This window comes from Pedobacter sp. CAN_A7, assembly GCF_015752175.1.
Lineage (GTDB): Bacteria > Bacteroidota > Bacteroidia > Sphingobacteriales > Sphingobacteriaceae > Pedobacter.
The window spans coordinates 1326446-1384116 of the sequence record NZ_JADOUW010000001.1; the positions used below are offsets into that span (position 1 = coordinate 1326446).

53 protein-coding genes (2 of these 53 running past the window's edge) are annotated in these 57671 nt (G+C 41.9%); 31 read left to right on the top strand and 22 right to left on the bottom strand.

The window, feature by feature from the left end; all coding sequences use genetic code 11:
- Positions 1-1857: the 3' portion of a M13 family metallopeptidase gene (locus IWX76_RS05920; RefSeq protein ID WP_196858927.1), read on the top strand. 183 nt of this gene lie to the left of the window's left edge; the window shows 1857 of its 2040 coding nt (coding positions 184-2040); the start codon falls outside the window, past its left edge; the stop codon is at positions 1855-1857.
- Positions 1858-2035: 178 nt separating this feature from the next.
- On the opposite strand, the gene IWX76_RS05925 is transcribed toward IWX76_RS05920, so the two are convergent.
- Entirely contained in the window at positions 2036-2374 is a 339-nt protein-coding gene (locus tag IWX76_RS05925) for an MmcQ/YjbR family DNA-binding protein (protein ID WP_196858928.1), read from the bottom strand.
- Positions 2375-2426: 52 nt separating this feature from the next.
- Here IWX76_RS05925 and mnmD point away from each other — a divergent pair, with 52 nt between their 5' ends.
- The 3 genes from mnmD to mazG all read left to right on the top strand — a co-directional run bounded on the left by mnmD (position 2427) and on the right by mazG (position 4954).
- Positions 2427-3095, top strand: a complete 669-nt coding sequence (mnmD, locus tag IWX76_RS05930; RefSeq protein WP_196858929.1) for a tRNA (5-methylaminomethyl-2-thiouridine)(34)-methyltransferase MnmD — start codon at positions 2427-2429, stop codon at positions 3093-3095.
- Positions 3096-3167: 72 nt separating this feature from the next.
- On the top strand, positions 3168-4118 hold the full coding sequence (locus IWX76_RS05935; RefSeq protein ID WP_196858930.1) for an aldo/keto reductase: 951 nt from the start codon (positions 3168-3170) through the stop codon (positions 4116-4118).
- A 29-nt stretch (positions 4119-4147) separates the two neighbouring features.
- The gene (gene mazG, locus IWX76_RS05940; RefSeq protein WP_196858931.1) at positions 4148-4954 is read left to right on the top strand and encodes a nucleoside triphosphate pyrophosphohydrolase; all 807 of its coding nucleotides are present in this window, start codon (positions 4148-4150) and stop codon (positions 4952-4954) included.
- Here mazG and IWX76_RS05945 read toward each other — a convergent pair whose 3' ends face one another.
- A complete protein-coding gene (locus IWX76_RS05945) occupies positions 4955-6259 on the bottom strand; it encodes a DEAD/DEAH box helicase (RefSeq protein ID WP_196858932.1) in 1305 nt (434 codons plus the stop codon).
- 89 nt (positions 6260-6348) lie between these two features.
- On the opposite strand from IWX76_RS05945, the gene IWX76_RS05950 reads away from it, so the two are divergent.
- On the top strand, positions 6349-6546 hold the full coding sequence (locus IWX76_RS05950; RefSeq protein WP_196858933.1) for a hypothetical protein: 198 nt from the start codon (positions 6349-6351) through the stop codon (positions 6544-6546).
- 102 nt (positions 6547-6648) lie between these two features.
- Entirely contained in the window at positions 6649-7299 is a 651-nt protein-coding gene (locus tag IWX76_RS05955) for a response regulator (protein ID WP_196858934.1), read from the top strand.
- 15 nt (positions 7300-7314) lie between these two features.
- Here IWX76_RS05955 and IWX76_RS05960 read toward each other — a convergent pair whose 3' ends face one another.
- The 3 genes from IWX76_RS05960 to IWX76_RS05970 all read right to left on the bottom strand — a co-directional run bounded on the left by IWX76_RS05960 (position 7315) and on the right by IWX76_RS05970 (position 10897).
- Positions 7315-9123 carry a Mur ligase family protein gene (locus IWX76_RS05960; protein WP_196858935.1) on the bottom strand — a complete coding sequence of 603 codons (1809 nt, stop codon included), beginning with the start codon at positions 9121-9123 and terminating at the stop codon, positions 7315-7317.
- A 113-nt stretch (positions 9124-9236) separates the two neighbouring features.
- The gene (locus tag IWX76_RS05965; protein ID WP_196858936.1) at positions 9237-9731 is read right to left on the bottom strand and encodes a hypothetical protein; all 495 of its coding nucleotides are present in this window, start codon (positions 9729-9731) and stop codon (positions 9237-9239) included.
- Positions 9732-9742: 11 nt separating this feature from the next.
- Positions 9743-10897, bottom strand: coding sequence for a zinc-dependent alcohol dehydrogenase (locus IWX76_RS05970; RefSeq protein WP_196858937.1), 1155 nt, complete (start codon positions 10895-10897; stop codon positions 9743-9745).
- 178 nt (positions 10898-11075) lie between these two features.
- Between IWX76_RS05970 and IWX76_RS05975 the strand changes: the two genes are divergently transcribed.
- The gene (locus tag IWX76_RS05975; RefSeq protein ID WP_196858938.1) at positions 11076-13484 is read left to right on the top strand and encodes an alpha/beta hydrolase family protein; all 2409 of its coding nucleotides are present in this window, start codon (positions 11076-11078) and stop codon (positions 13482-13484) included.
- Between the two features lie 39 nt (positions 13485-13523).
- Positions 13524-15053: a glycosyltransferase family 39 protein gene (locus IWX76_RS05980; protein WP_196858939.1), complete on the top strand. Its 1530-nt coding sequence runs from the start codon at positions 13524-13526 to the stop codon at positions 15051-15053.
- 86 nt (positions 15054-15139) lie between these two features.
- Here IWX76_RS05980 and IWX76_RS05985 read toward each other — a convergent pair whose 3' ends face one another.
- Positions 15140-16417 carry an ABC transporter permease gene (locus tag IWX76_RS05985; protein ID WP_334641313.1) on the bottom strand — a complete coding sequence of 426 codons (1278 nt, stop codon included), beginning with the start codon at positions 16415-16417 and terminating at the stop codon, positions 15140-15142.
- Between the two features lie 21 nt (positions 16418-16438).
- Between IWX76_RS05985 and IWX76_RS05990 the strand changes: the two genes are divergently transcribed.
- The gene (locus IWX76_RS05990; RefSeq protein WP_196858940.1) at positions 16439-17713 is read left to right on the top strand and encodes an exo-beta-N-acetylmuramidase NamZ family protein; all 1275 of its coding nucleotides are present in this window, start codon (positions 16439-16441) and stop codon (positions 17711-17713) included.
- Positions 17714-17723: 10 nt separating this feature from the next.
- Positions 17724-17939, top strand: coding sequence for a hypothetical protein (locus IWX76_RS05995; protein WP_196858941.1), 216 nt, complete (start codon positions 17724-17726; stop codon positions 17937-17939).
- On the opposite strand, the gene IWX76_RS06000 is transcribed toward IWX76_RS05995, so the two are convergent.
- Positions 17936-18988, bottom strand: coding sequence for a DNA topoisomerase IB (locus tag IWX76_RS06000; RefSeq protein ID WP_196858942.1), 1053 nt, complete (start codon positions 18986-18988; stop codon positions 17936-17938). The two genes, IWX76_RS05995 and IWX76_RS06000, sit on opposite strands and share 4 nt — an antisense overlap.
- A 147-nt stretch (positions 18989-19135) precedes the next feature.
- On the opposite strand from IWX76_RS06000, the gene fmt reads away from it, so the two are divergent.
- Positions 19136-20044 carry a methionyl-tRNA formyltransferase gene (gene fmt, locus IWX76_RS06005; RefSeq protein WP_196858943.1) on the top strand — a complete coding sequence of 303 codons (909 nt, stop codon included), beginning with the start codon at positions 19136-19138 and terminating at the stop codon, positions 20042-20044.
- Here the strand turns inward: fmt and IWX76_RS06010 are convergent.
- Both IWX76_RS06010 and IWX76_RS06015 read right to left on the bottom strand, forming a co-directional pair.
- A complete protein-coding gene (locus IWX76_RS06010; protein ID WP_196858944.1) occupies positions 20039-20878 on the bottom strand; it encodes an aminotransferase class IV in 840 nt (279 codons plus the stop codon). The two genes, fmt and IWX76_RS06010, sit on opposite strands and share 6 nt — an antisense overlap.
- Positions 20879-20897: 19 nt before the next feature.
- A complete protein-coding gene (locus tag IWX76_RS06015) occupies positions 20898-21929 on the bottom strand; it encodes an RluA family pseudouridine synthase (protein ID WP_196858945.1) in 1032 nt (343 codons plus the stop codon).
- Between the two features lie 252 nt (positions 21930-22181).
- Here IWX76_RS06015 and IWX76_RS06020 point away from each other — a divergent pair, with 252 nt between their 5' ends.
- The 4 genes from IWX76_RS06020 to IWX76_RS06035 all read left to right on the top strand — a co-directional run bounded on the left by IWX76_RS06020 (position 22182) and on the right by IWX76_RS06035 (position 25747).
- Positions 22182-23063 carry a 1-aminocyclopropane-1-carboxylate deaminase/D-cysteine desulfhydrase gene (locus tag IWX76_RS06020; RefSeq protein ID WP_196858946.1) on the top strand — a complete coding sequence of 294 codons (882 nt, stop codon included), beginning with the start codon at positions 22182-22184 and terminating at the stop codon, positions 23061-23063.
- 253 nt (positions 23064-23316) lie between these two features.
- A complete protein-coding gene (locus IWX76_RS06025) occupies positions 23317-23820 on the top strand; it encodes a hypothetical protein (protein WP_196858947.1) in 504 nt (167 codons plus the stop codon).
- A gap of 178 nt (positions 23821-23998) precedes the next feature.
- Positions 23999-25330, top strand: a complete 1332-nt coding sequence (gene lat / locus IWX76_RS06030) for an L-lysine 6-transaminase (RefSeq protein ID WP_196858948.1) — start codon at positions 23999-24001, stop codon at positions 25328-25330.
- 21 nt (positions 25331-25351) lie between these two features.
- Positions 25352-25747, top strand: a complete 396-nt coding sequence (locus tag IWX76_RS06035; protein WP_196858949.1) for a hypothetical protein — start codon at positions 25352-25354, stop codon at positions 25745-25747.
- Between the two features lie 4 nt (positions 25748-25751).
- On the opposite strand, the gene IWX76_RS06040 is transcribed toward IWX76_RS06035, so the two are convergent.
- From IWX76_RS06040 to IWX76_RS06055, 4 genes are all read right to left on the bottom strand, one after another.
- Positions 25752-27113 carry an acyl-CoA dehydrogenase family protein gene (locus IWX76_RS06040; RefSeq protein WP_196858950.1) on the bottom strand — a complete coding sequence of 454 codons (1362 nt, stop codon included), beginning with the start codon at positions 27111-27113 and terminating at the stop codon, positions 25752-25754.
- Positions 27114-27179: 66 nt separating this feature from the next.
- The gene (gene bshB1, locus IWX76_RS06045; protein ID WP_196858951.1) at positions 27180-27896 is read right to left on the bottom strand and encodes a bacillithiol biosynthesis deacetylase BshB1; all 717 of its coding nucleotides are present in this window, start codon (positions 27894-27896) and stop codon (positions 27180-27182) included.
- Positions 27897-27908: 12 nt separating this feature from the next.
- Complete coding sequence (locus tag IWX76_RS06050; RefSeq protein WP_196858952.1) at positions 27909-28406, bottom strand: glutathione peroxidase; 498 nt, start codon at positions 28404-28406, stop codon at positions 27909-27911.
- Entirely contained in the window at positions 28406-29023 is a 618-nt protein-coding gene (locus IWX76_RS06055) for a DUF4294 domain-containing protein (RefSeq protein WP_196858953.1), read from the bottom strand. Before IWX76_RS06055 ends, IWX76_RS06050 begins: the two co-directional genes overlap by 1 nt.
- A gap of 152 nt (positions 29024-29175) precedes the next feature.
- On the opposite strand from IWX76_RS06055, the gene IWX76_RS06060 reads away from it, so the two are divergent.
- The 4 genes from IWX76_RS06060 to IWX76_RS06075 all read left to right on the top strand — a co-directional run bounded on the left by IWX76_RS06060 (position 29176) and on the right by IWX76_RS06075 (position 34579).
- Positions 29176-31386, top strand: a complete 2211-nt coding sequence (locus IWX76_RS06060) for a RelA/SpoT family protein (RefSeq protein WP_196858954.1) — start codon at positions 29176-29178, stop codon at positions 31384-31386.
- A gap of 61 nt (positions 31387-31447) precedes the next feature.
- Positions 31448-31936 carry a Fur family transcriptional regulator gene (locus IWX76_RS06065; RefSeq protein WP_196858955.1) on the top strand — a complete coding sequence of 163 codons (489 nt, stop codon included), beginning with the start codon at positions 31448-31450 and terminating at the stop codon, positions 31934-31936.
- Between the two features lie 34 nt (positions 31937-31970).
- Positions 31971-33248 (top strand): adenylosuccinate synthase, encoded by a 1278-nt coding sequence (locus IWX76_RS06070; protein ID WP_196858956.1) that lies wholly within the window; start codon positions 31971-31973, stop codon positions 33246-33248.
- Between the two features lie 59 nt (positions 33249-33307).
- Positions 33308-34579: an anthranilate synthase component I family protein gene (locus IWX76_RS06075; protein ID WP_196858957.1), complete on the top strand. Its 1272-nt coding sequence runs from the start codon at positions 33308-33310 to the stop codon at positions 34577-34579.
- Between the two features lie 25 nt (positions 34580-34604).
- On the opposite strand, the gene IWX76_RS06080 is transcribed toward IWX76_RS06075, so the two are convergent.
- From IWX76_RS06080 to IWX76_RS06095, 4 genes are read right to left on the bottom strand one after another with little or no spacing between them, the layout of a single operon-like run.
- Positions 34605-35432 (bottom strand): M48 family metallopeptidase, encoded by an 828-nt coding sequence (locus IWX76_RS06080; protein ID WP_196858958.1) that lies wholly within the window; start codon positions 35430-35432, stop codon positions 34605-34607.
- A 10-nt stretch (positions 35433-35442) separates the two neighbouring features.
- A complete protein-coding gene (plsY, locus tag IWX76_RS06085) occupies positions 35443-36090 on the bottom strand; it encodes a glycerol-3-phosphate 1-O-acyltransferase PlsY (RefSeq protein WP_196858959.1) in 648 nt (215 codons plus the stop codon).
- 1 nt (position 36091) lies between these two features.
- Positions 36092-36934 carry a carboxylating nicotinate-nucleotide diphosphorylase gene (gene nadC, locus IWX76_RS06090; protein WP_196858960.1) on the bottom strand — a complete coding sequence of 281 codons (843 nt, stop codon included), beginning with the start codon at positions 36932-36934 and terminating at the stop codon, positions 36092-36094.
- Positions 36935-36980: 46 nt separating this feature from the next.
- Positions 36981-37376 (bottom strand): DUF4783 domain-containing protein, encoded by a 396-nt coding sequence (locus IWX76_RS06095; RefSeq protein WP_196858961.1) that lies wholly within the window; start codon positions 37374-37376, stop codon positions 36981-36983.
- A 102-nt stretch (positions 37377-37478) separates the two neighbouring features.
- Between IWX76_RS06095 and gpmI the strand changes: the two genes are divergently transcribed.
- Positions 37479-39005 (top strand): 2,3-bisphosphoglycerate-independent phosphoglycerate mutase, encoded by a 1527-nt coding sequence (gene gpmI, locus IWX76_RS06100; RefSeq protein WP_196858962.1) that lies wholly within the window; start codon positions 37479-37481, stop codon positions 39003-39005.
- Positions 39005-39529, top strand: a complete 525-nt coding sequence (locus IWX76_RS06105; RefSeq protein ID WP_196858963.1) for a hypothetical protein — start codon at positions 39005-39007, stop codon at positions 39527-39529. Before gpmI ends, IWX76_RS06105 begins: the two co-directional genes overlap by 1 nt.
- A 180-nt stretch (positions 39530-39709) precedes the next feature.
- Here IWX76_RS06105 and IWX76_RS06110 read toward each other — a convergent pair whose 3' ends face one another.
- Positions 39710-40336 (bottom strand): tetratricopeptide repeat protein, encoded by a 627-nt coding sequence (locus IWX76_RS06110; protein WP_196858964.1) that lies wholly within the window; start codon positions 40334-40336, stop codon positions 39710-39712.
- A 258-nt stretch (positions 40337-40594) separates the two neighbouring features.
- Between IWX76_RS06110 and lon the strand changes: the two genes are divergently transcribed.
- Positions 40595-43066 (top strand): endopeptidase La, encoded by a 2472-nt coding sequence (lon, locus tag IWX76_RS06115; RefSeq protein WP_196858965.1) that lies wholly within the window; start codon positions 40595-40597, stop codon positions 43064-43066.
- A 71-nt stretch (positions 43067-43137) separates the two neighbouring features.
- Positions 43138-44091 (top strand): lipid A deacylase LpxR family protein, encoded by a 954-nt coding sequence (locus IWX76_RS06120; protein WP_196858966.1) that lies wholly within the window; start codon positions 43138-43140, stop codon positions 44089-44091.
- A gap of 13 nt (positions 44092-44104) precedes the next feature.
- Here the strand turns inward: IWX76_RS06120 and arfB are convergent, their stop codons facing one another.
- Positions 44105-44494: an alternative ribosome rescue aminoacyl-tRNA hydrolase ArfB gene (gene arfB / locus IWX76_RS06125; RefSeq protein ID WP_334641326.1), complete on the bottom strand. Its 390-nt coding sequence runs from the start codon at positions 44492-44494 to the stop codon at positions 44105-44107.
- A gap of 72 nt (positions 44495-44566) precedes the next feature.
- On the opposite strand from arfB, the gene cmk reads away from it, so the two are divergent.
- The 4 genes from cmk (at position 44567) to IWX76_RS06145 (ending at position 51135) form a co-directional block, all read left to right on the top strand.
- The gene (gene cmk, locus IWX76_RS06130) at positions 44567-45247 is read left to right on the top strand and encodes a (d)CMP kinase (protein WP_196858968.1); all 681 of its coding nucleotides are present in this window, start codon (positions 44567-44569) and stop codon (positions 45245-45247) included.
- 159 nt (positions 45248-45406) lie between these two features.
- The gene (locus tag IWX76_RS06135) at positions 45407-46573 is read left to right on the top strand and encodes an efflux RND transporter periplasmic adaptor subunit (RefSeq protein ID WP_196858969.1); all 1167 of its coding nucleotides are present in this window, start codon (positions 45407-45409) and stop codon (positions 46571-46573) included.
- A 5-nt stretch (positions 46574-46578) separates the two neighbouring features.
- The gene (locus tag IWX76_RS06140) at positions 46579-49707 is read left to right on the top strand and encodes an efflux RND transporter permease subunit (protein WP_196858970.1); all 3129 of its coding nucleotides are present in this window, start codon (positions 46579-46581) and stop codon (positions 49705-49707) included.
- Positions 49708-49728: 21 nt separating this feature from the next.
- Entirely contained in the window at positions 49729-51135 is a 1407-nt protein-coding gene (locus IWX76_RS06145; protein ID WP_196858971.1) for an efflux transporter outer membrane subunit, read from the top strand.
- Here IWX76_RS06145 and IWX76_RS06150 read toward each other — a convergent pair whose 3' ends face one another.
- Positions 51136-51501 carry a VOC family protein gene (locus tag IWX76_RS06150; RefSeq protein WP_196858972.1) on the bottom strand — a complete coding sequence of 122 codons (366 nt, stop codon included), beginning with the start codon at positions 51499-51501 and terminating at the stop codon, positions 51136-51138.
- A gap of 294 nt (positions 51502-51795) precedes the next feature.
- Positions 51796-52563, bottom strand: a complete 768-nt coding sequence (locus tag IWX76_RS06155; RefSeq protein WP_196858973.1) for a DNA-formamidopyrimidine glycosylase family protein — start codon at positions 52561-52563, stop codon at positions 51796-51798.
- 73 nt (positions 52564-52636) lie between these two features.
- On the opposite strand from IWX76_RS06155, the gene IWX76_RS06160 reads away from it, so the two are divergent.
- Positions 52637-52861: a DUF6965 family protein gene (locus IWX76_RS06160; RefSeq protein ID WP_196858974.1), complete on the top strand. Its 225-nt coding sequence runs from the start codon at positions 52637-52639 to the stop codon at positions 52859-52861.
- Here the strand turns inward: IWX76_RS06160 and IWX76_RS06165 are convergent.
- Positions 52858-53538, bottom strand: coding sequence for a substrate-binding periplasmic protein (locus IWX76_RS06165; protein ID WP_196858975.1), 681 nt, complete (start codon positions 53536-53538; stop codon positions 52858-52860). The genes IWX76_RS06160 and IWX76_RS06165 overlap by 4 nt on opposite strands.
- A gap of 252 nt (positions 53539-53790) precedes the next feature.
- On the opposite strand from IWX76_RS06165, the gene rpsA reads away from it, so the two are divergent.
- The 3 genes from rpsA to pyrR form a co-directional block, all read left to right on the top strand.
- Entirely contained in the window at positions 53791-55725 is a 1935-nt protein-coding gene (gene rpsA / locus IWX76_RS06170) for a 30S ribosomal protein S1 (RefSeq protein ID WP_196858976.1), read from the top strand.
- 84 nt (positions 55726-55809) lie between these two features.
- Positions 55810-57414 (top strand): beta-N-acetylhexosaminidase, encoded by a 1605-nt coding sequence (locus IWX76_RS06175; protein WP_196858977.1) that lies wholly within the window; start codon positions 55810-55812, stop codon positions 57412-57414.
- Between the two features lie 40 nt (positions 57415-57454).
- Positions 57455-57671, top strand: the 5' end (the start) of a protein-coding gene (pyrR, locus tag IWX76_RS06180; protein ID WP_196858978.1) for a bifunctional pyr operon transcriptional regulator/uracil phosphoribosyltransferase PyrR. The gene runs 332 nt beyond the window's last position; only the first 217 of its 549 coding nucleotides appear in the window; its start codon is at positions 57455-57457; its stop codon lies off the right edge, out of view.

Below are 57671 nucleotides of genomic sequence, written 5' to 3' on the forward strand. Positions count from 1 at the left end.
CCTGCAAAAGAAACCCGTTGGGGAAGCTTTAACGTATTGCGCGATTTTAACATCATTGCTGTTAAAGGCCTGGTTCATGATGCCGCTGCCGATAAAAATGCAACTGCTGGTACGCCAACCAGACGTGTAGGCGACTTCTACACTGCTGCCATGGATAGCCTGACCATCGAAAAATTAGGCTATACCCCTATTAAAGCAGATTTAGCTCGTGTTCAAAAAATCAAAGACCTTAGTGGTGTATTAACTGAAGTAAGCAGCATGCGTACTTCAGGTGTAGCCGGACCGATGTATGGTTTTTATGTTGCTCAAGATAGAAAGAATGTAAATAAATATCTGCCTTCGTTTAGTCAAGGCGGAACAACTCTACCAGACCGTGACTATTATTTAAAAGATGATAGCCGCTCCGTAAAAATCAGGGAAGCCTATACCACCTACATGACCACACTCTTCTCCTTAACGGGAAGTTCTGCAGCGGAAGCAACTAAAAAAGCTGCTACGGTAATGGCGATCGAAAAACAACTGGCTGCTGCACAGATGAGCAGACTGGAAATGCGCGACCCTTATAAAACTTACAATAAATTTACGGTTGCTGATTTCAGCAAAACAACACCACAGTTAAACTGGAAGAACATTTTAACGCAGTTAAAAGTTACCGGCCAGGATACTATTTTGGTATCTAGTCCGAAGTTTTTCAGCAGTCTTGATGGCATGTTGAAAAGTGTTCCGGTAGCTGACTGGAAAACTTACTTGGAGTGGAATGTATTAAAAAATAGTGCGGCTAACTTAAGCTCACCTTTTGTTAACGCTGCATTTGCCTTTAACCAGGTACAAACCGGCCAACGTGTGCAAACACCAAGGTGGCAGCGCATGGCTTCAGCTACAGATCAGAATGTAGGTGAGCTATTGGGGCAGTTATACGTAGCTAAGTACTTCAAACCAGAAGCTAAAGCACGTATGACAGAATTAATCAAAAACCTGCGTACAGCTTTCGAAACCAGAATCAAAGGTTTAGATTGGATGAGTGCAGCAACAAAGGAAAAAGCATTGGCTAAATTACATGCCTTTACGCCAAAAATAGGCTATCCTGATCAGTGGAAAACTTATGATGGTTTGGAAATCACGCCAACTACCTATTTCCAGAACTTACGTAATTCGGATGTGTGGAGATATAACGACATGGTAAGCCAGCTAGGTAAACCAGTTGACCGCACTCGTTTTGGCATGACGCCACCAACAGTAAACGCTTATTACAGTCCAACAATGAATGAAATTGTGTTCCCTGCCGGAATTCTACAATTCCCGTTCTTTGCACCTGAAGCTGATGATGCCATCAACTATGGTGGTATTGGCGCTGTTATTGGTCACGAAATGTCACATGGTTTTGATGATAGCGGAAGCCAGTATGATAAAGATGGTAACCTGCGCAACTGGTGGACAGCAGAAGACAAAGCCAAGTTTGAAGAAAAAACCAAAGCTTTGGGCGAACAGTTTGATGCCTATACAGTATTAGATACCGTTCATGTGAATGGAAAGTTGACCATGGGAGAAAACATTGGCGACTTAGGTGGGTTAAACGCCGCATATACAGCCTTTAAATTAACCAAACAAGGTCAGTCTAACGAGAAAATTGACGGATTTACACCAGATCAACGTTTCTTCCTATCCTGGGCTCAGGTGTGGCGAGGTAACATCCTGGATGAAAGTGCTGCACAGTTAATTAAAACTGACCCTCACTCTCCAGGTCCATACAGAACTATCGGTGCGCCGGTTAACATGGATGCCTGGTATGAAGCGTTTGATGTTAAACCTGGTGATAAATTATACAAAAAACCAGAAGACAGAATCAGAATGTGGTAATCACCACTACTATAAAAAATGGGTTGTATCGATAAGGTACAACCCATTTTTTGTAGCTGTATTTTTATTCCTCCCTTAGAACCCTGCTTTTTCTTCCGCAGCAATCCTGGTAACCGGCAATAATTCTCTTAAGCGTATGAAGCCTGTATTTTCTTAGACAACTTACTAATTCACCCCCTTATGCGTATAAAGCCTGTGTTTTCTTAGGCAACTTACTAATTACCAATGCCCTGGAGGCCGTAATATGTTCACGTAATTCCTGGTCAGAAAGCACATCCAATGATTCGAGGGTGACCCATTGTTTCTTTGCGAAGTGGGCAGCTTGGGCAATACCGTCACGGGCAGCAAGTTCTTCAAAATTTTCTGGGTCAATTTTAAAGGACAATAGCCCGTCGTCAAGCGAAGCAATGGCATATATTTTCTCTTCGATCATAAAACAGAGGTTCTCCCCCCATTTCATGCCTTCGGTGGTTCCCGGTAAGTTGAGGCAGTATTCCCGAAACTTTTCAATATCCATATACGACGTTTTATTTCTTAAAGTTAAGCCAGTTTCTGTTAAATTTGAAGAAATGAATAAAATTATCCAGACTGCCGACGGTTCCAACACTTTATTTAATGAAACCATTGGCGAAAACTACCATTCAAAACATGGTGCCCTGCAGGAAAGCCTCCATGTTTTTGTAACCGCAGGGTTAAAAAAAGCGATGGAGAACGCCGAAGGGCAGCCGCTATCTGTGTTGGAAGTAGGCTTTGGCACCGGACTTAATTATTTACTCAGCTTAACCCATGGCGTAGAAACGCAGCAGTCTATCAATTACACCGGTATAGAGGCTTTCCCGATAAGCTTGAGCGAGTTGAAAAGCACCGAGTACGGGCAATATGTCCCTGCTTCCATATGGGAAGCTTTGATTCAGCATTATGAACCAGCTATCGGACACCAGGTGACTTTATTTGAAAATCAGCAATTAAACATTGCACATACCACGTTAGCCGACTTTAACAGCAGTACAGCATTTGACCTGATTTATTACGACGCCTTTTCCGTGCAGCACCAACCAGAGATGTGGACAGATGAGGTGATTGCCCATACGTGTAGCTTTCTTAAATCCGGAGGCATTTTTGTCACCTATGCCATTACCGGTAATTTAAAACGAGCCTTGAAAAAAGCAGGATTGACCATAGAAAAACTTCCTGGGGCACCCGGAAAACGAGAAATGCTGCGCGCAACAAAGCTTTAATTGACCTGGAAACGACAGAATAAAAACCCTGCAGGCCTACATTTGTTATACCAACCTCTTAAAAGATTAAACATGGTAAAAAGAAAATTAGGAAATTCAGACTTATTCGTATCGCCAATCACCTTTGGAGGAAATGTTTTCGGATGGACCATAGATGAAGCCCAATCATTTGAAATATTGGATGGCTTTGTTGAAGCAGGGTTCAATTTTATTGATACCGCTGATGTTTATTCCAGATGGAAACCCGGAAATCAAGGTGGAGAATCAGAATCCATTATTGGCAACTGGATGGCATCGCGTAACAACCGCCAGCAGGTCATCATCGCTACTAAAGTAGGCTCCGACATGGGCGATGGCAAAAAAGGCCTATCAAAATCTTACATTACACAAGCCGTTGAGGATTCGTTAAAACGTCTGAAAACAGATTATATAGATTTATATTTTTCGCATTACGAAGACCCGGAAACACCAATACTGGAAACTTTAGAAGCATATGACAGCCTGATCCGTGCAGGTAAAGTGCGCTGGATTGGCGCTTCCAATTATTCTGCAGCAGCTTTATTAGCCGCATTGGAAACCAGCAAACAACATAGTTTGGCCAAATACCAGGTTTTCCAGCCAGAGTATAACCTGTATAACCGCGAACAGTATGAAACACAATACGAACAACTTTGTGTAGAACATCAACTGGGGGTAACTAATTATTACGCTTTAGCCAGTGGTTTCCTTACCGGAAAATACCGTTCAGATGCAGATTCAACAAAGAGTCAGCGTGGCGGAGGTATGAAAAATTACCTGAATGATCGAGGTTTCCGTATACTTCAGGCTTTAGACCAGGTAGCCGAGCAATACAACGCTACACCTGCCAGTATTGCGCTGGCCTGGTTAATTGCACGCCCTTCTGTAACAGCTCCTATTGCCAGTGTTACCAGTCTTGAACAATTAAAGGATTTCAATAAAGCAGCATCGATCAGCCTTCAAACCGAAGACATTGCCATGCTTGATGAAGCCAGTAACCTATAAAAATACACAACTTACAAAACCACCATATAATGCCCAATAACATTTCCCCAGCCACCGCACCTGATCCAGCCTCTGCTTTTTTAAGGTTGCTAACCGTTCTCGATACCTTACGTACACAATGCCCATGGGATAAAAAACAGACCATGGAAACCTTAAGGCACCTGACCATCGAGGAGACTTACGAACTATCGGACGCCATACTGGAAGGCGACCAGCAGGAAATTAAAAAGGAATTGGGCGATGTGATGATGCACCTGGTCTTCTATGCCCGCATTGCGGCTGAAAACAAGGAATTTGACATCGTAGATGTGTTAAATGGGGTATGCGACAAATTGATCCACCGCCATCCGCATATTTATGGCGATGTGGTGGCAGAAGATGAAGCCGAAGTAAAACGCAACTGGGAAAAGATAAAACTGAAAGAAGGAAATAAATCTGTGCTGGGCGGTGTTCCTGCAGGCCTTCCTTCTTTAGTAAAAGCAAGTCGCATACAGGAAAAAGCCCGTGGTGTTGGTTTCGACTGGGAAGATAAAACCCAGGTGTGGGAAAAAGTAGAAGAAGAATTACAGGAGTTTAAAAACGAATTTAATGTAGTGGATCATACCGCTATAGATCATGACAAGGCAGAAAGCGAATTTGGCGACCTGCTCTTCTCTTTAATCAACTACGCCCGTTTTATCAACATCAACCCTGAAAATGCACTGGAAAAAACGAATAAAAAGTTCATTAAACGCTTCCAATACCTGGAAGAAAAAGCAAAAGAAAACGGCAAGGCCCTACAGGATATGACACTTGCCGAAATGGATGTTTATTGGAATGAAGCTAAAACCAGGTAATTAACCGTGTTTTTTCTTCATCGTCATTTTTGCCTTCTGCCCTATCCCATAATTATAATCTTTGGTGTTGCCTTCCTTTTTATCATGGTAGGCACCACCACCTTTGGGTAGGTCAGTTGTTTCTTTAACAATTCTGCTTTTATCAATAGCGGGCTTTTTCTTTACCACCTTTTCTACAAGTACTTCTTCAGGCAAGTCCATCACCGGAATCTTGGCACCAATAGCCTGTTCGATTTTACGGATATCAACCAGTTCAGCATCGGTTGCAAAGGTTATTGCCACCACTTCTTCATTCGAAGTTTTAACAATCTTGCTTAAGAAAGTTTCTTTTTGCTCAGGCACTTCCATGTGGAAAATAAACGGAATACCAGAAAGATCCAGGTTAGCGGAACCTTCATTGGCTACAATAAGAACGCGTGCTTCTGGAATGGCCTTAAAATCATCAATGTGATCAAAACCATCCTCATCATCAAAGAACAGCGGATTTAAAACCGTCACATCACCTGCCCTGCGGGAGGTTAAGCTTTTCCCTAATTTTTGAGCTGTTAAACGAGTGTTAACAAACACAATGACCTTGTCAAACACTTCATCATCACGCAACAGGTGATTTAATAAATTGATCTTGGTTTTGAAATTCTGAACCTGGTACAACAACAATTCATGTGTGGCCGCTTTGGCATCGCCTAACTCTTCTACTTCCATCAGGGTTGGAAAATTCAGGAAACGATCAGTCATCACCTGCAATTTTTCATGGTACACGGTGGTAAATACTAAATGCTGGCATTTTCCGGCACTTCTTGCCAGCTCGTTAACAGGCAACTGCATACCCTGTTTAACAATTTCCTCTGCGTCGTCAACAATAAACATTTGTAGTTTACTCAGGTTTAAGCCAAGCTTTAAGTAAATGGCCCTTGCCCGTGTTGGCGTTGCCACCACAATGTCGACACCATCAAGCAGGTCGTTAATCACCTGATCTGTACCCCCGTTGCCGTAGAGGCCCATAATACGCAGGTTGCGATTTTTACTCAATAACATAAATTCAGCAATCACTGCTTCTACACGCTCCTGATCTGGAACAAGAATGAGGAATTTAGGTGCCTCATCCGAGCCATATTTTAAACGCATTAAAACCGCAAGCACGTAGTTTGTTGTTTTACCACTTCCCTCTGGCGCCACGGCAATGATATCTTGTCCCCCTAAAATACGGGACATGGTTTTAGCCTGAATTTCTTTTGCTGAAATATATCCGGCATCAGTCATGGCACTTACCAACGACTTGCTTAGTTTTAATTTATCTAAAGACACAGTTTTTCAATTTAAATATTGTGGCAAATTTACGCAAATTACCAGGCACTCTACACATAAATCAGTTATAGTTTTCGTAACTTTAGGTCATGGGCATACGGACAGAGAAAAAGAAAGTACTACAGCAGATGGTAAATAACGAGGATAGCAGCCTGCCTTTAGTGCCTGAACCCTTGTTAACGCCTACTGATATGCATTGGTTTCAGGCAGTAACCCCAAAACAAGATCGGGAAGAAAACAACCACATCGAACAGGAACCTCCAGCCAAAGAAACCGACGAATCTTAACTTTACACAGTTTCAAAAAGCTTAAAACCATTAGGTACAGCCATTGTTAATTAACCACAAATCATGTAGTTAATTTATAAGGATGTTTAAAATTCAATTCAAATGCTAAATGTAATTTTGGCTGACGATGACACCCTTGTGCGCGAGGGGTTAGAAATGGTACTGGTGTCAGATAAAGCTTTTCAAGTAGTTGGCATGGCCGCTAATGGCCAGGAGGTTTTAGAATTAATCAATAAAGGCATTGCGGCAGATATTGTGCTTACTGATATTAACATGCCAGATATAGATGGCATTGCTTTAATTAAACCATTAAAGGCCATACAGGCGCATATAAAGGTGATTATTCTTTCTATGGTTGACACCAATAAATCTATAGAACAGGCCTTTAATGCTGGTGCTTCGGGTTACCTGCTTAAAACGGTGAGTCCCGATGAACTTATTTTCGCCATCAAAAAAGTTAACCTGGGCCAAAGGTACCTCTGCTCCACACTGACCCTTAAGCTTTTGGAACGCTCCATGGAAACGACCTATGCTGAAAACAATACCGTTGAATTACAAATTGACCTCACCTCACGGGAAAAAGAAATATTAATCCTGATTGCCGAAGGTTTAACGAATAATGAAATCTCAGAAAAGCTGTTTCTAAGCAAAAGAACCATCGAAGGTCATCGCCAAAGTCTGATTGAAAAAACCGGATGCCGAAACACGGCATCCCTGATCAAATTCTCTATATTAAACGGCATATTACAGTAATTTCTTAATGCCAGCTCAAAACACGCTTCCACGTTGCAAATAGGGAGCCGCATCGCGCTGTACAGCTGTTTTGGAATAATCAGTAAGAAAAGCAATCGTGTCGTAAACATGCTCTGAATTCACAAAAATCCAGCTTCCCTTTTTGGCTTGGGCCATGGCCTGTTTAATGGCATCAAACTCATTAGAAATCACTTGTACAGGCAGATTTTCATCTGCCTGTCTGATGCCCTCCAGCAACAGGGCCGTCATTCTATCTTTCGTTTGTTCATCCATATCACTGTCGTGACGAATTATAATCTCGTCGAAAATCCATGCTGCAAGCCTGCCCAGGTTCACCAGATCTGCATCAACCCGATCCTCCACCGCAGCAATAATCCCCACTCTAAACAAGAAATCTAACTGGTCAGCGTACTTTTTCAGTTCCTGGTAACCCGCTTCATTATGTGCATAATCTACCATCACCGTCAGGTCATTCACCTTAAAAGTATTCATTCGCCCAGGTGTAAACCGGGGTGAAGGGATAAATTTCTTTAAAGCAATACGTATATCCTCTAATGGCATATTCAGAAAAAACGCTGTTAAAAGTGCTGGTAACACATTTTGTATCATACAAGCAGATTTGCCTTCAAAAGTGAGCGGCACTTGTTTGATGTTAATCACGGTGATCTTAGAACGTTTATTAAATAACACAAAATTCCCGTTTTCCACTGTCGCCCCAAGCTGACCACTTTGAACATGGTCCAGAAAACGCGGTAACTTTGCATTCATACTAAATAAAGCTACCTGGCAGCGCAGATTGTCCTTCATCTGGTAAACAAGATCGTCATCAGCGTTTAATACGGCACAACCTGCGGCAAGGGTAGTTCTGGGCACCACAGCCTTCACCCTGGCTAAATCTGCTAAACTTTCGATATCATCCATGCCCAGGTGATCGCGGGAGATATTGGTCACCACACTCACATTACAGCAATCAAATCCTAAACCTGCACGGAGGATACCGCCACGGGCACATTCTAATACCGCAAAATCAATTTCGGGGTTTTTCAACACAGTCCTGGCGCTCTGCGGGCCACTACAATCACCCACATCTACCAGTTTATTCTGTATATAAATACCATCTGTAGTGGTCATACCAACCTGGTAATTTGCATAAGAAGCAAAATGTGCAATAAGGCGTGTAGTAGTAGTTTTGCCATTGGTACCGGTTACGGCAACCAGGGGAATCCTCCCTGGTAAGGGATCTGTGGGGAAATGATGATCTACACCCCGGCGAAATAGGTGTTGATTGGCACCAAAACCGAACAATAACGTATCCCGGTCTAACTGTGTGACGGGAATACCTCTTTTGATGGCGTCGTCAATAATAACCTGTACATCCGGGCTGACGCGATCACGGTCATGCATCTTTTTCAAATGCTGAATCACCGTCGCTAATGAATAGGGTTGTTCTAATGTTAAAGCATTGATTAATTCTACAGCCATTCGACCTGCATAAATCCCTGCACGTTCAATAGTGTAAGAAAAGATCACTTTTACCTCCAGCGGTTGGGTAGTGGATTGTACAGCAGCATGTGCACAATCCATCCCCGCTAAACATTGAATTTCAATTGCTACCTGCGCTACAACGTCCAATATGGAGGCATAAGCTTTCCGGTGATATAAAGAAGGCTTAAGCTTTTCCAGCTTTTTGCCCAGCTCATCAAGATCTGCTGCGCCTAAGGCTTTTTCTTCTGCTGTAAGCTGAATCGTCAATACAATAAGTCGATGTCTGTGTATCGACCAGTAGTTGGGACCCCTCATCACCCGGGTCTTAATAATCTCCATAGGAATTTAACAGTTAGCTATGTTAAAAACAACAAGGTAGCCAACTCGTTCTCTCATTAAATACGGGTTTTATACAGATAAACCACAAATATTTGCAGCGATCTACGCAATTATCAGCGCCGCGATTTCCCGGTACGGAAAAATAAAGTATAGGCTACGGTAGCCACAGCAGCAGTAACCAGTATTTTAGTCGCCAGCCCTTTTGGGTTATGCTTAAATTCTGCCTTCCAACCTTTCTCAGCAAAAATATTAGGGATATGTCCATGCTTGAGGTCGTCCACAATCCCCTCCACTACATTTACCCGATCGGCAAGCAATAATGGAAGCCAATGACCATAACTGGATTCGCTATACTTAAACGCATAACGACGGATGGCACCACTCAAACCAGATAACGGAACCGATGTGCCATATACGGCCGACAGCGTAGGTCTTTCATTAGATTTTAAGATGTCGCCAATATCGGCTTGTAAAGGTGGTCGTTCCCAATTACTACGTTGATGGTCATCGCCGGTATAATTCTTCATTGGGTAAGTAGGCTCGTTTTCCGGGTCAGCATCCACTCCCCAGCCTTTTATTTGTGAGTAATCCTTAATTTTGTTTTCCATGGTTCTTCGTTTTACATTCTTGCAGATGGTGGTATTAATATAGGTTTGATACAATCGTCTAGCTTGGCCGAAAACATATGATAAGCATCAGCCACCTCTTCTAAAGGAATCCGGTGTGTAATCATTGCTTTCGGATCCAGGTGTCCAGCGCGGATATGTTCAATGAGCCTTGGCAACAATCTTTTCACCGAGGCTTGGTTGGCGCGGATGGTAATGCCTTTATTGACCACATTTCCAATGGGCACCAGGTTATCTGTAGGGCCATAGACCCCCACAATGGATACAATTCCTCCTTTTTTCACTGCATTAATTGCCCAGTGCAAGGCTGTTGCCGAACCTGCCTGCAGCAATAGTTTTTTGCCCGTAATGGTTTGCATGGCATTGCCCGACGCATCGCCACCTACAGCATCAATGCAAACATCGGCACCAAACCAATCGGTTGTTTTTTTAATAAACAAAACCGGATCTTCAAGCGATTTGAAGTTATAAGCCTCGCATTGCGCATATTTCCGTACAAAATCTAGCCTGTACTCCAAATGATCAATCACGATCACCCTTCCTGCACCAAAAAGCCATGCGCATTTAGCGGCCATGATTCCAATCGGCCCTGCACCAAACACCACAACCGTATCCCCTTTTTTAATACCAGCCATTTCAGCTGCCTGATACCCTGTAGGCACCACATCAGTAAGTAATACGGCATCATCATGATGAATATCAGGCGGAATCACCATTGGGCCAACATCAGCATAAGGTACGCGTACATATTCTGCTTGTCCGCCATCATAACCTCCGGCAGTATGCGAATACCCATATATTCCGCCAACGGCCGTAGCTGATGGATTTGATTCATGGCAATTTCCAAATAGCCCTTGTTTACAAAAAGCACATTTGCCACAAGCAATATTAAAGGGCACTAATACATGGTCGCCTACTTTCAGGTTTTCTACACCCGGACCAATATCTTCTACCACACCAATAAATTCATGTCCGAATGTCATACCTACACGGGTGTCTGGCACCAGGCCATGGTAGATGTGTAGGTCAGAGCCACAGATACAGGCGCGGGTAACACGGATAATCGCATCCTGAGGATGAAGAATCTCCGGCTGTGGTTTTTGAGATGCACGGACCCTAAAAGGGCCCCGGTAATTCATTGCTAACATACAATTGCGTTTTAGTTCAAATTATTAATTTTATTAACCCCGCCTGTGGTTTAAATGTTTGGGGTATTTATACTTGATCTTAACCCAGAAGTACTTGATTGTATCAATAATTTGATAGAGCATATGCACCTGTGACCTATGCTAATGACTATTTTTACCCTGGAATAAACCCAATCACATGAAAAAACTTTTCCTTCATCTTTTCCTATTAACTTGCACAACAGGTGTTATTGCACAGGATGCTGCCAGCTACCAATTGCCTCCTCAGGAAATGGCAGATTTACTATTAGCAAAGCCTACCCCAGGAGTAAACATTGGCAGCAAAGCGGCCTGGATGCTGCTAACTGACAGAAACCCTTATCCTTCTGTAGAAGAAATTGCCATGCCTGAATACCGCATCGCCGGTCTTCGTTTGAATCCTGAAAATTACAGTCCCAGCCGCCAGACTTACATCAACGGCTTTACCTTAATCCAGGTTAAAACCAATAAGGCAGTAGCCCTGAACGGCCTGCCCAGCCCGCTTTTTGCCGGAAATGTACAATGGAACCCTGCAGGAACTAAAATAGCCTTTACCAACACCACCGCAACCAGTGTAGACCTTTATTCCATCGATATTGCCAGTGCGCAAGTCACAAAAATCAATAAACAGCCTTTAAACGTAGTATTGGGTGATGGCATCAGCTGGTTAGACGACCAGACCTTACTTTACCAGGTGGCTGTGCAACCGGCTTCGGCAGCGCCTAAAAAACCATTAATGCCAAAAGGTCCAACTACACAACAGAATTTGGGTAAAACCGCACCAAGTGCCACGTATCAGGATTTAATTAAATCGCCTTACGATGAGTTGTTGTTTGAATTTTTTGCCACTTCTCAATTGGTAAAAAACAGCAATGGAGTAGAAACGCCTATTGGGAAACCTGACATCTACCTGAATGTGACTGTATCGCCCGATAAAAACTTCCTCTTGCAACGTAAATTGAAAAAGCCATTTTCTTACCTGGTTTCTGCTTATGGATTTCCATCTACAGTGGAAATTATTAACCTGAACGGCAAATCACTGAAAGTTTTGGCACAATTGCCTTCAGCTGAAGGCAGACCTTCAGGAAACGATAACCTGCAGAACATTGCCCGCAGTTTCGACTGGCGCGATGATGTTGCTGCAACTGTAATCTGGGCACAGCCTTTAGACAGTGGACTTATTAAAAAAGACGTAGAATTTCACGATGCTGTATATTCCCTGGCTGCACCATTTACCGGTAAACCAAACACGCTTTTAAAAACCAAAACCCGTTTCCGAAACATCTTATGGGGCGATGAAAACATAGCCTTGGTACAGGAAGGCCTGCGAAGCAAACAAAGCACCAAACTGAGTCGCTTTAATCCGGCTAACGGCAAAATGGAAACCCTATATGAAGGTAACCAGACCGATGCCTATAACAACCCGGGATATCCGGTGATGGCCAAAAATAAGTATGGTCGTTACGTGGTTAAAACAGTAGACAATGGCAAAAAACTGTTGATGAACAACACCACAGGCTCTTCCGCAAAAGGAGATTTGCCTTTCCTGGCAAAGTTCGACCTGAAAACAAAGAAGAATGATATCATTTGGCGCAGTGCAGAAGGTACTTATGAATTTGTTGCCGATGTGCTGGATGCCGACAAATTGGTGCTGTTAACCCGCAAAGAAACGCAGCAGGACGTACCTAACTATTTTATCAAGAATTTAATGCTTCGTATTGCCGACCAGCAATTGACCAGTTTTGAAAACCCCTACCCTGCAATGGTTGGTGTAATCAAAGAAAAAATATCGTATAAACGTGCAGATGGCATCGACCTTACCGGCGATCTGTATTTACCTAAAGGTTACGATAAAGCAAAAGATGGTGCCTTGCCTTTGTTGATCTGGGCTTACCCAAGGGAGTTTAACTCGGCAGCCGATGCCGCACAGATCAGGGGATCAAAACACCGTTTCACCACCATCAGCTGGGCTTCGCCTATTTACTGGGTTACCCAGGGATATGCTGTTTTAGACAATGCCGAAATGCCTATTGTAGCCGCAAACGGCAAAAAGCCAAATGACACCTTTGTAGACCAGTTAAAAATGAATGCCGAAGCCGCCATTAACAACCTGGCCGGACAAGGTATTGCCGACAAAAACCGTATTGCTGTCGGAGGACATAGTTATGGCGCGTTTATGACGGCCAACCTATTGGCACATACCAATTTATTTAAAGCAGGGCTTGCCCGCAGTGGTGCCTATAACCGTACCTTAACCCCTTTCGGTTTCCAAAATGAAGACCGTACCTATTGGGATGCGCCTCAATTGTATTTTGAAATGAGCCCTTTCAGTTATGCCAATAAAATTAAAACACCACTGTTATTAATTCACGGTGATTCTGATGATAATCCTGGAACTTTCCCGATGAACAGCGAACGTTTGTTTAACGCCGTTAAAGGTTTTGGTGGCACTACCCGCTTTGTATTTTTACCTTACGAAGCGCACAGCTATAAAGGAAAAGAAAACATTTTACACATGTTGTGGGAAATGAATGCCTGGTTGGATACCTATGTTAAAAAAGCTAAATAAGCTGATGTAACATTTTAATAAAGACCCACTCCTATAACCATGATTGAAACAAGAAATTTCATCACTAACAATGCGTTATGGCTGTGGGTCTTTATCGTACTAAAATTTACCATTCAATACTTTTTGATCCATCCGGTTTATGATTTACACCGCGATGAGTATTTACACCTCGACCTTGGCAAACACCTGGCCTGGGGATATACCTCTGTTCCCCCGGTAACCGCCTGGGTCTCTTATGTCATTGGCTTATTGGGCAACGGTTTGTTTTGGATAAAGTTTTTCCCTGCCTTATTTGGCGCCTTCACCATGCTTACCGTATGGAAAATTACAACTGAACTAAAGGGCAGTTTATTTGCTCATATCCTGGCCGCTACAGCGGTAACCTTTTCCGTCATTTTCAGAATTAACACCTTATACCAGCCTAATTCATTAGATTTCCTCTGCTGGACCTTGCTTTTTTACACCTTGATCAAATACATTAATAGCGGTCGACAGTCCTGGCTTTATGCATTAGCTGTTGTATTCGCTCTTGGTTTTTTGAATAAATACAGCATTGCCTTTCTGGCTGTAGCCATGTTACCTGCCATCCTGCTAACCGAACACCGGAATCTGCTGGTGAAAAAACAATTCCTGCTGGCTGCACTTCTAGCCCTCCTTATCATATCACCTAACCTTTATTGGCAATACCAACATGGATTTCCTGTGATTACCCACATGGAAGAGTTAAAACGTACCCAACTGGTCAATGTTAACCGCCTTGATTTTCTGAAAGATCAGCTGTTCTTCTTTTTCCCTGCGCTATATGTGCTACTTGCAGGCATGATTGCGCTGGTCATCCATAAAGCATTTTCTGCCTACCGTTTTATCTTCTATTCTACAGTATTTACTTTAATGCTGTTTACTTTCTTCCGGGCAAAAAGTTATTATGCCATCGGTTTATACCCGGTGTTTATGGCCTTTGGTGCCATTTACCTGGACCGATTGCTCCAGCGGCCCTGGACGGTTTATGTTAAAGGGCTGGTTTTACTCCTGCCTCCTTTATTTTTTTTTCTGACCATCAGGATCGTTTATCCGATCAATACACCGGAAACCATTGTTAACAACCAGGCCCTGTATAAAAAATATGGGATGTTGCGCTGGGAAGACGGCAAAGACCACCACTTACCGCAAGACTTTGCTGATATGCTGGGCTGGAAAGAGCTTGCCGAAAAAGTAGACCGGGCATATGCTACTATACCAGAAAAAGCTCATATTTTGGTGATCTGTGATAACTACGGCCAGGCGGGAGCGATCAATTATTACAGCAAACACAAAAACATGGCGGCAGTATCATTTAATGCAGATTATAAATACTGGTTCGATTTAACAAAGGAAATTACTACCGTAATTACTGTAAAAACGGCTCATAACGAAGATCCAAACAATGAAGAAGAACATTCGTTGTTTGAGCAGGTAAGCTTTAAAGGAAAAGTTGAAAATGTAAATGCAAAGGAGTATGGTACCGTGATTTATTTGCTGGAAAAACCAAAAAAATCAATCAACGCCTTTATTGCAGAAAATATGGATTAATAACCCCCGGGCACTGTTATTTTAAGAGGGTTTGATTTTCAGTAGAACCGTCATTTTTTACACTGCCCTAAGGGCTGCAATTTACCCTATTTAAACCGTATGGCTTTTAGGGGGGAGATTTTACTCACCAGCAGGGATGGGATGACTAATACAATCAAACAGATGGTAAGCGTAGCGACGTTTAACAAGAAAACGTCCATAAAGTGTAATTCGATGGGTACATAATTGAGGTAATACGAACCTTGATCTAAATGAAAGATATGCGTGTAATATTGAAGAAAGCCCAGCCCTAAACCTAAAACATTACCTAGAAACAAGCCTATGCCCACTAAATAAGCTGCATTGTAAAGAAAGATTTTGATGATGCTATAATCGCTCATGCCAAATGCCTTCAACATGCCAATCATGTTGGTGCGTTCAAGAATCATAATTAACAAAGCAGTAATCATGTTAATAACCCCAACAATTAACATGAGTATTAAAAGCACCCTGGTATTAACATCTAAAAGGGAAAGCCAGGTAAAGATGTTTGGAAAGTATGCCCTTACCGACTCTGAGCGAAGGTTATGGTCTAATTTGTCGTACATCTGGTTAGCTACCCGATCCAGTTGTGTAAAATCTTTAAGGCGTACTTCAATACCGCCAATTTCTGTTGGCTTCCAGTTATTTAAACGCCGAATGATGTTAATATGTCCAATGACAAAACTCTTGTCGATCTCTTCTACACCAACATCATAAATGCCTACAATCTCGAATTTCCTTTTACGTGGCGGATCCTGCACAAAATGCATGATAAAATCATCGCCTATTTTGAGTTTTAATCGTTTTGCGGTGAAATTAGAAATCATCACCTGCTGAGTGGCTTTCGTGCTATCAGTAAAATCGATGGTCCGTCCACTAATCAAGTACTGGTTTATATAATCCCAGTTGTAGGTTTCATCAATGCCTTTAAAATTGATACCTTCCACTTCATCGTTAGCTGAAATAATCGCGGGTTTGGTAGAGTAAGGTGAAAAATAGGCAATATTGGGGTTGTCGCGCAGGGAAGCCAGTGTTTTGGCACTCGGCTCAAAAGGCGCCAGTTCAAAGGAATTATTTACGTCGAGTTTAAACACCCTTACATCGCCAACAAAACCCCTCACCTTATCTTGTATCTCTGTTTTAAACCCTTTAATGATGGCTACAGAAAGCATCATCACCGCCAGGCTAAGCATAACACCTGCAATGGCGATGCGCACAATAAGCTTGGAGAACGTCCTTTCTGACTTTACAGAGATCCTTTTGGCGATAAAATATTCTATATTCAAATGTTTTGCGATAAATTGTACCTTAGCAAAAATGCTATTTTGTATTGGATTAAGCATATATATTTAAAAAGAAACACAATGAAATCAACTTATTCCCTTTTATTGCACCTTGGGTTAGGTGTTGTCACTTTACAGGCTTGCGGAACAACGAAATCGCCCACCTTAGCGACTACTGTAAAGACTAACCAAACTGTTACCGCAGAAAACCCAGACCAGCCTAAACAACAAAAAATGCTGACTGGCGCTGAGCAAACCGACAAATACCTGCCCCTATTAAAAGGAAAACGTGTAGGTATGGTGGTTAATCCAACTTCTATCATTGGTAAAGAAACTGCTGTAGACAGCCTGTTGAGTTTAGGGGTGAACATTGTGAAAATATTTGGACCAGAGCATGGTTTCAGGGGTGATGCCAGTGCAGGTATCCATGTATCAGATGATGTGGACACTAAAACAGGTATCAAAGCGGTTTCCTTATATGGTAAACATTCTACGCCTACCGCAACTGATTTAGCAGATGTGGATATCATGGTTTTCGACATACAGGATGTAGGCGTACGTTTTTACACGTATATCAACACCTTGCAGCATGTGATGGAAGCCTGTGCAGCTAATAATAAAGAACTGGTTATTTTAGATCGCCCGAATCCTAATGGTTTTTATATAGACGGGCCGATTCTGGATGCGAAATTGGTATCTGGTATTGGCTTACAACCCATCCCTATTGTTCACGGATTAACCATTGGCGAATATGCACAGATGCTGAATGGTGAAGGCTGGTTAAAAGGCAAGGTGAAGTGTAAAATCAATGTGATTACCATGACCAATTATAACCATGATATGCCATATGCTTTACCGGTTAAACCTTCACCTAACTTGAACACCGATCAAAGCATTTTATTATACCCAACACTTTGCCTGTTTGAAGGCACTTATTTAAGCCAGGGTCGCGGTACGCAACATCCATTTACTGTGCTTGGTGCTCCGGCTTTAAAAGGTAAATATGCCTATAACTTTACGCCAAAAAGCATCAAAGGCATGGCCGAAACGCCATTACATCAGGATCAGGCTTGTTATGGCTTGGACCTTAGAAACTACGATGTAGAAAACATTAGAAGGGATAAAGTGTTAAACTTAAACTGGTTAATTGAATTGTACCAGGCCTACCCAAATAAAGCTGATTTCTTCAACTTTAAACTAAGTAAGCAAATGGGAAATTTTGATAAGCTGGCTGGTGTTTCTACGTTAAAACAGCAAATTATTGCAGGAAAAACAGAAAAAGAGATTCGCGCCAGCTGGGAACCAGGATTAACACAATATAAAACGATGCGCAAAAAATACTTGCTGTATCCTTAACCATCAGACCATGAATTCAGAACCAAAAAAGACAAATGAAAGCCCCAGCAGTAACTTTGAGGAAGAAGTACCAAAAGGCAAAGTTCCTGCCGGAGAGAAAGCGGTAAAACAACCTGAAGATGAAAATTATGAGGCAGAAGAACCTGAATTTGACGATATGGTTCAACGCAAAACGAACGATGAACAACCTGTTCAACCCATTAACAAACCACCTGCAAAAGGTTAAACTAAATCTTTTTGCGCCTTTTTGAGGAATTTCATGAGCACTTGTTCATCATTTTCCATAGCAAATTGCGTATGTGGTTTCTCCGTATTAACCTGCTTGAGGTATTTTGAAAGCCGATCGCTTTCGAATGCCTCAAGCAATAACGGATACACATAAGAACTTTTACATACCGCCCTGGTATTGCCTAATTTACAGGCTACACAGTCCAATACTTCTACAATCACCTTCTTTTTGGGTTTATCAAGGGACTCGGGATCTACAAAACACTTCGCCAGTTGCCTTAAAGCCTCTAAAGTGCCACCCCAGGTTCTAAAATCTTTGGCTGTAAAATCACTTCCAGTTATATCTCTGATGTAGTTATTAATTTTTCCCGAATCAACCGCCCTACGCTCCTTGTCGGCCGTATAATATTGAAATAATTCCTGACCGGGAATATCCCTGCACTTTTTAACCAGTTGTGCAAGCGTTTTATCATTAAGCGTAACTTCATGGTGTACCCCTTTTTTACCAATAAAATCAAGAGTTAAATTATTACCGTTAATTTTTGCATGTTTGTCGCGTAGCGTACTAAGTCCGTAACTGCCATACAATTGCTTGTAAGATTCATTACCCACCCTGATTAAGGTTTTTAACATCACCTGCACACAAATTGCCAATACCTTTTGCTCGTCAAAATCTTTCCTCCGCAAATCTTTGGCGATGCGCTTACGCACTTGAGGTAACACTTTTCCAAATTCTAATAACCGGAAATATTTACTCTCTGAGCGCCTGGTGGTCCATTTATGGTGGTAACGGTATTGTTTACGGCCTGCAACATCAATTCCGGTAGCCTGGAGATAAGCATTCTTTTTAGGAGCAATCCAAACGTTAGTCCAGGCAGGTGGGAGCACCAGGGCCTTAATACGTTCAACATCATGATCATCACTTATCCGCTTGCCATCCTTGTCTACATAATAAAATGCACCAGGCTTACCTTTTCTGTAAATTCCCGGCGCACTGTCGCTCATGTATATTAATCCACTTAATTTAATTTCTTCGGTTGTCTCCATTGAATAGAAAGAATTTTACCATCAGCGTCATACGGGTTCATGTGGCCGAAAAAAAGCTTATAAAACCAATACAGGCTTTAAAAACTCGCGCGTCAAATGAAGATATGCGTTAATTTTTTAGTTATTTTGCTAATTAAACACAGGACAATGAGAATAGTTTTTATGGGTACCCCCGATTTCGCTGTAGCCTCACTGGCTGCCTTGGTTAATACCGGTTTTGAGGTTGCTGCGGTGGTAACGGCTGCCGACAAGCCAGCTGGTCGCGGACAGAAATTGAGTGAAAGTGCCGTAAAGAAGTATGCAATTGAACAAGGCCTTCCGGTGCTGCAACCCATAAAACTAAAAGATCCTGAATTTATTGCGGCCCTGAAAGCCATTAATGCCGATTTGCATGTGGTGGTTGCTTTTCGCATGTTACCTGAAATGGTATGGAGTATGCCACCTAAGGGTACCATAAACTTACACGGATCGTTATTGCCACAATACCGTGGGGCAGCACCAATTAACCATGCCATTATAAATGGAGAAAAGGAAAGCGGTGTGACTACCTTCTTGTTGAAACAGGAAATTGATACAGGTGATGTAATTGACAGCAGAAAAGTAAGTATTGCCGACGATGATACCGCTGGTGATTTACACGATAAATTAATGGTGGTTGGTGCCGACCTGCTGGTAGATACGGTGAAGGCCATCGAAGCTGGCGATTACCAGGAAATTCCTCAGGATCCTGCCGTTGAAATTAAACATGCCCCCAAAATTTTTAAAGATTTCTGCAATATTGATTGGAACCAGTCGGCTGAAACGGTGTATAACCTGGTTCGCGGACTCAGTCCGTACCCTACCGCTTTTACCACTTTGAACGACAAAAATCTTAAGATATTTAAAGCAACAGTGGAGCATAAAGAACCCGGTATTGCCGCCGGTGGTTTCCTTAGCGATGGGAAAACCTATTTAAAGTTTGCCACAAAAGATGGCTTTTTAAAACTGACCGACTTGCAATATGAAGGTAAAAAGAGGATGACTGTAGAAGAGTTTCTTCGCGGAATTCGCTTATAACTGGTTCAGCAGCGCACTCATATTTTTAGAAATTTCATTAAAATAACGCTTGCGCCCATAACCCATTACCCAACGGATACCGCCCACAGCATTGGTCACAAAAACCTCTTCTGCCTGACGTAAAACCTCTGGATTAAGTTGTGCTTCGATAATGTTAATGTTGTTGGCTTTGGCCAGTTGCATGACCACCTTGCGCATCACACCAGCTATACAGCCTTCAGATAAGGCAGGGGTGTATATCTGTTTGTCGTATACCACAAAGATATTGGAGCTAATGGTTTCACAGATAAAGCCATGCTGGTTTAAGATAATGGATTCATCAAGCTTGTGCTGTTTTTTAAAGAGCCCGGCCATGACATAAAGCAGGGAACTGCTTGTTTTATGGTTGGATAACATGTTTACCGGTTTGGTTAACTCATTATACACATCAACAATAAGCCCCTTTTTATTAATTTCATACTGGCTGTTGTCCATGGGCGTAGCTTCCAGCACATAACCGTATTTATTAATTTCTGGGGTGTATAATCCTTCCCCACCACGGTAAACAGAAAGGCGGAACTTTACGTTATCTTTTAATTTGTTTTTTTTGCAAAGTTCGGCGGTTTTTTGCTTCAGAAAATATTCATCGAGCAACACACTGCCCTCCATTTTTAGCGCCTTCATTCCCGCTTTAAGGCGGTCTACATGGTATTCTGGAAACTGCAATTTACCATTGCTCATCCTGATGGTTTCGAACAGTCCGTCGCCATAGCGAAAACTACGGTTACTGGCTGTGAGTACAGGATGATTAGCAGTAAAAAATTCGTCGTTGTGTAATATGTATTGTAATTGCATTGATCTCTCGGCTGTCGGGTTATTGCGGCTGTACTAAGTAATTTCTCCATTTGTGTAACACAGCTTCAAAATCACTTGGTAATGGCGCTTCAAACTCCATGTACGTTTGTGTAGTTGGATGTATAAAACCTAAGGTTTGTGCATGCAGCGCCTGGCGGGGGATCAAATCGAAGCAGTTTTGAACAAATTGTTTGTATTTAGTGAAGGTAGTTCCTTTTAAAATTTTATCACCACCGTAATTGGCGTCACTAAATAATGGATGTCCGATGTGCTGCATATGTGCTCTGATTTGATGTGTCCGGCCGGTTTCCAGCTGGCAGCTAATTAAGGTTACATAACCTAAACGTTCTAACACAGTATAATGTGTTACAGACCACTTACCTTTTTCTTCTTCGTCATAAACATCCATGATGATGCGGTTCTTGGCACTGCGGCCAATATAACCACTTACGGTGCCATCCTTTTCCACATCGCCCCATACCAAAGCCAGGTATTTACGGGTAATGCTATGGTCAAAAAACTGTTTGGCCAGTTTGGTCATGGTGATTTCGTTTTTACTAATTAGCAACAAACCAGAAGTATCTTTATCGATACGGTGTACCAGACCTGGGCGACCTTCATTACCTGGAAGTTCGGGTAATTGCTCAAAGTGGAAAGCCAGGGCGTTAACCAGTGTCCCTGTGTAGTTATTAAAACCTGGGTGTACCACCATTCCGGCAACCTTGTTCACGATCAAAAGGTCTTTATCTTCATAAATAATATCAATCGGAAGGTCCTCCGGGTAAACTTCGGTGTCACGTGGAGGGTGTGGGAAAACAATGGAAATCTCATCTGCAGGTTTAACCTTATAGCTAGATTTTATTACTTTCTGGTTCACTAATACGTTACCAGCGTCTATCGCATTTTGTATCCGGTTGCGTGATGCATTCTCTAAACGGTGCATCAAAAACTTGTCAATCCTTAATAAAGATTGACCTTTATCGACAACAATATTAAAATGTTCATATAAATCCTGCTCCTCTAATTCCTGTCCTGCATTGGTATTTTCCATGCTACAAAACTAATCTTTAACAATTACATATTTAAAAAGAAATTGGCTTACTATTTGTTGACTACGAAATACGCGTGAAATAATATGAATCGATCGTTTAACTTGCGAGCGCTTCATCACTCATGAAAACAATAAATACTGATGAAAAACTTTAAACAAAACGTTGTCATTATTCTAAATTTCTTCCCTTATTTAATCAGGAAGATCTACTTTAAAGCTTAATTAGCGAATTTCCATTCTATATTTGCATCAATGTTCGCAAATTTGAATAGTCCCCTTCAACAATTAAGTCATACTGATCCCCTACGTCTATGGGTTAAACGAGACGACCTGATTGACCCCTATATATCAGGAAATAAGTGGCGCAAGCTAAAATACCTGATTCAGAAGGCGGTTCGCCTAAACAAATTACACTTGGTTACCTTTGGAGGTGCTTATTCCAATCACCTTGTAGCTACCGCAGCGGCAGCGGCACGATCAGGATTTCGTGCAACGGCTTTTGTGCGTGGAGAACCTGTTGATAACGAGATGTTATTGCTTTGCAAGCTTTATGGCATGAAACTTATTTTCACCAACCGCGAAGAATACAAAAACAAACCAGCACTTTTCCAGTCTTTTTTCAAGGATGATCCGGATGCATTTTTTATTGATGAAGGTGGGGCTTCTGCAGAAGCAGTGAAAGGTTGCGCCGAGATACTGGATGAGTTACCAGCAGATGTGGATCACCTGTTTTGTGCTGCCGGCACTGGTACAACTGCCGCGGGATTACTTAAAGGGATACAACAAAGGAAATTAAAGACGCAGCTGCATGTTGTTCCTGTATTACGGGGTGGCGACTTTATTGCCAATGAAATTTATCACTACACACAAGATGTAGAGCAATTACACTTACATACCGACTACCATTTTGGCGGTTACGCAAAGACACAACCGGAGTTACTCACCTTCATGAAGGCTTTTATTGCCAGAGAGGGCATGCTGATTGATCCAGTGTATACCGCAAAAATGTTCTATGCTATTTACGACCTGGCTGGAAAAAATTACTTTAAAAAAGAGGAAAAAATTGTTGCCCTGCATACTGGGGGGCTTCTCGGTATTTTCGGGAAAAAGGAAAAATTAGCCGAGATTCTGTAGGAACCTCCTTAATGATCACCATTGTTCGAGTCCCAACGGTTTTTTGCCTAAAGGGCTAAGAATAGCAAAGGCATAACTTTACATCGTATTGCGGCTTTGTCAGCTGTTAATTTGCTATTGCTTTGATTTCTCGTTGCCTTGTCAACTTCTATAAGTGTTGTATTGTATAATAATAATATAATAACATTCGCTATCGAAAAATTGATCTAATTTGTACCTGTTACCTAAAGGATACCGGTTAATAAACGATACTATGGCCAGACAAATTAATTTAAGTTTTACCAGACATCTATATTTTTCGAAATTCATTACTTTCCTTCTCCTCTGTTTTTTAGCTGGCTGCAGTACTTCAACTTCGTTCGATCGTGAGGTATGGATTGACAATCCTGACGTAGCAAATAAATATAATCATAGAGCAAAGATGGTGCAGGATGTAATCAAAAACCACTTAAAACCTGGAATGCCAAAAAAGTCATTGTTAAACTTATTAGGGAGACCCTACTGGGAAGGTACAGTTCGGAGACTGCCTAAAAACACTGTTTTACCAGACTCCATTTCCTATGCAAACGATGAAAACTTTAAGCCAGAAAATGCAGATAAGGCGATGGTTGCAATCAATAAGTTTTATAAATTATATGGAAAACCTGTTTTGATCATGAGGTACCCGGTGGGCTGGTCTACTATGGATCCTAATTTCTTGGTTATCCAATTAAACAGCAAACAACAGGTAGTGGAATATTGGGTTAGTCAAGGCTAATATCGTTGCATGATGGCATATTAATTAACCTTAGTACAAATTAAAATTCTCAGATAAATACCCCTATCAATTTTAAACGATGATTTTTAGTAAAATGACACTCCAAACACCTGCAAACCCCTATTGCGTTTGATTCTTTAGCTGTTTTTAGTACATTTGGTTATAACCAAACAGACCTATGTATAAACTAAACATACCACCAGGAGAAGTTAATAAGGTACTCAGCAAGCACATTTTAGCAGACGGCTATGACCTTACCTATGATATAGACAAAAGTCAGGGCGCATATATCTACGATTCAAAAAATGATCGCAGGTTGCTTGATTTTTTTACTTGTTTTGCATCGGTTCCATTAGGCTATAACCACCCTAAAATGATCAATGATGAGGCTTTTAAGCACAACTTGTTGGCGGCTGCCATGGCTAACCCCTCGAACTCCGATGTTTACACCCAGCAGTACGCTCAGTTTGTAGATACTTTTTCTAAAGTCGGTATTCCTTCCTACTTACCCCATGCATTTTTTATTGCCGGTGGAGGATTAGCTGTGGAAAACGCGATTAAGGTGGCCATGGACTGGAAGGTTCAAAAGAACTTTGCGAAAGGATATACAGAAGAGAAGGGTTTTAAAGTATTACACTTTGAAAGGGCATTTCATGGTCGTACCGGTTACACGTTAAGTTTAACCAATACCCTTCCTGATAAAACAAAATGGTTTGCCAAATTCGACTGGCCCCGTGTAACCGTACCAACGGTGAGGTTTCCTTTGGAAGGCGATAATTTAAGTCTGGCCGAAAACACCGAGGCCCAATCGATTGAGCAGATTAAAGCCGCTTTTGCCATCCATAAGGACGACATCTGTGCCATTATTGTGGAGCCCATACAATCAGAGGGTGGTGATAATCATTTAAGGGAAGAATTCCTGATCCAGCTGAAAACCCTTGCCGACGAAAATGAAGCTTTTTTAATTTACGACGAAGTGCAGACAGGTGTAGGTTTAACAGGTAAATTCTGGTGTCACGAACATTTTAGTGAAAAAGCACGACCGGATATTGTGGCTTTTGGCAAGAAAATGCAGGTATGTGGAATCTTGGTAGGTGATAAGGTGGATCAGGTAGAGAACAATGTTTTCCGTGTTCCTTCCAGAATCAATTCTACCTGGGGTGGCAACCTGGTAGACATGGTGCGCGCCACACAGATTTTACAGATTATAGAAGAAGACAAACTTTGTGAAAATGCTGCAAATGTTGGAGCATACCTAAAAACAAAACTGGAAGCGCTGGCACAGAAATATGATAGCATCAAAAATGTTCGTGGCAAAGGTTTGTTGTGTGCTTTTGACTTCCCGGAAAAGAAAATGAGGGATGCACTCTTACAAAAAGGCATGGAAAAACACGTGATGTTTTTAGGCTGCGGCAATCAAACCATCCGCTTCCGTCCGGCATTATGCATCGAAAAAAAGCATATTGACGAAGGTCTCGCCATTATGGAGGAGATTTTACCAACGTTGTAAAGGAGAGATAAAATCAATTAAATGAGTAGAACAAATGTTATCCTGGGTATAGGAGTGTTATTTTTAGTGGGCTGGATGTTAAAAGGAACATTTTTTCAGCCAGGAATAGATGATTTAAAGGGAGAATTTAAAGAAGTTACCCGCTACCGGAATGAAAATAATACTGGGCCAGTACAATATGTATTTATTGTAACTGTAAAAGATGAGGCAACAGCAGAAATGGAAAAATATGGAAACTTCATGCCTCACCATAAAGGTGGCAGCACTAAAGTATATTACTTTAAGCAGGGCGGCCCTGTGCCGAATAAAGCGATGCCTGGTGATGTAAATTTTGATCCATCGTTTAACCAGGCCTGCATTGCCCTCTATGAAAAAAGTGCAATGGGCAACACCAGCCTAGTTAACAACCCTTTGTAAAACCTTAAACGAAGGCAGAGAATCCAGTAATGGCTCTGCCTACAATTAAGGAGTTTATTTCTTTGGTACCCTCGTAGGAATAAATGGCCTCAGCATCAGCCACGAAACGGGCCACATCGTATTCCAGTAATATACCATTTCCACCCATCACTTCCCGGGCCCTACTCACCACATCCCTGGTTTTCATGGAACAAAACACCTTAGCTAAAGAGGCATGCTCATCGGTTAACATGCCCTGGTCTTGCAATTGAGATAAGCGGAAACACAAGGTTTGCATGGCGGTTAAGTTTGATAACATCTCTACCAGGTGATTTTGGATCAGCTGGAAAGAGGCGATTGGTCTACCAAATTGTTTACGGGTTTGCGTATAGGCGAGTGCGCTTTCGTATGCGCCACGTGCACAACCCACTGCTTGCCAGGCCACACCTGCGCGTGTCATTTGTAATACCTTGGCGGTATCTTTAAAGGAATTAGCCCCTTGCAGGCGATCTTCCTCATCCACTTCACAGTTGGTTAGCGTGATCAGTCCGTTCTGAACAATCCGAAGCGCCATTTTATCCATCATTTTTTCTACACTGATGCCTTTATTACCCTTACGTACCAGAAAACCTTTTACCTGGTTATCATCAAGATCCCGGGCCCAAATAATGGTGACATCTGAGAAGGTGGCATTCCCAATCCACTTTTTCTGTCCGTTTAGGATCCACTTGCTTCCTACTCTTTTTGCGGTAGTTGTTAATCCCCCTGCAGCTGCAGAACCCACTTCCGGCTCGGTCAGGCCGAAGGCACCAATGGTCTTAAACTGTTGCATGGAAGGTAGCCATTCTTGTTTTTGAGCTTCTGAACCTAATAAATAGATGGAACCCATGGCCAGACCACTTTGCACGCCAAAAAAAGTAGAAATAGAAGTATCTACCCTCGCCATTTCCATGGCGAGCATGCCCTCCATTAAATTGGAGCGATTAGGGCAGCCATAACCATTATAGGTGAGGCCGCAAATATTAAGTTCTGCAATTCTGGGAATCAGCTCAAACGGGAATTCTGCTTTGAGCCAGTATTGGTTAACGATCGGTTTAACTTCCTTTTCTAAAAAAGCACGCACCTTTAATTGTAAGGCGCGGTCTTCATCTTTTAGTGCTTCATCGCCTAGGTGATAGAAATCGCCTTCAACAGGCGGTAGTTCACGCTTTTTAGGCTTATGATCAATCATCTTCATTAAACCCTGAATCTGCGTGTCATCAAGATGAGCAAAAGATTCGACTACCTTAGGTAAATCTATTTTCCTGGAAAGGGCACCAAGTTGTTCGAAATCTATGCTCCTGAAGAGTGTAATGGCATTTTTGATATTGGAAAACAAATTTGACATGGCTTGCTATTTATTATAGAACAGCAAACATGCCCCTTTTGTTAGGTATTTAACGCAAATACCGGGTTAACGAAGCTGAAATAGATCGTCTACCCCAAGTAACTTGCGAGAAGTAAAGCCTTCGCCATAAGTAGCACCTATCGATTTACCAAACTCCCTAGCTCTGCCAATGACACTTTCAAAAAAATCGGGAGAAGATATATAGGTCTCCTGTTCGTTCACTTCCGGGTTGTAGAACTGTGTTCTAAAAGCTTTAATAGATTCCAGTTTGGCATCCATATGGTCGGTGATGTCGATGATGATATCTGGTTTGAGGTAACGATCCTGAATGTATTGAAATATTAATCTCGGGCGACTAGCCACTTGTTCCACACCTGCTAATTGGGTAACTATTTTGGGCAACCCAGCTAAAAAACAGGCATCATTTATTAAATCACCGGCCCGGCCATGGTCGGGATGCCGGTCATGTAAAGCATTGCTTAATACAATTTCCGGCTGGTATTTACGGATCATCTTAATCACCTCCATTTGGTGTGCCTCATCATTCTTGAAAAAGCCATCTTTAAAGCGGAGGTTTTCACGGGCATGTAAGCCTAGTATTCTGGCCGATGCCATCGCTTCTTCATCTCTGGTTTCTGCGGTACCTCTGGTCCCCAGTTCGCCCCTGGTCAAATCGACAATACCGACTTTTTTGCCGGCAGCAATATGTTTTAATATAGTGCCGGAACAGCCTAATTCTGCATCATCAGGATGTACAGCAAACACAAGTAAATCTAATTTCATGAATTGGTGTAGTTATAATAAGCGCTGTATACTCTTTTTTACTTTAGAAGATAAAGGCTTGGTAAAGGGAAAGAAATAGTCAACAACTTCTCCCCTTCTATTGATCAAATATTTATGGAAATTCCACCTGGGTGTAGACTTTAAGTTCCCATTCAGTTTAATATCACCCAGGAACTTGTAAAGAGGATGCGCAAGATCACCACGGACCATTATCTTTTCAGAAACAGGAAACTGGACACCGAAGTTTAATTGGCAAAATTCACTGATCTGTGCGCCATCAAGCGGTTCTTGGCGGCCGAAATCGTTAGACGGAAAAGCAAGAACCTCAAAACCCTGCTCCTTAAATTCTTCGCGAAGAACCTGAAGCTCGTTTAATTGCGGTGCGAAACCACAACCTGAGGCAATATTAACGATGAGCAATACTTTATTTTGGTATTCGAACAGGTTCTTTTCAGACCCGTCAAGGAATTTCACCTTAAACTGATGGATACTTTTAGGGTTTTTTGTCATTAGTTATATTGGTAATACCCGGATGAAATAATAATAGACTCTATATCCCGCTCTTCACGGGGATTATAAGTACTTTTTAAGTCATGGCCTACAACCCTAGCTACAGATTGATACAAAAACGCCTTTACGCCACCTTTGTTTTGCTTTACAATGTCAAAGGTTGTCCTTCCAAGCTCCCTGTCTACCAGTTTGGTTAAAATTCTACCCTGTGTAATGGTAAGTTCCTTAATTTCTTTATTAAACATCTGCTTAATCTCTGCATCGCATTGTTTAACCAGTTTTTTCTGTTCTCTTTTATTTTCAGTAATGGCCAGATCCCGCTCCAATTGTTCATAGCGCCGCTTAGCATACAGCGCATAAGGCATTACCTTAAGCACATTATAGCGCAAACGGTTAAAAGCAGCCCTTTCTTGCGGGGATTTGAAGATGCGCGCCCCATAAATGACTACTTCATTCAAAGGAATCCAGGGAATTAGCTCCCCGTCTATATTTGTCGAAGCTACACGTATCGTGTCATTCTTTCCCATCTCCGGCAATTTATAGGGCTTCTCCTGAGCAACAACATGAACTCCCGCAATAATGACAATAAGCAGAATAAGTAACCTATAAAATTTCATATTTTTATACTGCCTCAAAGTTAAAGCATTTTTATATATTCGGATCCATCCGAACTTCTAATTTTGTAATCAGAGTATCAGATAAAAACACTACAAAATTCAATATAGCGCTTTAACGCAAAGCATGTTATAATATTACGAAAATAATACAAATGAAGAACACATTGGTCATTGATCTGGAAGCAGAGAAGCAGGAAATATTAAAGCGTTATAGGGCGCTCTTGCGGGCATGCAAGCCAACTATGCAAAAGGGAGATAAAAAGGAAATCAGAAAGGCTTTTGACATGGCTTTAGAAAGTCATAAAAACATGAGGCGTAAATCTGGTGAACCTTATATTTATCACCCTATTGCTGTGGCGCAAATTGCTGCCGAAGAGATTGGCCTGGGTACCACTTCTATAGTATGTGCCTTACTGCATGATGTGGTGGAAGATACAGACCTAACCCTGGAAGATATTGAGCGTGAATTTGGAAAGAAAACCGCCAAAATTATAGATGGTTTAACTAAAATTTCAGGTGTATTCGACTACAACAGCTCTTTACAAGCAGAGAATTTCAGAAAAATGTTGCTTACCCTGGCCGATGATGTAAGGGTGATCCTGATTAAGTTAGCCGACCGACTGCATAACATGCGGACTATGGACTTCATGCCCAGACACAAGCAGCTTAAAATAGCTTCTGAAACCATTTACTTGTATGCACCTCTTGCTCACCGCCTTGGTTTGTATGTCATTAAGTCTGAATTGGAAGACCTTTCCATGAAATACCTGGAACCAGATACTTATAAATACATCGCTACCCAGCTTAACGAGAAAAAAACAGAACGTAACCTCTTTATAAAACAGTTTGTAGAACCGATAAATGAAATATTAGCAGAACAGGGTCTTACTGCACAGCTGTTTGGACGCCCAAAATCTATCCATTCCATTTGGAACAAGATGAAGAAAAAAAATATTCCCTTTGAAGAGGTTTATGATCTTTTTGCCATCAGGATTATATTGGATAGCCCCCCGGAACAAGAAAAAGCAGATTGCTGGAAGGCTTATTCTATAGTGACCGATTTATACCGGCCTAACCCCGACCGTTTGCGCGACTGGGTTTCCTCGCCAAAAGGGAATGGGTATGAGTCGTTACACACAACAGTAATGGGCCCTAAAGGCCAATGGGTAGAAGTGCAGATTCGTACGCAACGCATGAATGAAATTGCAGAGAAAGGTTTTGCGGCACATTGGAAATATAAGGAATCCAGCAATGACAATGGTCTAGATCAATGGATTATGAAAGTGCGTGAGATGCTTAACAATCCTGAAGCCAATGCATTAGACTTTCTGGACGATTTTAAGATGAACCTTTTTTCTGACGAGATCTTCATCTTTACCCCTAAGGGCGCATTATTACAATTACCAATGGGAGCCACGGCACTAGATTTTGCTTTCGAAATCCATACTGATGTTGGTGCCCGTTGCATCGGCGCTAAGGTAAACCATAAGCTAGTGCCATTATCGCATAAGCTACAAAATGGCGACCAGGTGGAAATCATCACTTCAGGTAAACAGGTGCCTAAAGAAGATTGGTTAAACATTGTAGTAACGGCCAAAGCGAAATCTAAAATTAAGTCGTCGTTAAAAGAAGAAAAACGAAAAATTGCAGAGAACGGAAAAGAGATCTTAGAGCGTAAGTTAAAGTCGCTTAAAATCACCTATAATACTGATAACCTTAATAAATTAAGCTATTTCTTTAAGTTGCCTTCTACACAGGAACTTTTTATTGGGATTGCTAATGGCAAGATTGAATTAAAAGACCTGAAGGATTACCTGGCTGCTGAAAAAGAAATCGAAAACCGCAGCAGCACCGAAAAAAGCGAACAGCAGCAAATAGACCACCTGTTAAGCCGTGTTAAAGGTCCTGAATCAGACACGCTACTTATCGGTGAAGACCTGCAGAAAATTGACTATACCTTGGCAGCTTGCTGTAACCCTATCCCTGGTGATGATGTTTTTGGCTTTGTAACCGTGAGTGAGGGTATAAAAATTCACCGCACCAATTGTCCGAATGCTGCACAGTTGATGGCTAACTACGGTTACCGCATTGTTAAAGCAAAATGGAACAGTCAAAAAGAAGTTACTTTTTTAACCGGCCTTCATATCATCGGTATAGACGATGTGGGCTTAATCAACAACATTACCAAAGTTATATCTAATGACTTTAAGGTAAACATGCGTTCTATTACTGTAGATACAGATAATGGGATTTTTGATGGATCGATAATGATCTATGTGAATGATAAAGATCATTTGGATAAGCTGATTGAAAACCTGTTAGAAGTACGTGGTGTAACCGGAGTGACACGATTTGACGCCTAAATGTTACATTTTGTCACGAGGTTAATTTAAAAATGGTACCTTTGAAAGGAGTTTGAAAACTATGTCTACAAATCACAACAGCGAACTAGTTAGAAAAATATTTGAGGCCTATCTGGAAAACAAATCCCTTAGGAAAACACCCGAACGTTTTGCAATACTGGAAGAAATCTACTCAAGAGATGATCATTTTGATGTAGAGACCCTCTATATCCATATGAAAAACCAGAAGTACCGCGTAAGCAGGGCTACGGTTTATAATACCCTTGAATTACTGGTATCCTGTGACCTGGTCACTAAACACCAGTTTGGGAAAAACATGGCACAATTTGAGAAATCATATGGCTATCACCAGCATGACCACATTATTTGTATTGATTGCGGTAAGGTGGTAGAGTTCTGTGACCCACGGATTCACCAAATACAAAGTATGGTGGGCGAATTGCTTAAATTCGACATTAAACACCATTCCTTAAATCTTTATGGCGTTTGCTTTGATTGCAAAGCGAAGTCTACGGCCATTCAAAATGCAGAAATACAACATGCAAGTTAAAATATTCAATTATAATCTTTCTTAATATAACATAATGACGCAAGTAGATGTGCTTCTTGGCCTACAATGGGGCGACGAGGGCAAAGGTAAAATTGTTGACGTTCTAAGTCCGCAATATGATTTGATCGCTCGTTTCCAGGGTGGACCTAATGCCGGCCATACTTTAGAATTTGATGGCAAAAAGTTTGTTTTAAATACTATTCCTTCCGGTATTTTCAACGAAAAAACCATGAATCTGATCGGAAATGGGGTAGTGATTGATCCAATCATCCTAAAAAGAGAGCTTGACAATTTGAAAGCTGCAGGTCATGATCCAGTAGCTAAAGGAAAATTAGTACTTGCCCGCAAAGCGCACTTGATTCTACCTACCCACCAATTATTGGATGCTGCTAATGAGCTGAAAATGGGTAAAGATAAAATCGGTTCTACCTTAAAAGGTATAGGCCCGACTTATATGGATAAAACCGGTCGTAATGGTCTGCGTGTTGGCGATACCACCTTGCCAGATTTTAAAGAACGTTACAACAAACTTGTGGAGAAACATAAAGAAATGCTTTCTCATTTCAACTTTGAGTTTGACCTGACAGAAAAAGAAGCTGCTTTTTTCGAAGCGATTGAGTTTATTAAATCAATCCCTCATGTAGATAGCGAGCACTTTGTAAATGGTTATTTAAAAGAAGGAAAAAAAGTATTAGCAGAAGGTGCTCAAGGTACCTTATTAGATATTGACTTCGGTTCCTACCCTTTTGTTACCTCTTCCAACACCACCACTGCTGGCGCTTGTACAGGTTTAGGTGTAGCTCCAAATAGAATTGGCCATGTTTATGGTATTTTTAAAGCGTATTGCACCCGTGTGGGTGGTGGGCCTTTCCCAACAGAACTTGATGATGAAGTTGGAGAAAACCTTCGCCAGATAGGCCATGAATTTGGTGCCACTACAGGAAGAGCACGTCGTTGCGGATGGATTGACTTGCCTGCCCTTAAGTATGCAATTATGCTTAACGGTGTTACCGAGTTAATCATGATGAAAGCAGACGTTTTAGATAGTTTCGACACTATTTATGCCTGTACGCATTATGAATATAATGGTGAAACCATTGACTATATGCCTTATGACATCATCTCTGTAAAACCAACACCGGTTTTAAAAGCAATTGATGGCTGGAAAACAGATGTAACCAAAGTGACGGAAGTGGAAGAAATTCCTGCGAACTTAAGTGCTTACATCGCATTCCTGGAGAAAGAATTGGACGTTCCAGTGAAATACCTTTCTGTAGGTCCTGATCGTACCCAGACATTAGAACTTAATTAAGCAAACTTATTGTTTAACATATCATATAAGGCGGCTAAACACCGCCTTTTTTTGTTTCCATGAACATAACCGATCCTATAATCAAGGCTAAAGCACTGCAGTGGGCAGACGGCTTTGAGGTATGTTGTGTTTTAGATAATAACCAATACCAAAATAATGGCTTCCAGGCTTACGATCTCCTGATCGCTGCAGGTGTGAAAAGCGAAGTTCAGGCTTCCTGCGGACAAGCCTTCAACGCGCTCAAAGACTTTTATGATGTAGCACCTGACTGGATGTTTGGTTTATTAAGCTACGACCTAAAGAACGAAACAGAAGACCTTCAATCCAACAACCCCGATGAATTAAACTTTCCCGATCTCTATTTTTTCCGCCCCCAATACCTGATCGCCTTTAAAAATGATATAATAGAGGTGTTAATTGGCGACCACACTATACTACATGATCTAGCGTCTATAGTATTGAAAGCAGAGAGCCTGCAGCCAGACATCGAAATGAAGGCAAGCATGAGCAAGGAAACCTACATGGGACAGGTGAAAAAACTACAGCAGCATATACAAAAAGGTGATTGTTACGAGGTAACATTTTGCCAGGAATACCATGCCGCGTCGGTTAAAATTGATCCACTAAGTACTTACCGGCGACTAAACCACATCTCCCCTGCTCCATTCTCGAGTTATTTCAAAATCAAAGACCATTACATATTATCGGCCAGTCCGGAACGCTTTCTTCGCAAGCGTGGACAGCAACTTATTTCTCAACCCATTAAAGGAACCACCAGTCGAAGTGCTGACCCTGTGCTCGATGAACAGCTGCGCAAGCAGCTTAAAGAAAACCTTAAGGAACAAACAGAAAATGTGATGATTGTAGACCTGGTGCGCAACGACCTGACTAAAAGTTCTAAACCAGGTAGTGTGAAAGTAACAGAGCTATTTGGCATCTACAGTTTTCCACAAGTGCACCAGATGATTTCTACAGTGCAAAGTGAATTACACCCTGACCTCCACTTTTTAGATGCCTTAAAGAACACCTTCCCTATGGGTTCAATGACCGGTGCACCGAAAATAAGGGCCATGCAGTTAATTGAGGACTATGAAAACCGCAAAAGAGGGGCCTATTCTGGATCTGTGGGTTACATTACCCCAACGGGCGACTTTGATTTTAATGTACTGATCAGAACACTTTTATACCAGGCCAGCTACGGCCACCTTTCTTTTCAGGTAGGTGGTGCCATCACTTATGGCGCTAATGCAGAAAGTGAGTACGAAGAATGCCAGCTCAAGGCATCGGCATTGCTACAAACGCTAAAAGGGCTGCCGAAGCAACCCTTTTAAATATATAGTCAAATAAAAAGCAGAATTATTTTACCGGCTTTCCAGTGGTAGATTTGAAGTATTTCTGTGCTTCAGGAAGGTCTTTTTGAATCTGTGCAATCCTGGTGGCATCAGCAGGGTGAGTACTTAAAAACTCTGGTGGTTTCTGACTACCTGAACTTGCTGCAGCCATACGTTGCCAAAATCCTACTGCGCTTGAAGGATCATAACCAGCCATCGACATGAAGATTAACCCAAGGTGATCGGCTTCTAATTCCTGCGTTCTGGAATTAGGTAAAATTGCACCAGCTTGTGCACCTAAACCATATGCGGTATTAATCATTTGTTGTGTACCAGCAGATTGTCCTGAAGTGGCTGCGCCAATTAAACCACCTACACCCTGTGCAGCCATCGCTCTGGATGCACGTTCAGAAGAGTGCTTTGCAACCGCATGTGCAATTTCATGCCCCATCACTGTTGCTAACCCAGCATCATCCTTCGTTATTGGTAAAATGCCCGTATAGATAGCAACTTTACCTCCTGGCATACACCAGGCATTAATGTCTTTACTTTCAATTAAATTGAACTCCCACTTGAAACCCTGGATATCGCTACCGTATCCATTTGCATTCATGTATTTGGTTACAGCAGCTGCTATTTTCTGGCCAACTTGTTTTACTCTCGTTGCCTCTGCATTATTAATCACTTTTGTGGAAGGATCTTTAAGCAGTGCGGTATAACTTGAAGCTGCAGCAGTCTGCATTTCGCTTTCGCTAACAATACTTAATTGTCTACGCCCCGTTAAAGGAACGGTAGAACATGAATGCAGGGTAACCATAGCTACGGCGACACCTAACAGTTGAATTTTTTTCATGGATAGTTTATTAATCTTTTTTTCTTTTAAACAGGTAAACCTTGGATTCCTTGCCTTTCAATAGCCGTTCGAGATTCTTTTGGTGTGTAACCAATACGAGCACGCAAACACACATGCTGTATAAAACCTCCGACCTAATGGTAGATTGAAACAGGAACACAATCCCCAGAGGAAAAGCGAAGCCTGAACAAATAGAGCTTAACGAAACATATTTCGTAATTAGCAATACCACTAAAAAAACAAGAACACAAAGTAGCGCTGCCGGGAAGTTGACTGCTAAAATCATTCCAAAAAGTGTAGCTACCCCTTTACCACCTCTAAAACCGGCAAAAACGGGGAATAAGTGCCCTACCACAGCGGTTAAGCCCAAGGCGAGCTGGTAGTTAATAAACTGCGAAGAATTTTGGGGACCTGTAATGGAAAGACCTATAAAATAGGCAAGTTTTGTTGCTGTATATCCTTTTAAGATATCGATGGTCATCACGGCAATACCTGCTTTTTTACCCAATACCCTAAAGGTATTCGTGGCACCTGCATTTCCACTACCGTATTCACGCACATCGACACCATAAAATGCTTGTCCAAGCCAAACCGCTGTTGGGATGGAACCAAACAGATAAGCTAAAAGCACCGCCGATATAGAATAAATAGACATCATTCTAATAAGCTTTTAAACTCATATCTAAACTTTTTACGGAATGTGTTAACGCACCCATAGAAATAAAATCCACGCCACATGCCGCATATTGCGTAATATTTTCTTCTATAATACCGCCAGAAGCTTCTGTTTCATATTGCTTGTCAATTAGGTTTACTGCCGTCGTCAAATCGTTGAAATTAAAGTTATCCAGCATAATGCGGTTAACATTTCCGGTGGCTAATACCTGTTGCAGTTCATCTAAATTCCTTACTTCAATCTCAATTTTCAAATCTCTCTCTGTTTCCTTTAAATAAGTATTAGCGGCCGTTATTGCGGCAGTAATGCCACCGGCATAGTCTACATGATTATCTTTGATCATAATCATATCGTACAAGCCAAATCTGTGGTTTACCCCCCCACCTATTCGTACGGCCCATTTTTCCAGGTACCGTAAGCCTGGAGTAGTTTTGCGGGTATCAAGAACCTTGGTTTTATAAGGCTCCAATAATTTAACAATTCGCTGGGTAGTGCTGGCTATTCCACTCATGCGCTGCATGCAGTTTAATACCAGTCGTTCAGCTAACAGAATCGAATGACTGCTGCCGGTAACCGTAAATGCAATATCGCCATAATTTACAGCGGTACCGTCTTTTAATAATATTTCTGTCTGTAATGTAGGATCTATATGATCGAATATTTCCTGCGCCAGTGTTACCCCGGCCAGTATTCCCTGTTCCTTAATAAGAAGTTTTGCTTTGCCCTGAGCACCTGAGGGTATGGTAGATAAAGAAGTATGATCTCCGTCGCCAAGGTCTTCCGCTATTGCATTTTTTATAAATAGGTCTATAAGTTGCTTGTCCAAATCTTCAATTTTAAACCAAAAATAGCATTTTTACCGCTATGTTTAATTATTTCTCGGCATCAATTCTAAGTTCGGTAATTAAAAACACGTTGTTTACTTTTTTAGAGGTTAACGAAACCCTAAATCTACCCTGGCGGGTATCTAGATTCAATATTCCAAACCTGAGGTTCGGATTTGTGTTAATTTGGTGAACAATAGTCGAATTTGTGGCTGTATGTTTTACAAAAAAATCCCTAAGAATTTGTTCTGCCTGCGCTTTGGAATACACATCACCGTTGTTTATGATGCTTAACTCTACAGTAGAACTAAAATTTCTGGCTATTTCTTTGGTATTCCCAGACTTAAAGAATATCGACATCTCCGCAATAAAATCACCCTGGGTGAATCCTGAGTGAATAAAAGGGGATATGATAACAAGCAACGGAAATAAAAATCTGAACATGACTAACAATATTTTGAATGTTAACTACATAAAGTATGCCACGAACATATCATTAATACACTTATATTTGTCTATTACTACACAAAATTTAAAATACGTTTGATGGAAAATAAAAAAGTAATGCTCCTTATTCTGGATGGATGGGGATATGGCAATCAGGATGCGTCAGATGCAGCTTATGCAGCTAATACGCCTTTTTTCGATAGTTTACTTCAAAAATACCCCAATTCCAGACTGGAAGCTTCAGGAGAAGCTGTTGGTTTACCTGCCGGACAAATGGGAAACTCTGAAGTTGGACACATGAACCTGGGTGCAGGCAGAGTGGTTTACCAGGAATTAGGCCGTATTAATAAAGCCATTTCTGATCGTTCCTTATTTAGCAACCCTTCGTTGTTAGCTGCTTTTCACTATGCCAAATCAAACAATAAAGCTGTACATTTCATTGGTCTTCTTTCCGATGGAGGTGTCCATGCACATATTAGTCACTTAAAGGCCCTTTGCGATGCTGCTGATGAGCAAGGCCTCAAAGATGTTTTTGTTCACGCATTTATGGATGGACGCGATACCGACCCTAATGGTGGTATAGGCTATGTAAATGACCTTCAACAACACCTCCAGGCAAAACAATCTTCTGCACAACTGGCTACATTAATTGGTCGTTACTATGCCATGGATCGTGATTCACGCTGGGAAAGGGTTAAAAAAGCTTACGACCTGCTTACAAAAAGCAATGGAGAGTTTGTAAATAATGCCATTGAAGCATTGCAGAAATCGTATAATGAAGGCATTACCGACGAATTCATTAACCCGCTGGTATTAACCAAAGCCGATGGTTCTGCCATTGCGCGCATACAGGAAGATGATGTAGTGATCTGTTTCAATTACCGCACAGATCGTGGCCGGGAAATCACTTCGGCATTATGTCAGAAAGATTATCCGGAGTTCGGACTGCATAAATTGCCATTGCATTACCTCACCATGACCGCATACGATGATAATTTCGAAAATGTGCAGGTGATGTTTACTAAAGATGACCTCACAGAAACTTTAGGTGAGGTGTTAGCCAAACACCATAAAACGCAAATCAGGATTGCCGAGACCGAGAAATACCCACATGTAACGTTCTTCTTCTCAGGTGGCAGGGAATTAGTTTTTGAAAACGAAAAACGCATCATGATCCCTTCGCCCAAAGTGGCTACTTACGACCTGCAGCCAGAAATGAGTGCCTATGGTATTACTTCGGCCATTTCTGAAGAACTGGAGACCGGTTGGCCAGATTTCATTTGCCTGAATTTTGCTAACCCCGATATGGTTGGCCATACTGGAGTTTTTGATGCGGTAGTAACAGCCGTAGAAACTGCCGATCGCTGTGCGGAAGCGGTAGTGACCAAAGGTCTGGAAAATGGTTATGCTTTTATTATTCTGGCCGATCATGGTAATTCTGAATACATGTTAAACCATGATGGCTCTGTAAATACTGCACACACCACAAACCTGGTTCCATGTATTTTAGTAGGCACCGAATATACACACCTGGCTGATGGTAAATTAGGCGACGTTGCCCCTACCATCCTGAAGTTGATGGGCATTGAGAAGCCTGCAATTATGACTGGTAATTGTTTAGTATAATGCATAGAAATGTCGTTTTATGCTTTATACTCCTGCTTTTAGCGGCATGTGGTCCTTCCTCCCCAAATGGGGAGGCGTCAGAAGCTTATTTTGATTTAAAAGGTTATATCGAAAAAGAGGTGACGCGGTTAAACCAGTTGAAACCCACAGTGGATAAAACCGTTGTGGTAAATAAACAGGCCGAGCGTAAACAGGTAAAAGTAGAAAACTGGACAGATGAACTTACGGTGTTTTTAGATGCCGACATTAACAAGTCTGCCTGGCAGGGATTATTTGCCGTATCGAAAAGCGATACGTTGGAAACCTACCGCAGTAATGACGACAAAGTATATGTGAAGTCACTCCAGGTAGAGCGAAAAAATAAGGTAGTTACCGGGATCACCATCCTGCTTAACACAAAGAACTACCTCTACCAATCGGCCGACACCTTGCGCTATTATCCAGATAGCTTATATGAGATCCGTAAACAGCAACACATCAAATTGCTAAACCCTAAACAATACCGCATCAGCGGAAAGTTTTAAATCTTAATAGGCTGCTTAATGAAGCAGCCTATTATTAAATTTCAATCATTGCGATCATGACGCTTTTCCCTTAAAAAAGGGCTTCTAGACGATATAACGACAGCTTAAACTATAAAAAAAGGGACATGTTACATGTCCCTTTTTTTATAAATTACCTTTCTGCAAACCCTGCACCATAAATTATTTTAGGCTGGTTACTTGTGCTTTCACGTATTCCATCAACGAAATGATGTCTTTACGTTGAGGCTGGATCACTAAAATCTTTTGAAAATCACTCAGCGCACTGTTAAATAACGTCACGCAAGCGGTTTTCTCTGCTTTCTTTTTGATCTTATAAGACTTAAAAATTGCATAGTCTTTGTAAGCAATACCCCTGTTTTGCAACAACTGCGCATCTTCTTCACCATTTAGCTCTATAGCTTTAGAAAAATCTTTAATGGCCGACAAATAAAAATTGTCGCGCATTTGATTTAAAGATTCTTTAGGATCATTTGCAATGTTTTGTCTGGCTTTACCACGATAGTAATAAGCCGAATAGTCAGTAGGTTTTAACGAAATAAGTTTAGTGTAGGTAGAAATTGCATTGTCGTAGTCTCCACATTGGTAGTAAGAATAACCTAACATCTTTAAAACGTTTGTGTTGTTAGGACTTTTTACCCCTGCTTTTTCCAGTTGCTTAACTGCAGACTTGAAATCGCCTTTCATCATGGCTTGCATCCCTAATTTGTCATATCCACTTTGAGCAAAAACCGCTGTAACAGTCGTAAACATGAATAAAAGCAAAATCACTTGTTTGGAATAGTTCATCAAAATTTTTATTAAAAAAATAAAGTTATAAATAAAGATAGACTTTAGGCAACTATTGTACCATTTAAGAATTAAATCTAAAACGCTTAATAATTGGAATTATGATTTTAGATAAAAAAATATTGTCCACCTGCCTTTTTAACATTAAAAAAAGGTTTGGCACAAGAGTTGAATTTAAGTGGTAGAAACTATATTTTTTGTCCAAACAGCGATATACTGTCAACTTGTCGCATTCACATATAATAAAAAAGATTTTTAATGAATATAAAAGATCAACTAGATTTTGGAAATGCACTACCCATTATAAACGAAGACACAGAATTTTTTCCTTTGATGACTACTCAGGACGAAGAGGAAATGGACAAGGAGGAAACACCAGATATACTGGCCATTCTACCTTTAAGGAATACCGTGCTTTTTCCTGGCGTGGTAATTCCAATTACTGTTGGGCGTGATAAATCAATTAAACTTATCAAAGAAGCCTATAAAGCCGACCGTATTATTGGTGTGGCTTCACAAAGTGATGCCAGCATTGAAGATCCTACTTTCGACGAATTAAATAAAGTAGGTACTGTAGCACACATTATCAAGATGCTACAAATGCCTGATGGTAATACCACCGTTATTATACAGGGTAAACAACGTTTTCGCTTATTAGAAGAAGTGCAGAATGAACCTTATATAAAGGTGACCATCGAAAAGTTTGAAGAAACTAAAGAAAAGCCTGATAAAGAGTTTAAAGCCTTAATCGCCTCCATCCGTGAAATGTCTTCACAGATTATCCAGTTATCACCGAACATTCCGAGTGAAGCTGGTATTGCCTTGAAAAATATTGAAAGCACTTCGTTTTTAGTCAACTTCATCTCTTCTAATATGAATGCAGATGTTACTGACAAGCAAAAGATGTTAGAGATGACAGGTTTGCGTGAACGTGCCGAAATGGTGATGGAATTGCTGACCCTTGAGCTGCAAATGCTGGAATTAAAAAACCAAATCCAATCAAAAGTACGTGTAGACTTAGATAAACAGCAGCGTGATTATTTTCTAAATCAACAGTTAAAAACCATTCAGGAAGAATTGGGTGGTAACTCTACTGATTTAGAATACGAGGCCTTGCAGGCCAGAGCCAAGAAAAAGAAATGGTCTGTACAGGTTAAAGATCATTTTAACAAAGAACTGGAGAAAATGGGTAGAATGAACCCGGCAGCGCCAGATTATTCTATCCAGATCAATTACCTTGAATTGTTGCTAGACCTACCCTGGAACGAATTTACTAAAGATAACTTCGATCTTAAGCGTGCACAAAAAGTATTGGATAAAGATCACTTTGGTTTAGAAAAAGTAAAACAGCGTATTATTGAATACCTGGCCGTATTGAAACTTAAACGTGACATGAAGGCCCCAATTATTTGCCTGGTAGGCCCTCCGGGAGTAGGTAAAACTTCGCTTGGAAAATCAATTGCCAAAGCGTTGAACCGTAAATATGTAAGGATGGCCCTGGGCGGAATTAGAGATGAAGCCGAAATCCGTGGTCACCGTAAAACTTATATCGGTGCTATGCCCGGTCGTATTATCCAGTCCATTAAAAAGGCTGGTGCAGCGAACCCGGTATTCGTATTAGATGAAATCGATAAAGTAGGTTCTGACCAACGTGGCGATCCTTCATCAGCCTTGCTGGAAGTATTAGACCCGGAACAAAACAGTGCTTTTAATGACCATTATATTGAAACCGATTACGATTTATCGAACGTATTGTTCATTGCAACAGCCAACTCTTTAAACACCATTCAACCGGCCTTATTAGACCGTATGGAAATTATTGAGGTCAACGGTTACACCATTGAAGAGAAGATTGAGATTGCAAAAAAATACTTATTACCAAAGCAAAAAGAGCAACACGGCATCAATACCAAAGACATTAGCCTGAAAGCTAACCTGATTGAAAAGGTAATTGAAGACTATACCCGGGAGTCGGGTGTACGTGGTTTAGAAAAGAAAATTGGTTCCCTGGTTCGTGGTGTAGCCACAAAAATTGCCATGGAGGAAGCTTATGAGCCTAATTTAAGCCTGGCTGACGTAGAAAAAATCCTTGGCGCACCAATTTACGACAAAGACCTTTACGAGGGCAATGAAGTAGCCGGTGTGGTAACAGGTTTAGCCTGGACATCCGTAGGTGGCGACATTCTGTTTATTGAAGCCAGTTTGAGTCCGGGTAAAGGGAAGTTAACCTTGACCGGTAATTTAGGTGACGTGATGAAAGAATCTGCTGTTATTGCGCTTGCTTACCTGCGTGCACATGCACACCTGTTCGACATCAAATATGAACTATTTGACCAATGGGATATCCATGTCCATGTACCGGCAGGTGCAACGCCAAAAGATGGTCCTTCGGCAGGTATAACCATGCTGACTGCTTTAACTTCTGCCTTTACACAACGCAAAGTGAAATCTAACCTGGCCATGACTGGTGAGATTACCTTACGTGGAAAAGTGTTACCAGTAGGTGGCATTAAGGAAAAAATCCTGGCAGCAAAAAGAGCCAATATAAAGGACATCATTTTATGTGCATCCAACAAAAAAGACATCTTGGAGATTAAAGAAAGTTATATTAAAGATCTTAATTTCCATTATGTAAAAGAGATGAATGAAGTAATTGATGCGGCTTTAACGAAAGACAAAGTTAAAAACCCCCAGGATTTAACCGTTAAATTAAAACCTGCATTAAACTAAATTGATTTAATAAATAAATATATTTAAGCCCTGATCATTTGTTCGGGGCTTTTTTATTTAATATACATTTGATGAAATCCATAAAATACGCGCTCTTTTCTTTATTCATATTCGCCTTGTCCACTGTGCAGGCCCAGACATTTAAAAATGAATTTGGTTTTAGCAGCGACAATGATGCCTACCTGTTTGTTGGCCAGGACCGTTATTATAGCAACGGCTTGTTTATCAATTTCAGGCATGCGCTGGACCAGCAGCAGCTTAGCGAAAAACTGGAAAAGAAAACCTACGGAATTTCAGTAGGGCAACAAATGTTTAATCCGCGTTCAGGTTATGCACCTAATCCCCTTACCCACGATCGGCCATTTGCAGGTTATCTTTTTGCTGAAGGCGTAATGAGCTGGTTCCACAAAGATGAGCAAAGCTGGAAAGCTGGTATACAGGTGGGTACCGTCGGGCCCTCCTCTTTGGGACAAAAAGGTCAGGAACTTTTACACAGTGTTGTAGGATTTTATGATCCTGAAGGCTGGGAATACCAGATTAAAGATGAACTTGCAGTTAATGTATCGGCACAATATACCAGGTTACTGCAACGTGCGGCTAACCAACGGACAGACTTTACTTTTGAAGGGTATGCAAGAGCCGGAACTACCTTTAGCGGTGCCGGAGCAGGCTTGCTGTTCAGGGCCGGAAAAATTAACCAGTTATTTAATACTGCTTATTATCATGCGGCGATGGAGAATAATGCCAGCACCAGAAAATTAGTCGACAAAGAAGTGTTCTTCTATGCTAAACCACAAATCAATGTAGTAGCCTACGACGCGACCATACAAGGAAGTATGTTTAACAACGACAGTCCTATTACCTTTGATGCTAAACCAGTTGTGTTTGCGCAACAAGTAGGCTTTAATTACAGTTCCAGTCGTTTCACGGCCGACTTTGGATTATTGTTCAAAACTAAGGAAGTAAAAAGTGCTGCAAGAGCACACCAGTACGGCACCATCAGCTTGTTTTATCGCTTTAACTAAATTATCATCAGCCTCAATGCTCCCATTGGGGCTTTTTTCTATTCTCTTTTTTTTCTGCCTGATTTTGTTTGCCAGCTAGCCTTTTTCGTTTTGCCGACTTAGGCGTTTTCGTTGGTTTCCTCACCTTAGCTACATGCAATGCCGACTTTAACAAGGCTACCGCTTTAACTAAACAATGCTCCTTATTCAATAGCTGGCTCCGGTCTTCCTGCGATACAATATGCAGCGACCCTTCCTGATCTATTCTATTAGCCAGCCGCTGTTCAATCAGCGCTTTCTCTACATCATTTAAAAAAGGAGCCTCCCTGATATTTATGATGAGCTCTACCTTGCTGGAAACCTTATTCACGTGCTGCCCCCCGCTGCCGCCACTTCTGGAAGTTTTAAATTGTGCGATCTTCATGATGTCTTCTTTTACAGGTACCATGCGCTAAAAATAAGAATTTGAAATAGAAAATATTAACTTTGCCGGCATATGAGAAAAAACCTGGTTATTGCAATTGATGGCTATTCATCATGCGGAAAAAGTACATTGGCCAAGGCCTTAGCCAAAAAATTAGGTTTTATATATATAGATAGCGGAGCGATGTACCGCGCTGTAACGCTTTTTTTTATCAGAAACCAGGTAAACATCAATGAGCCCGAAGCGGTGAAAGATGCATTACAACATATAGAACTTAACTTTCATTCCAGAGATTATGAAAGTCACATTACCCTAAACGGGGAGGAAGTTTCTGAAGAAATCAGAAAAATGCCTGTTTCCGAGAATGTAAGCGAAGTAGCGGCCGATAAATTAGTCCGCCACGAAATGGTGCGCCAGCAACAGCGCATGGGCAAATCAAAAAACATAGTAATGGACGGCCGAGATATTGGCACCACAGTTTTCGCCGATGCACAGGTGAAATTGTTCATGACCGCCGATCCGAAGATCAGGGCTGAAAGAAGATTCAACGAAATGCAAAGTAAAGGCGATACGGAAACTACGCTGGAAGAGGTTTTTGAAAACCTTGCCCACCGCGATTACGCAGACACGACACGTAAGGAGAGTCCGCTGGTACGTGCCGATGATGCCATCATCCTCGATAATACGGCCATCACCCCACAAGAGCAGCTCGACTTCGCCATGCAAAAGGTACAGCCTTTTTTACCGCAGTAATACCACCAAAGCAAATCTAGATTTGCTTTTTTCGTTTTCAAGCATTTTTTCTTTAGCGGTTTCACCATCATTGAAACTTTATGCCTAAATTCATGGTTAGTAGAACTTTGTGAATAGCCTGCATATACCCTTGATCGTCTGAAACATACACAAGAACATATGAAAACGAAATTAGCGGCATTTTTTATAGTCTTCACTACCCTCCTTTATGCTTGTGGCGGCGACAACAAGAACACCCAGATGGGACCAGGCGGCGATGCCGGAGCCGTAAAAACTTATAAAGTCTTAACCTTACAGCCTAGAGATGCGACCTTGAATACCGATTATCCGGCAAGCATTCAGGGGCAGCAAAACATTGAGATCCGCCCCAGAGTAGACGGTTATGTCGAAAAGATCTATGTGGATGAAGGTACCGTTGTAAAAAGAGGCCAGCTTTTGTTTCGCATCAATGCCCCTCAGTATGAACAGGAAGTACGTACCGCTGCTGCAAGTATAAAAAGTGCAGAGGCCGAGGTTAGTGCCTCCAGGCTAGCGGTGGAAAAAGTAAAACCATTAGTCGAAAAAGATATTGTGAGTAAGTATGAGCTTGAATCTGCACAGTTCACTTACCAGGCCAGCTTGGCCAGCCTGGCTCAGGCACGTGCAGCCCTAGCCAATGCCAGAACCAACCTTGGTTACACCACCGTTACTAGTCCGGTAAACGGAGTAGTGGGCTCCATCCCCTTTCGTTTGGGAAGTCTGGTAAGTGGCACCACTACTGAACCCTTAACTACCGTATCCAGTATTGGCAATGTATACGCCTATTTCGCCATTAATGAGAAAATCCTGCTCAGCTTTAACAAAGAAGTGGCGGGTAAAAACTTTGCCCAAAAACTAGCTTCCCTTCCCCCGGTGCAGCTTTTATTATCTGATGGCAGCCTTTACGACAGAAAAGGAAAAATAGAAACTGTTAACGGTTTAATTAACACGGAAACCGGATCGGCAAATGCCCGCGCCACTTTCCCCAACCCCAACGGACTGATCAGGAGTGGAAGCTCCGCCATTGTGAGAATCCCTAATGATGTAAAGTCTGCGATACTGATTCCCCAAAGTGCCACTTATGAGGTGCAGGATAAACGTTTTGCGGTAACCGTGGGTGCTGACAATAAAGCGAAGTCGACCGCCATTAACATATTGCCCAACGCTGCAGGATTATTTTTTGTGGTCGACAAAGGGCTCAAAGCAGGCGATAAAGTGGTGCTGGAAGGGGTGGCAACCCTCAAAGATGGCACTACCATTAAACCTGTGGGTGTAGATGCAAATAGCGTATATGCAGATTTAAAATAAACATCATGTTTAAAAGATTTATTCAACGCCCGATACTTTCTACAGTCATCTCTGTGATCATCGTATTGCTGGGAATTTTAGGACTAATCGCACTACCCATTGCCCAATATCCTGATATCGCACCCCCTACGGTGCAGGTATCCGCCAGTTACACCGGTGCCAATGCCGATGTGGTGTTAAAAAGTGTGGTGGTGCCCCTGGAAGAACAGATCAACGGGGTGGAAAACATGACCTACATGACCTCCTCCTCTACCAATGAAGGTACGGCCAGCATCAGTATCTTTTTTAAAGTGGGTACTAACCCCGATCTGGCCGCGGTAAACGTGCAGAACCGTGTATCTAGGGCCACCAGTCTGCTGCCTCAGGAGGTTACACGTGCCGGGGTAACGGTAACCAAAAGCCAGTCCAGTAACTTATTGATCTTCTCTCTTTATAGCGACAACCCCGCATACGACCAAACCTTTTTGCAGAACTACGCCAAGATTAACCTGGTGCCTCAAATACAAAGGGTAACCGGTGTGGGTGAAGCACGGGTATTCGGCTCACGTGACTACTCGTTACGCATCTGGCTTAAACCCGACGTGATGTCGCAATATGGCCTCATTCCAAACGACATTACCACTGCCCTGAGCGAACAAAACATAGAAGCCGCACCTGGTAAGTTTGGTGAAAATGGTAACCAGAGTTTCCAGTACGTCATCAAATATAAAGGACGTTTAAGTACGGTTACAGAATTTGAAGACATCATTGTCAAATCTCAAGGCAACGGACAGGTGTTGCGCCTTAAAGATGTGGCACGGGTGGAACTTGGTGCCTTAAGTTATAGTTCCATTACTGAAACCAATGGAAAACCCTCTGTGGGTATGGCCATCAGCCAGACTCCGGGTTCCAATGCGCGTGATGTCATCAATGATTCTAAAGAGATCATCAATGCTGCAGCAAAAGATTTCCCGAAAGGCATTTCCTATACCACGCTGGTGGACGTGAATGAAAACCTCGATGCTTCTATCGAAAAGGTAATACACACGCTGATTGAAGCCTTCGTTTTGGTATTTATTGTGGTATTTATATTCCTGCAAGATTTCCGGTCAACCCTTATCCCGGCCATCGCCGTTCCCGTGGCTATCGTTGGAACATTTTTTTTCCTCAACCTCTTCGGTTTTACCATTAACCTGCTTACCCTATTCGCCCTGGTGTTAGCCATTGGTATTGTAGTGGATGATGCCATTGTGGTGGTCGAAGCTGTGCACGCCAAGCTGGATAGTGGTTACACTTCTGCCCGAAAAGCTACCATCCATGCCATGAATGAAATATCGGGTGCCATTATTTCCATTACACTGGTCATGGCTGCCGTATTTATTCCCGTTACTTTTATTACCGGCTCTACAGGTGTGTTCTACAAACAATTTGGAATTACCCTGGCCGTAGCCATCATCTTATCCGCCGTTAACGCTTTAACTTTAAGTCCGGCATTATGCGCACTTTTCCTAAAGCCCCATCAGGATGATGAAAAACACAAAGGCTTCGTGCAACGCTTTTATACGGCATTTAACGTGGGCTTCGAGCGGGTTACCCAAAAGTATAAACGTACCGTACAGTTTTTTTCCATCAGACAATGGATGATCGGTCTGGCCATACTGCTGGCCAGTTTCAGCCTGTACTACCTCATGCGCACCACTCCTTCTACTTTTGTGCCGGCCGAAGACCAGGGTGCCATTTTCGCCAACATCAATCTGCCCCCCTCGGCATCTATGGAGCGTACTATGGAGCTCACTACATTTGTCGATAGCCTGGCACATGCCATTCCCGAAGTACAAAACACCCTCCGTATTGTAGGTTTAAACTTTATGGCAGGCGCCGGTAGTTCTTATAGTATTGTCATCATTAAACTAAAAACCTGGAGTGAACGCGACCGGAGTGTAAACGATGTGATCGGCGAACTTTTTAAAAAAACCAGTGGCATCCGCGATGCAAGTGTGTACTTTATTGCACCGCCCACGTTACAGGGTTTCGGGCAAAGTGGAGGTTTTGAATTCCAATTGCAGGATAAAGGTGGCCACACCATGAACCAGCTGTACCAGGTGAACAATAATTTCCTGGCAGAACTAGCCAAACGACCTGAAATACAATATGCCACCACCTCTTTTAATCCTAATTTCCCACAATACCTTTTAGAGGTGAACATCGAGAAGGTAAAAGAAGCAGGTTTAATGGTTAACGATGTGCTCACTACATTACAAGGCTATTATGGTGGGTTATATGCCTCCAATTTTAATAAATTCGGCAAGCAATACCGGGTTATGGTACAGGCAGATGCCCAATACCGCGCCAACCTGGAAGGCATGAGCAAAATATTTGTCCGCAATGCCAATGGCACTATGGCCCCGATAACCAGTTTCGTAACCTTAACCCGCGTATATGGTCCGGAGTCCATTTCCCGCTTTAACCTCTTCAGTTCCATTGCTGTCAGTGGTGCGCCAAACCCCGGCTACAGCACCGGCGACGCTATTGTGGCCATTCAGGATGTAGCTGCAGCGCACCTGCCGCCAGGTTACGGTTACGATTTCTCAGGCCTTACACGGGAGGAGCTGGCCTCTGGCAGCCAAACCATCTTCATTTTTGTATTGTGTCTTGTTTTTGTTTACTTCCTACTCAGTGCGCAGTACGAAAGTTATATCCTGCCTTTTGCCGTTATTCTTTCCCTGCCTTTCGGTTTGGCAGGCGCCTACTTGTTCTCCGTTATTTTCAATTTAAACAGCAATATATATTTACAGATTTCGCTGATCATGCTGATCGGCCTCCTTGCTAAAAACGGAATTTTAATTGTTGAGTTTGCATTAGACAGAAGAAGAAACGGCATGCCTGTGGTGCAGGCCGCCATTGAAGGGGCTATTGCCAGGTTTCGGCCAATTCTGATGACCTCCTTTGCTTTTATCTTCGGTATTATGCCCTTAATGTTTTCCTCAGGTGCCGGTGCAGTGGGTAACCGATCCATAGGCTCGGGCGCCGTAGGTGGTATGTTAATCGGTACCATCCTCGGGGTGTTTGTCATCCCCATTTTATTTATTTTTTTCCAGAACCTGCAGGAAAAAATCAGCGGCCCACCCAGAAAGGACTATGATGACGAGGAATAGTGAACCATTAGCCCCATAAACATGAAATACCCTCATATGAAGCAGTTTATAGCCTTTTCCATCCTGGTGCTTACACTCAGCGCTTGTGGCGTGACCAAAAAATATACACCACCTGCCATAAAAACTGATAGCCTGTACCGTGAAAATAGTGCTGCTGATACCACAATTATGGCCAATTTACCCTGGCAGGAACTTTTTTCAGATCCACTATTAAAAGACCTGATCCAGGAAGGACTGCAACAGAACCTCGATTTAAAAAATGCGATACAAAATATTGTGCAGGCACAGGCCACCCTGCGCCAGGCGCGACTTGCTTTTTTGCCCGACCTGACCGCCAGTGCCAATGCCGGCAGAAACAAAACATCGGAAGCAGGACTCAACTTTCCGCCAGGAATTAACATCAATACGCTGACCAACAGCTTTCAGCTACAGCTAAATACCACCTGGGAAGCCGATATTTGGGGTAAATTGAGCAGCTCAAAACGTGCAGCTTTAGCCGATTACCTGCAAACAGACGCTGCCAAAAGAGCTATACAAACGCGCCTCATCGCTGATATTGCCAACAGCTATTATACCCTGATCGCTTACGATCAGCAGCTGGCCATTACCGAGCTGACTTTAAAGAAAAGAATCGAGAATGTGGAAACCCTGCGAGCCCTGAAGGAAGGTGCCGTGGTGAATGGGGCCGCAGTGGTGCAAAGCGAAGCCAACCGTTATGCGGCCGAGGTATCTATTCCCGACTTAAAACAGGACATCAGGATCATGGAAAATACCTTGAGTATATTGCTGGCAAGGCCCCCGGGACCAATTAACCGGAATAAACTGACCGATCAGCAACCTGTTACTGATTTGCAACTGGGTATACCTGCACAATTACTGGCTAACCGGCCAGATGTGCAGGCCGCTGAGCTTGCGTTCAGGAGTGCTTTTGAAAACACCAATGTAGCCCGGGCAATGTTTTACCCCAGCCTGACGCTAAGTGCAACCGGTGGTTTTTCAAACCTGGAACTGAAAAACTTCTTTGATCATGCAATTTTTTACAACCTCCTGGGCGGATTGACACAACCGATTTTCGCCAGGGGAACTAACCGCGCCAACCTAACCAGGGCAGAGTCGCAACAAATCCAGGCCTTAAATAACTTCCAACAAAGCCTGTTAACTGCTGGTCAGGAAGTATCCAATGCCTTATATGCTTACCAGATGGCTACAGAAAAGGAGTCTTCGCGCGTAAAACAGGTGGCTGCCTTAGAAAAGGCTGTAGAATTTACAGAAGAATTGCTGCGATACAGCTCCGCCACCAATTACACAGACGTACTCACTTCTGAACAAAGTTTACTTGCAGCGCAATTAAGTGGCGTAAACGACAGGTTACAAAAGCTACAGGCCATTGTAAACTTGTACCAGGCATTAGGCGGGGGCTGGAAATAGTTATTCTTCCATTAAGGCCAATACCGCACCCGCGGGATCCTGAATCACAATGTATTTAGATTTCCCCATAATGGCCGGGCCTACCAGCACTTTGCCGCCTTTTTCGAGGCATTTATTTTTACAGGCTTCTACATCTTCCACCATCACATAATTCAGCCACTGCGCCGGGAAACCGGCCAGGCTTCCTATGTTGTGGCAAATTCCGGCTACCACCTCCCCGTTTTTACTCACTACATTATAATCGTTGTGGCTTCCCTGGGATACCGGTGTGGTGGTCCAGCCCACCACTTCGCTATAAAAGTCTTTAATTTCTTCCGCGTTTTCAACCGTCAGGTCTTGCCAAAGTATTTTTCCGATGGTGCTCATAATGTTTTTATTTGAAGTTACAAAACTTGGGGTAAAAGCATAAATATAACTCAGAAAGTACAGATTAATATTAGTGTAAACTTATTTCAGGAATAAAACATTTTGGTCACATTAATTTTTATGTATAAGGGCCTTAGAAGGGGGTTAGAAGGGCCTTTGAAGGGCCTTTCATCGGCTACAGCCCTTCTAACCCCCTTCTAACGGCGACTTAACACCCGCTTACCGGTCATGTACCTGAGAATCCTTGTTTGGTTTTATTACAATTGCTGCTCAATTGCAAACCACGTTACGCAATTATTCAAAAAGCTCTTGTTCATCGGTATAATAGGTTTTTCGTGAACCCGTCTTTTCCATCAGCACCGGCGCACCTGTGGGACTTTCCTTAATCTTAGCCCCATGAATCTTCAGGAAATCACGGATTTCTCCACTAATGATATCAGGATGTGATTTTATCAATTGCTTTTCAGCGTCTTGGAGCACGGTTTTCACCGCTTTACTCAGGTCTTTTATTTTATCCTTTGGAATTTGATCGGCTTTAGAAAATGGTGATATCCGCGCATGCCATAGAATCTCATCCGCATAAGCATTACCAATCCCCCTGATGATATGTTGGTCGAGTAATAGATTTTTAATGGCAGTTTTCTTTGAGCTCAATAGTTCTTCAAAAAACTTGGTGTCTACGGCTAAGGCATCCGGGGCGTCGGATGGTTCAGGATCAAGGGTGGCATTGGCCATTTTACGGAAATCGGTAAGCGACAGCATCGTGCCATCACTAAAAGCTACAGAAAGGATGGTATGTTTAGTCGGCTCAGTTCCCAACACCAGCTCTCCGTTCAACATGAGGTGAAGCTGCAACACATGATCGTTGTCGAAAACGAAATGTAAAGTTTTACCTTCCCGTTTAACGGTCTTTAACGTATGGCCAACAATGGCTTTTGCTAAGGTGGCCTGAGGCACATTAAGCTTGGCTGGTACAGGAGCATCGATTTCTTTCACCTTTAAACCCGAGAGTTTCTGGTGCAGGTTGCGACTGAAGAGCTGTAAATCTGGAAGTTCTGGCATAAGGTCAAATTTTAAAAGAAGGAACAGTTGGGCCGTTTAAAAGTTCAGGCCAGATTATATTATCTTTGCCATTATGACCATTGAAGAATTAGAAGCCTATTTTGAGGGAATTGATTTGCCGGAATCGGTGAAACTGAATGAAGCAACCATTATTGTTGACCTACCGAAATTTATTAAAAGCCATATCATTACTGTAAAAGCCCATGGGCACATTAGGGCTTACCAGAGTTTCTACGACAGGCTGGTCCAATTAAAGGATATTCTGGAAGCACAACATGCAACTCCGGCGGCGGACTAGAGTTCGATTTGACTAAACCACTTTTTATATAACTGGTGGTATACCCCATTTTCTTTCAGCATCATCAAGGTATCGTTAATGCGGTGTCGCAATGTCGTATCGCCTTTTTTCATGGCAATACCATATTGAGAATGGGTATTGGGCAGGAAAAGCCCAATTTCCAGGGCGGGATACTTTTTGATAAAAGCACCAGCAATGGGTGAATCATCAATGAGCACATCAATTTTTTTATGAAGCAAGAGTTTATACAGGTCCACATTACGGTCGGCATGCACCACCTCGTGACTAGGGAATTTTTCCATGATAAACTTTTCGGCTTCGGTAGCTGTACGGATGCCAATAACCTTTTGGTCTAAACTGCCCATGGTGTGAAATGAATTTTCACGATTGACTACCGCGCACAGGCGAAATTGCAGGTAAGGGATACTAAATTCGAGAATATGCTGGCGGGAGGTGGTCATAGTGACGGCAGAACAGATCATGTCGAGCTGCCCTTTATACAGTCGCTCAAGAATATTTTTCCACAAGGAAGTTTCATATTGCAGCTCCAAATCTAAGTGAGCAGCAATATGTTTCATTAAATCCACTTCAAAACCTTCGAAAAGGTCGGAATGAAAATCCGTATGCATAGGGAATGGCGCAGCGGAATCCAGTCCGATTTTAAGTATCTCTTTCATGTAAGGTCGCTATGAGTATATATTAAATGTCAAAATGCTCGTTTAGACAGCTAGCAGGATATACACCAACACCTTTTATATTTGGTTTAAAGATAAAGGAACAAATCTGGAATTTGTAAAAATTATCACATAACTGCCTGTAAGTTGTATACAAGCGCTTATAAATCAACAACATTTATCAAAAAAATTTACTCAATAAAATAAATGTTGTATCTTTGTAGTCCCTAACGGGAAAAGGAGATTAAATTTTTAATGGCAAAAAAACAATTAGCAGAAAAAGAACTAGAGGCAAAAAAAGCCGAACTTCAAGGTGCAGACGCGCGTCTGACTGAGAGAGAAACCATTGAATCAGAAGCTGACTCAATGTCGATCGAAGCGATCAAATCATCATTAGCCGTTCCAGATCAAGATTTTGATTGGGATGCTGACGACAAAGTTTTTGGTAAATACTCTGACGAGGACCGTAAAAAGTTCGAAGACATGTATACCGATACTTTTAATCAAATCAATCAAGGTGAAATCATTAGCGGTATTGTTGTTTCAATTAACAACAAAGACGTAGTATTAAACGTAGGATTTAAATCTGACGGATTAGTATCTACATCTGAATTCCGTGATACACCGGATCTTAAAATTGGCGATACCGTTGACGTTTTCGTGGAAGCACCTGAAGATGCAAATGGCCAGTTAATCTTATCTCGTAAGAGAGCAAAAACCCAAAGATCATGGGAGTCTATTAATGAGGCTCTTGAGAACGACAGAATCATCAACGGATTTGTAAAAAGCCGTACTAAAGGTGGTTTAATTGTTGACATCATGGGTGTTGAAGCCTTCTTACCTGGTTCTCAAATTGACATTAAACCTATCCGTGATTACGATATCTACGTAGGTAAAACAATGGAATTCAAAGTTGTTAAGATCAATCACGAATTTAAAAACGTAGTTGTATCTCATAAAATCTTAATTGAAGACGACTTAGAAAGCCAAAAAGTTGAAATCGTATCTAAACTTGAAAAAGGTCAGGTATTAGAAGGAACTGTTAAAAACATTACTGACTTCGGTGTATTTATCGATTTAGGTGGTGTTGATGGTTTACTTCACATCACTGATATTTCTTGGGGCCGCATAGAGCATCCGAAAGAAGTATTAAGCTTAGATGAGAAAATCAACGTTGTAGTTCTTGACTTTGATGATGAGAAAAAACGTATTGCATTAGGTTTAAAACAATTAACTCCACACCCTTGGGAATCTTTAGATACTAACTTAGCTGTTGGTTCAAGAGTGAAAGGTAAAATTGTTACTGTAGCTGATTACGGTGCTTTCTTAGAAATCATTCCAGGTGTTGAAGGTTTAATTCACGTGTCAGAAATGTCATGGTCTCAAAACCTACGCAGCCCACAAGAATTCTTGAAAGTTAGCGATGAAATCGAAGCTGAAGTATTAACTTTAGACAGAGACGAACGCAAAATGAGCTTAGGTATTAAGCAATTAACTCAAGATCCTTGGCAAAATGTAGCTGAAAGATATCCAATCGGAAGCAAACATACTGCAGTAGTTAAAAACATGACTAACTTCGGTGTATTTGTTGAAATTGAAGAAGGAATTGACGGATTAATCCACATTTCTGATCTTTCATGGTCTAAAAAAGTTAACCACCCTAACGAATTCACTAAAGTTGGTGAAACATTAGACGTAGTTGTTTTAGAATTAGACGTAGAAAGCCGCAAATTAAGCTTAGGTCACAAACAATTAGAAGAAAACCCATGGGATACTTTTGAAACTATCTTCACGATGGATTCAATCCACCAGGGTACTGTTGTTAAAGTAACTGATAAAGGTGCTGTTATTGCTTTACCTTATGGTGTTGAAGGTTTCGTACCTACAAAACATATGGCTAAAGAAGATGGTTCAGTAATTAAAGCTGAAGAAACTAATGATTTCAAAATCATTGAGTTTAACAAAGATGCTAAGCGTATCGTTGTTTCTCATGCCCGTATCTGGGAAGAGGCTAAAGCTGAAGCTGTAGCAGAAGAAAGAGCAACTAAGAAAAAAGAAGCTAAAGCATCTAGCACAGCTGTTAAGAAAGTTAAAGATTCAGTTGAGAAATCAACACTAGGAGATTTAGGCGTATTAGCACAGTTGAAGCAACAGATGGAAGGTGAAGAAAGCAAAAACAAAGCTAAATAATCTTTAAAGCTGATATATTAAAAGCATCCCGCTAGTCGGGATGCTTTTTTTTTGCTATTTTATGGCCTTCACGAAAGCATGATCATGAAAGTTATCTATAGTTTATTCTTTACGCTATTTTTTATTAACACACTGCAGGCACAGCTTCCAGACCTTATTCCCATTCCCGTTGACATGAAGGCAGGTTTGGCCGGCGACCAGTTTTCACTGCATAGCGAAACCATGGTATTGCTGAGCGACAGTGCCCTCACGCCTTCCGCAAGCTATCTCAACGATTACCTGCAACAACATTACAAGCTGACTTTGCGTAAGCTGGATTACGCGGCCAACGAACGTTCGGCCAATGTGATTTCGCTGGTCAGAACCGCTGGTGTTGGTACTCAACCCGACGAATATAAACTCACCGTCACTAAGCAAAATATAACGATACAAGCCAGTACCGATGCAGGCATATTTTACGGCGTGCAGACCCTGTTACAGCTTCTACCCTTACCTACGCAGGCAGATCGTTTCCAAATTCCGGCTGTAGATATTTACGATTATCCACGCTTTGGCTACCGGGGCATGCACCTTGATGTGAGTCGCCATTTCTTTGATGTGGCTTTTGTAAAACGCTACATCGATTACCTGGCCATGCACAAGATGAATTTTTTTCATTGGCACCTGACCGACGACCATGGCTGGCGCATAGAAATTAAAAAACATCCTTTGCTTACCGAAATTGGGGCCTGGCGAGATGGGTCCATCATTGGGCTGTATCCAGGTACTGGTAATGATGGTATCCCCCATGGTGGATTTTACACCCAGGAAGAAATTAAAGAAGTGGTGAAGTATGCGCAGGACCGCTATATCACGGTTATCCCCGAAATAGAAATGCCGGGACACAGCATGGCTGTATTAGCAGCTTATCCAGAATTGAGCACCACCCCTAAATTGCCTAAAAAAGTGGCCCAAACCTGGGGGATCTTCAATAAGTTTAACAACGTACTACTCCCTTCTGAGCAAACCTTTGCTTTTTTAGAAGACGTGCTTACAGAGGTGATGGCGTTATTTCCTTCGCCCTATATTCACATTGGTGGCGATGAATGTGCTAAGATCTGGTGGAAACAAAGTGCGTTTACCCAACAACTGATTAAGGAAAAAGGCTTAAAAGATGAAAATGGCGTGCAAAGTTATTTTATCCACCGTATTGAAGAATTTGTGAACAGTAAAGGGAAAACCATTATCGGCTGGGACGAAATCCTGGATGGAGGTTTAGCCCCAAATGCCATTGTGATGAGCTGGCGTGGTGAAAAAGGTGGCATCGTGGCAGCCAAACAAAAACACAAGGTGATTATGGCCCCTGAGAATTTTATGTACTTTAACCATAAGCAGTTTTTAAAAGAAGACTCGCTGACAGCCCAGCGGTATGTGCCGCTGGACGTGGTTTACCAATACGAGCCGATTTCTCCAGGCTTAATGGCCCAGGACCAAACCTACATCTGGGGTGCACAAGGTAACCTGTGGACCGAATACATTACCAATCCGGCCAAAGTAGAGTACCAGTTATTTCCGCGTTTAGATGCCCTGAGTGAAATATTATGGAGCCCTAAAAACAAACGTAACTACCCTGATTTTAAGCGCCGTTTGAAAACACAGTTCAAACGATACGACCTCCTGGACATTAATTATCCGAAACGCTATTTGTAGTTTCCAATCATATATCTATATTTGTTTAATCCTTTAGTCAATGCAAAAACGAACCCTGCTAGACGGAAAAAAATTCCAAATCACAATTAAGCGACTTTGTCACCAATTAATTGAGAGTCATACTGATTTCTCAAAAACCGTATTAATTGGAATACAGCCAAGAGGCAGTTACTTTGCCGATCGCGTAAAACAAGAACTTTCAGTCATATTAAACACCCAGACCCTTAAAAAAGGAAACCTGGATATTACTTTTTTCA

What these genes read in the sequence shown, in the direction of transcription:
- IWX76_RS05925 (WP_196858928.1), bottom strand. Translation starts at nt 2,374, where the DNA reads ATGGATATTGAAAAGTTTCGGGAATACTGCCTCAACTTACCGGGAACC.
- mnmD (WP_196858929.1), top strand. Translation starts at nt 2,427, where the DNA reads ATGAATAAAATTATCCAGACTGCCGACGGTTCCAACACTTTATTTAAT.
- IWX76_RS05935 (WP_196858930.1), top strand. Translation starts at nt 3,168, where the DNA reads ATGGTAAAAAGAAAATTAGGAAATTCAGACTTATTCGTATCGCCAATC.
- mazG (WP_196858931.1), top strand. Translation starts at nt 4,148, where the DNA reads ATGCCCAATAACATTTCCCCAGCCACCGCACCTGATCCAGCCTCTGCT.
- IWX76_RS05950 (WP_196858933.1), top strand. Translation starts at nt 6,349, where the DNA reads ATGGGCATACGGACAGAGAAAAAGAAAGTACTACAGCAGATGGTAAAT.
- IWX76_RS05955 (WP_196858934.1), top strand. Translation starts at nt 6,649, where the DNA reads ATGCTAAATGTAATTTTGGCTGACGATGACACCCTTGTGCGCGAGGGG.
- IWX76_RS05960 (WP_196858935.1), bottom strand. Translation starts at nt 9,123, where the DNA reads ATGGAGATTATTAAGACCCGGGTGATGAGGGGTCCCAACTACTGGTCG.
- IWX76_RS05965 (WP_196858936.1), bottom strand. Translation starts at nt 9,731, where the DNA reads ATGGAAAACAAAATTAAGGATTACTCACAAATAAAAGGCTGGGGAGTG.
- IWX76_RS05970 (WP_196858937.1), bottom strand. Translation starts at nt 10,897, where the DNA reads ATGTTAGCAATGAATTACCGGGGCCCTTTTAGGGTCCGTGCATCTCAA.
- IWX76_RS05975 (WP_196858938.1), top strand. Translation starts at nt 11,076, where the DNA reads ATGAAAAAACTTTTCCTTCATCTTTTCCTATTAACTTGCACAACAGGT.
- IWX76_RS05980 (WP_196858939.1), top strand. Translation starts at nt 13,524, where the DNA reads ATGATTGAAACAAGAAATTTCATCACTAACAATGCGTTATGGCTGTGG.
- IWX76_RS05985 (WP_334641313.1), bottom strand. Translation starts at nt 16,417, where the DNA reads ATGCTTAATCCAATACAAAATAGCATTTTTGCTAAGGTACAATTTATC.
- IWX76_RS05990 (WP_196858940.1), top strand. Translation starts at nt 16,439, where the DNA reads ATGAAATCAACTTATTCCCTTTTATTGCACCTTGGGTTAGGTGTTGTC.
- IWX76_RS05995 (WP_196858941.1), top strand. Translation starts at nt 17,724, where the DNA reads ATGAATTCAGAACCAAAAAAGACAAATGAAAGCCCCAGCAGTAACTTT.
- IWX76_RS06000 (WP_196858942.1), bottom strand. Translation starts at nt 18,988, where the DNA reads ATGGAGACAACCGAAGAAATTAAATTAAGTGGATTAATATACATGAGC.
- fmt (WP_196858943.1), top strand. Translation starts at nt 19,136, where the DNA reads ATGAGAATAGTTTTTATGGGTACCCCCGATTTCGCTGTAGCCTCACTG.
- IWX76_RS06010 (WP_196858944.1), bottom strand. Translation starts at nt 20,878, where the DNA reads ATGCAATTACAATACATATTACACAACGACGAATTTTTTACTGCTAAT.
- IWX76_RS06015 (WP_196858945.1), bottom strand. Translation starts at nt 21,929, where the DNA reads ATGGAAAATACCAATGCAGGACAGGAATTAGAGGAGCAGGATTTATAT.
- IWX76_RS06020 (WP_196858946.1), top strand. Translation starts at nt 22,182, where the DNA reads ATGTTCGCAAATTTGAATAGTCCCCTTCAACAATTAAGTCATACTGAT.
- IWX76_RS06025 (WP_196858947.1), top strand. Translation starts at nt 23,317, where the DNA reads ATGGCCAGACAAATTAATTTAAGTTTTACCAGACATCTATATTTTTCG.
- lat (WP_196858948.1), top strand. Translation starts at nt 23,999, where the DNA reads ATGTATAAACTAAACATACCACCAGGAGAAGTTAATAAGGTACTCAGC.
- IWX76_RS06035 (WP_196858949.1), top strand. Translation starts at nt 25,352, where the DNA reads ATGAGTAGAACAAATGTTATCCTGGGTATAGGAGTGTTATTTTTAGTG.
- IWX76_RS06040 (WP_196858950.1), bottom strand. Translation starts at nt 27,113, where the DNA reads ATGTCAAATTTGTTTTCCAATATCAAAAATGCCATTACACTCTTCAGG.
- bshB1 (WP_196858951.1), bottom strand. Translation starts at nt 27,896, where the DNA reads ATGAAATTAGATTTACTTGTGTTTGCTGTACATCCTGATGATGCAGAA.
- IWX76_RS06050 (WP_196858952.1), bottom strand. Translation starts at nt 28,406, where the DNA reads ATGACAAAAAACCCTAAAAGTATCCATCAGTTTAAGGTGAAATTCCTT.
- IWX76_RS06055 (WP_196858953.1), bottom strand. Translation starts at nt 29,023, where the DNA reads ATGAAATTTTATAGGTTACTTATTCTGCTTATTGTCATTATTGCGGGA.
- IWX76_RS06060 (WP_196858954.1), top strand. Translation starts at nt 29,176, where the DNA reads ATGAAGAACACATTGGTCATTGATCTGGAAGCAGAGAAGCAGGAAATA.
- IWX76_RS06065 (WP_196858955.1), top strand. Translation starts at nt 31,448, where the DNA reads ATGTCTACAAATCACAACAGCGAACTAGTTAGAAAAATATTTGAGGCC.
- IWX76_RS06070 (WP_196858956.1), top strand. Translation starts at nt 31,971, where the DNA reads ATGACGCAAGTAGATGTGCTTCTTGGCCTACAATGGGGCGACGAGGGC.
- IWX76_RS06075 (WP_196858957.1), top strand. Translation starts at nt 33,308, where the DNA reads ATGAACATAACCGATCCTATAATCAAGGCTAAAGCACTGCAGTGGGCA.
- IWX76_RS06080 (WP_196858958.1), bottom strand. Translation starts at nt 35,432, where the DNA reads ATGAAAAAAATTCAACTGTTAGGTGTCGCCGTAGCTATGGTTACCCTG.
- plsY (WP_196858959.1), bottom strand. Translation starts at nt 36,090, where the DNA reads ATGATGTCTATTTATTCTATATCGGCGGTGCTTTTAGCTTATCTGTTT.
- IWX76_RS06095 (WP_196858961.1), bottom strand. Translation starts at nt 37,376, where the DNA reads ATGTTCAGATTTTTATTTCCGTTGCTTGTTATCATATCCCCTTTTATT.
- gpmI (WP_196858962.1), top strand. Translation starts at nt 37,479, where the DNA reads ATGGAAAATAAAAAAGTAATGCTCCTTATTCTGGATGGATGGGGATAT.
- IWX76_RS06105 (WP_196858963.1), top strand. Translation starts at nt 39,005, where the DNA reads ATGCATAGAAATGTCGTTTTATGCTTTATACTCCTGCTTTTAGCGGCA.
- IWX76_RS06110 (WP_196858964.1), bottom strand. Translation starts at nt 40,336, where the DNA reads ATGAACTATTCCAAACAAGTGATTTTGCTTTTATTCATGTTTACGACT.
- lon (WP_196858965.1), top strand. Translation starts at nt 40,595, where the DNA reads ATGAATATAAAAGATCAACTAGATTTTGGAAATGCACTACCCATTATA.
- IWX76_RS06120 (WP_196858966.1), top strand. Translation starts at nt 43,138, where the DNA reads ATGAAATCCATAAAATACGCGCTCTTTTCTTTATTCATATTCGCCTTG.
- arfB (WP_334641326.1), bottom strand. Translation starts at nt 44,494, where the DNA reads ATGAAGATCGCACAATTTAAAACTTCCAGAAGTGGCGGCAGCGGGGGG.
- cmk (WP_196858968.1), top strand. Translation starts at nt 44,567, where the DNA reads ATGAGAAAAAACCTGGTTATTGCAATTGATGGCTATTCATCATGCGGA.
- IWX76_RS06135 (WP_196858969.1), top strand. Translation starts at nt 45,407, where the DNA reads ATGAAAACGAAATTAGCGGCATTTTTTATAGTCTTCACTACCCTCCTT.
- IWX76_RS06140 (WP_196858970.1), top strand. Translation starts at nt 46,579, where the DNA reads ATGTTTAAAAGATTTATTCAACGCCCGATACTTTCTACAGTCATCTCT.
- IWX76_RS06145 (WP_196858971.1), top strand. Translation starts at nt 49,729, where the DNA reads ATGAAATACCCTCATATGAAGCAGTTTATAGCCTTTTCCATCCTGGTG.
- IWX76_RS06150 (WP_196858972.1), bottom strand. Translation starts at nt 51,501, where the DNA reads ATGAGCACCATCGGAAAAATACTTTGGCAAGACCTGACGGTTGAAAAC.
- IWX76_RS06155 (WP_196858973.1), bottom strand. Translation starts at nt 52,563, where the DNA reads ATGCCAGAACTTCCAGATTTACAGCTCTTCAGTCGCAACCTGCACCAG.
- IWX76_RS06160 (WP_196858974.1), top strand. Translation starts at nt 52,637, where the DNA reads ATGACCATTGAAGAATTAGAAGCCTATTTTGAGGGAATTGATTTGCCG.
- IWX76_RS06165 (WP_196858975.1), bottom strand. Translation starts at nt 53,538, where the DNA reads ATGAAAGAGATACTTAAAATCGGACTGGATTCCGCTGCGCCATTCCCT.
- rpsA (WP_196858976.1), top strand. Translation starts at nt 53,791, where the DNA reads ATGGCAAAAAAACAATTAGCAGAAAAAGAACTAGAGGCAAAAAAAGCC.
- IWX76_RS06175 (WP_196858977.1), top strand. Translation starts at nt 55,810, where the DNA reads ATGAAAGTTATCTATAGTTTATTCTTTACGCTATTTTTTATTAACACA.